Annotated in this window: 57 protein-coding genes and 1 pseudogene; 35 read left to right on the forward strand and 23 right to left on the reverse strand. The window is 62.1% G+C overall.

Annotation, left to right across the window (positions count from 1 at the left end):
* From BSF44_RS15940 to BSF44_RS15965, 6 genes are all read left to right on the forward strand, one after another.
* Positions 1–267: acyl-CoA dehydrogenase family protein (locus BSF44_RS15940; protein ID WP_256589087.1), on the forward strand; the 267-nt coding region annotated here is incomplete at its 5' end.
* A gap of 13 nt (positions 268–280) precedes the next feature.
* On the forward strand, positions 281–1063 hold the full coding sequence (locus tag BSF44_RS15945; RefSeq protein ID WP_095944317.1) for an SDR family oxidoreductase: 783 nt from the start codon (positions 281–283) through the stop codon (positions 1061–1063).
* 2 nt (positions 1064–1065) lie between these two features.
* The gene (locus BSF44_RS15950) at positions 1066–1524 is read left to right on the forward strand and encodes a MaoC family dehydratase (protein WP_095944318.1); all 459 of its coding nucleotides are present in this window, start codon (positions 1066–1068) and stop codon (positions 1522–1524) included.
* Between the two features lie 29 nt (positions 1525–1553).
* Positions 1554–2756 carry an acetyl-CoA C-acyltransferase gene (locus BSF44_RS15955; protein WP_095944319.1) on the forward strand — a complete coding sequence of 401 codons (1203 nt, stop codon included), beginning with the start codon at positions 1554–1556 and terminating at the stop codon, positions 2754–2756.
* Positions 2757–3146 (forward strand): steroid Delta-isomerase, encoded by a 390-nt coding sequence (locus tag BSF44_RS15960; RefSeq protein ID WP_095944320.1) that lies wholly within the window; start codon positions 2757–2759, stop codon positions 3144–3146. It abuts the gene before it with no gap.
* Positions 3143–3577 carry a nuclear transport factor 2 family protein gene (locus BSF44_RS15965; protein ID WP_095944321.1) on the forward strand — a complete coding sequence of 145 codons (435 nt, stop codon included), beginning with the start codon at positions 3143–3145 and terminating at the stop codon, positions 3575–3577. The genes BSF44_RS15960 and BSF44_RS15965 overlap by 4 nt, the downstream gene beginning before the upstream one ends.
* Positions 3578–3933: 356 nt before the next feature.
* On the opposite strand, the gene BSF44_RS15975 is transcribed toward BSF44_RS15965, so the two are convergent.
* Together BSF44_RS15975 and BSF44_RS15980 are read right to left on the reverse strand one after the other, a co-directional pair.
* Complete coding sequence (locus BSF44_RS15975) at positions 3934–4431, reverse strand: SRPBCC family protein (protein WP_095944323.1); 498 nt, start codon at positions 4429–4431, stop codon at positions 3934–3936.
* A 13-nt stretch (positions 4432–4444) separates the two neighbouring features.
* Positions 4445–5221, reverse strand: coding sequence for an SDR family oxidoreductase (locus BSF44_RS15980; protein ID WP_095944324.1), 777 nt, complete (start codon positions 5219–5221; stop codon positions 4445–4447).
* A 272-nt stretch (positions 5222–5493) separates the two neighbouring features.
* Here BSF44_RS15980 and BSF44_RS15985 point away from each other — a divergent pair, with 272 nt between their 5' ends.
* The 4 genes from BSF44_RS15985 to dmpG are packed head-to-tail and all read left to right on the forward strand — an operon-like array spanning position 5494 to position 9099.
* The gene (locus tag BSF44_RS15985) at positions 5494–6336 is read left to right on the forward strand and encodes an alpha/beta fold hydrolase (protein WP_095944325.1); all 843 of its coding nucleotides are present in this window, start codon (positions 5494–5496) and stop codon (positions 6334–6336) included.
* Positions 6333–7124, forward strand: coding sequence for a fumarylacetoacetate hydrolase family protein (locus BSF44_RS15990; protein ID WP_056722418.1), 792 nt, complete (start codon positions 6333–6335; stop codon positions 7122–7124). Before BSF44_RS15985 ends, BSF44_RS15990 begins: the two co-directional genes overlap by 4 nt.
* An 18-nt stretch (positions 7125–7142) precedes the next feature.
* Entirely contained in the window at positions 7143–8051 is a 909-nt protein-coding gene (locus BSF44_RS15995; protein ID WP_095944326.1) for an acetaldehyde dehydrogenase (acetylating), read from the forward strand.
* A 13-nt stretch (positions 8052–8064) separates the two neighbouring features.
* On the forward strand, positions 8065–9099 hold the full coding sequence (gene dmpG / locus BSF44_RS16000; RefSeq protein ID WP_095944327.1) for a 4-hydroxy-2-oxovalerate aldolase: 1035 nt from the start codon (positions 8065–8067) through the stop codon (positions 9097–9099).
* A gap of 65 nt (positions 9100–9164) precedes the next feature.
* Here dmpG and BSF44_RS30340 read toward each other — a convergent pair whose 3' ends face one another.
* The 4 genes from BSF44_RS30340 to BSF44_RS16015 all read right to left on the reverse strand — a co-directional run bounded on the left by BSF44_RS30340 (position 9165) and on the right by BSF44_RS16015 (position 12518).
* On the reverse strand, positions 9165–9332 hold the full coding sequence (locus BSF44_RS30340) for a hypothetical protein (protein WP_172435356.1): 168 nt from the start codon (positions 9330–9332) through the stop codon (positions 9165–9167).
* A gap of 239 nt (positions 9333–9571) precedes the next feature.
* Positions 9572–10120 carry an ADP compounds hydrolase NudE gene (gene nudE, locus BSF44_RS16005; RefSeq protein WP_095944328.1) on the reverse strand — a complete coding sequence of 183 codons (549 nt, stop codon included), beginning with the start codon at positions 10118–10120 and terminating at the stop codon, positions 9572–9574.
* Between the two features lie 87 nt (positions 10121–10207).
* The gene (locus BSF44_RS16010; RefSeq protein WP_095944329.1) at positions 10208–11338 is read right to left on the reverse strand and encodes a helix-turn-helix transcriptional regulator; all 1131 of its coding nucleotides are present in this window, start codon (positions 11336–11338) and stop codon (positions 10208–10210) included.
* A gap of 136 nt (positions 11339–11474) precedes the next feature.
* A complete protein-coding gene (locus BSF44_RS16015; RefSeq protein WP_095944330.1) occupies positions 11475–12518 on the reverse strand; it encodes a Rieske 2Fe-2S domain-containing protein in 1044 nt (347 codons plus the stop codon).
* Positions 12519–12664: 146 nt separating this feature from the next.
* Between BSF44_RS16015 and BSF44_RS16020 the strand changes: the two genes are divergently transcribed.
* Genes BSF44_RS16020 through BSF44_RS16030 form a run of 3 tightly spaced genes read left to right on the forward strand, consistent with a single transcriptional unit; the run spans position 12665 to position 15529 of the window.
* Positions 12665–13504 (forward strand): SDR family NAD(P)-dependent oxidoreductase, encoded by an 840-nt coding sequence (locus BSF44_RS16020; RefSeq protein ID WP_095944331.1) that lies wholly within the window; start codon positions 12665–12667, stop codon positions 13502–13504.
* Positions 13491–14417, forward strand: a complete 927-nt coding sequence (locus BSF44_RS16025; RefSeq protein ID WP_095944332.1) for an alpha/beta hydrolase — start codon at positions 13491–13493, stop codon at positions 14415–14417. Before BSF44_RS16020 ends, BSF44_RS16025 begins: the two co-directional genes overlap by 14 nt.
* Positions 14414–15529, forward strand: coding sequence for a 3,4-dihydroxy-2-butanone-4-phosphate synthase (locus tag BSF44_RS16030; protein WP_095944333.1), 1116 nt, complete (start codon positions 14414–14416; stop codon positions 15527–15529). The genes BSF44_RS16025 and BSF44_RS16030 overlap by 4 nt, the downstream gene beginning before the upstream one ends.
* 91 nt (positions 15530–15620) lie before the next feature.
* On the opposite strand, the gene BSF44_RS16035 is transcribed toward BSF44_RS16030, so the two are convergent.
* The 6 genes from BSF44_RS16035 to BSF44_RS16060 form a co-directional block, all read right to left on the reverse strand.
* Entirely contained in the window at positions 15621–16271 is a 651-nt protein-coding gene (locus tag BSF44_RS16035) for a DUF2931 family protein (protein WP_095944334.1), read from the reverse strand.
* 30 nt (positions 16272–16301) lie between these two features.
* Positions 16302–16952: a DUF2931 family protein gene (locus BSF44_RS16040; RefSeq protein WP_095944380.1), complete on the reverse strand. Its 651-nt coding sequence runs from the start codon at positions 16950–16952 to the stop codon at positions 16302–16304.
* Entirely contained in the window at positions 16952–18787 is a 1836-nt protein-coding gene (locus BSF44_RS16045) for a phospholipase effector Tle1 domain-containing protein (protein WP_256589088.1), read from the reverse strand. The genes BSF44_RS16040 and BSF44_RS16045 overlap by 1 nt, the downstream gene beginning before the upstream one ends.
* Positions 18788–18992: 205 nt before the next feature.
* Positions 18993–19970 carry a 5'/3'-nucleotidase SurE gene (gene surE, locus BSF44_RS16050; protein ID WP_095944335.1) on the reverse strand — a complete coding sequence of 326 codons (978 nt, stop codon included), beginning with the start codon at positions 19968–19970 and terminating at the stop codon, positions 18993–18995.
* Positions 19971–20049: 79 nt separating this feature from the next.
* The gene (locus tag BSF44_RS16055; RefSeq protein WP_095944336.1) at positions 20050–21429 is read right to left on the reverse strand and encodes a DUF1329 domain-containing protein; all 1380 of its coding nucleotides are present in this window, start codon (positions 21427–21429) and stop codon (positions 20050–20052) included.
* A 23-nt stretch (positions 21430–21452) separates the two neighbouring features.
* Positions 21453–23030 carry a DUF1302 domain-containing protein gene (locus BSF44_RS16060; protein ID WP_095944337.1) on the reverse strand — a complete coding sequence of 526 codons (1578 nt, stop codon included), beginning with the start codon at positions 23028–23030 and terminating at the stop codon, positions 21453–21455.
* A gap of 266 nt (positions 23031–23296) precedes the next feature.
* Between BSF44_RS16060 and BSF44_RS16065 the strand changes: the two genes are divergently transcribed.
* Together BSF44_RS16065 and BSF44_RS16070 are read left to right on the forward strand one after the other, a co-directional pair.
* Positions 23297–25039 (forward strand): FAD-binding protein, encoded by a 1743-nt coding sequence (locus BSF44_RS16065; RefSeq protein WP_095944338.1) that lies wholly within the window; start codon positions 23297–23299, stop codon positions 25037–25039.
* The gene (locus BSF44_RS16070; RefSeq protein WP_095944339.1) at positions 25036–25914 is read left to right on the forward strand and encodes an SDR family NAD(P)-dependent oxidoreductase; all 879 of its coding nucleotides are present in this window, start codon (positions 25036–25038) and stop codon (positions 25912–25914) included. The genes BSF44_RS16065 and BSF44_RS16070 overlap by 4 nt, the downstream gene beginning before the upstream one ends.
* 251 nt (positions 25915–26165) lie before the next feature.
* Here BSF44_RS16070 and BSF44_RS16075 read toward each other — a convergent pair whose 3' ends face one another.
* The 6 genes from BSF44_RS16075 to BSF44_RS16100 all read right to left on the reverse strand — a co-directional run bounded on the left by BSF44_RS16075 (position 26166) and on the right by BSF44_RS16100 (position 32840).
* Positions 26166–27746, reverse strand: coding sequence for a FadD3 family acyl-CoA ligase (locus BSF44_RS16075; protein WP_095944340.1), 1581 nt, complete (start codon positions 27744–27746; stop codon positions 26166–26168).
* Positions 27747–27818: 72 nt separating this feature from the next.
* On the reverse strand, positions 27819–28565 hold the full coding sequence (locus BSF44_RS16080) for an SDR family NAD(P)-dependent oxidoreductase (RefSeq protein ID WP_095944341.1): 747 nt from the start codon (positions 28563–28565) through the stop codon (positions 27819–27821).
* Between the two features lie 231 nt (positions 28566–28796).
* Positions 28797–29879: a ferredoxin--NADP reductase gene (locus BSF44_RS16085; RefSeq protein ID WP_095944342.1), complete on the reverse strand. Its 1083-nt coding sequence runs from the start codon at positions 29877–29879 to the stop codon at positions 28797–28799.
* A 13-nt stretch (positions 29880–29892) separates the two neighbouring features.
* A complete protein-coding gene (locus BSF44_RS16090; RefSeq protein ID WP_095944343.1) occupies positions 29893–30648 on the reverse strand; it encodes a glucose 1-dehydrogenase in 756 nt (251 codons plus the stop codon).
* Positions 30636–32315 carry an FAD-binding protein gene (locus BSF44_RS16095; protein ID WP_095944344.1) on the reverse strand — a complete coding sequence of 560 codons (1680 nt, stop codon included), beginning with the start codon at positions 32313–32315 and terminating at the stop codon, positions 30636–30638. The genes BSF44_RS16090 and BSF44_RS16095 overlap by 13 nt, the downstream gene beginning before the upstream one ends.
* A gap of 9 nt (positions 32316–32324) precedes the next feature.
* On the reverse strand, positions 32325–32840 hold the full coding sequence (locus BSF44_RS16100; protein WP_057714069.1) for a flavin reductase family protein: 516 nt from the start codon (positions 32838–32840) through the stop codon (positions 32325–32327).
* A gap of 395 nt (positions 32841–33235) precedes the next feature.
* On the opposite strand from BSF44_RS16100, the gene BSF44_RS16105 reads away from it, so the two are divergent.
* Together BSF44_RS16105 and BSF44_RS16110 are read left to right on the forward strand one after the other, a co-directional pair.
* Positions 33236–34420 (forward strand): flavin-dependent monooxygenase, encoded by a 1185-nt coding sequence (locus BSF44_RS16105; protein ID WP_095944345.1) that lies wholly within the window; start codon positions 33236–33238, stop codon positions 34418–34420.
* A 123-nt stretch (positions 34421–34543) separates the two neighbouring features.
* Entirely contained in the window at positions 34544–35665 is a 1122-nt protein-coding gene (locus BSF44_RS16110) for an LLM class flavin-dependent oxidoreductase (protein WP_095944346.1), read from the forward strand.
* A 221-nt stretch (positions 35666–35886) separates the two neighbouring features.
* Here the strand turns inward: BSF44_RS16110 and BSF44_RS31135 are convergent.
* Positions 35887–35964 (reverse strand): annotated as a pseudogene (locus BSF44_RS31135) (outer membrane lipoprotein carrier protein LolA); the annotation flags it as partial.
* A 390-nt stretch (positions 35965–36354) separates the two neighbouring features.
* Here BSF44_RS31135 and BSF44_RS16115 point away from each other — a divergent pair.
* The 12 genes from BSF44_RS16115 to BSF44_RS16170 all read left to right on the forward strand — a co-directional run bounded on the left by BSF44_RS16115 (position 36355) and on the right by BSF44_RS16170 (position 47538).
* Complete coding sequence (locus BSF44_RS16115; RefSeq protein ID WP_095944347.1) at positions 36355–36648, forward strand: DUF6124 family protein; 294 nt, start codon at positions 36355–36357, stop codon at positions 36646–36648.
* A 259-nt stretch (positions 36649–36907) separates the two neighbouring features.
* Complete coding sequence (locus tag BSF44_RS16120) at positions 36908–37798, forward strand: VOC family protein (protein WP_095944348.1); 891 nt, start codon at positions 36908–36910, stop codon at positions 37796–37798.
* 11 nt (positions 37799–37809) lie between these two features.
* On the forward strand, positions 37810–38691 hold the full coding sequence (locus BSF44_RS16125; protein WP_095944349.1) for a CoA transferase subunit A: 882 nt from the start codon (positions 37810–37812) through the stop codon (positions 38689–38691).
* Positions 38692–38702: 11 nt separating this feature from the next.
* A complete protein-coding gene (locus BSF44_RS16130; protein WP_095944350.1) occupies positions 38703–39491 on the forward strand; it encodes a CoA-transferase subunit beta in 789 nt (262 codons plus the stop codon).
* 23 nt (positions 39492–39514) lie between these two features.
* Positions 39515–40387, forward strand: coding sequence for an enoyl-CoA hydratase (locus BSF44_RS16135; protein ID WP_095944351.1), 873 nt, complete (start codon positions 39515–39517; stop codon positions 40385–40387).
* A 2-nt stretch (positions 40388–40389) separates the two neighbouring features.
* Positions 40390–41457 carry a nitronate monooxygenase family protein gene (locus BSF44_RS16140; protein WP_095944352.1) on the forward strand — a complete coding sequence of 356 codons (1068 nt, stop codon included), beginning with the start codon at positions 40390–40392 and terminating at the stop codon, positions 41455–41457.
* 11 nt (positions 41458–41468) lie between these two features.
* A complete protein-coding gene (locus BSF44_RS16145; RefSeq protein WP_095944353.1) occupies positions 41469–42224 on the forward strand; it encodes an enoyl-CoA hydratase family protein in 756 nt (251 codons plus the stop codon).
* 10 nt (positions 42225–42234) lie between these two features.
* A complete protein-coding gene (locus BSF44_RS16150; protein ID WP_095944354.1) occupies positions 42235–43401 on the forward strand; it encodes an acyl-CoA dehydrogenase family protein in 1167 nt (388 codons plus the stop codon).
* Positions 43402–43411: 10 nt separating this feature from the next.
* The gene (locus BSF44_RS16155) at positions 43412–44467 is read left to right on the forward strand and encodes an acyl-CoA dehydrogenase family protein (RefSeq protein ID WP_095944355.1); all 1056 of its coding nucleotides are present in this window, start codon (positions 43412–43414) and stop codon (positions 44465–44467) included.
* Between the two features lie 168 nt (positions 44468–44635).
* Positions 44636–45784 carry an acetyl-CoA C-acetyltransferase gene (locus tag BSF44_RS16160; protein ID WP_095944356.1) on the forward strand — a complete coding sequence of 383 codons (1149 nt, stop codon included), beginning with the start codon at positions 44636–44638 and terminating at the stop codon, positions 45782–45784.
* Positions 45785–45947: 163 nt separating this feature from the next.
* Positions 45948–46823, forward strand: coding sequence for an SDR family oxidoreductase (locus BSF44_RS16165; protein ID WP_095944357.1), 876 nt, complete (start codon positions 45948–45950; stop codon positions 46821–46823).
* 205 nt (positions 46824–47028) lie between these two features.
* Positions 47029–47538, forward strand: coding sequence for a DUF1993 family protein (locus BSF44_RS16170; RefSeq protein WP_095944358.1), 510 nt, complete (start codon positions 47029–47031; stop codon positions 47536–47538).
* Between the two features lie 125 nt (positions 47539–47663).
* On the opposite strand, the gene sstT is transcribed toward BSF44_RS16170, so the two are convergent.
* Positions 47664–48896, reverse strand: coding sequence for a serine/threonine transporter SstT (gene sstT / locus BSF44_RS16175; protein ID WP_095944359.1), 1233 nt, complete (start codon positions 48894–48896; stop codon positions 47664–47666).
* A gap of 317 nt (positions 48897–49213) precedes the next feature.
* Here sstT and BSF44_RS16180 point away from each other — a divergent pair, with 317 nt between their 5' ends.
* Positions 49214–50374 carry an MFS transporter gene (locus BSF44_RS16180; RefSeq protein WP_095944360.1) on the forward strand — a complete coding sequence of 387 codons (1161 nt, stop codon included), beginning with the start codon at positions 49214–49216 and terminating at the stop codon, positions 50372–50374.
* On the opposite strand, the gene nhaR is transcribed toward BSF44_RS16180, so the two are convergent.
* Positions 50361–51260 carry a transcriptional activator NhaR gene (nhaR, locus tag BSF44_RS16185; protein ID WP_095944361.1) on the reverse strand — a complete coding sequence of 300 codons (900 nt, stop codon included), beginning with the start codon at positions 51258–51260 and terminating at the stop codon, positions 50361–50363. The genes BSF44_RS16180 and nhaR overlap by 14 nt on opposite strands.
* 135 nt (positions 51261–51395) lie before the next feature.
* Here nhaR and BSF44_RS16190 point away from each other — a divergent pair, with 135 nt between their 5' ends.
* Together BSF44_RS16190 and BSF44_RS16195 are read left to right on the forward strand one after the other, a co-directional pair.
* Positions 51396–51638 carry a hypothetical protein gene (locus tag BSF44_RS16190; protein WP_008048837.1) on the forward strand — a complete coding sequence of 81 codons (243 nt, stop codon included), beginning with the start codon at positions 51396–51398 and terminating at the stop codon, positions 51636–51638.
* Between the two features lie 29 nt (positions 51639–51667).
* A complete protein-coding gene (locus tag BSF44_RS16195; protein WP_095944362.1) occupies positions 51668–52417 on the forward strand; it encodes a TerC family protein in 750 nt (249 codons plus the stop codon).
* 78 nt (positions 52418–52495) lie between these two features.
* Here the strand turns inward: BSF44_RS16195 and BSF44_RS30345 are convergent, their stop codons facing one another.
* Positions 52496–52663: a hypothetical protein gene (locus tag BSF44_RS30345; protein WP_172435357.1), complete on the reverse strand. Its 168-nt coding sequence runs from the start codon at positions 52661–52663 to the stop codon at positions 52496–52498.
* 179 nt (positions 52664–52842) lie between these two features.
* Here BSF44_RS30345 and BSF44_RS16200 point away from each other — a divergent pair, with 179 nt between their 5' ends.
* The 3 genes from BSF44_RS16200 (at position 52843) to BSF44_RS16210 (ending at position 54111) form a co-directional block, all read left to right on the forward strand.
* Positions 52843–53577, forward strand: a complete 735-nt coding sequence (locus BSF44_RS16200; RefSeq protein WP_095944363.1) for a peptidase C39 family protein — start codon at positions 52843–52845, stop codon at positions 53575–53577.
* A gap of 94 nt (positions 53578–53671) precedes the next feature.
* On the forward strand, positions 53672–53878 hold the full coding sequence (locus BSF44_RS16205) for a DUF6021 family protein (protein WP_095944364.1): 207 nt from the start codon (positions 53672–53674) through the stop codon (positions 53876–53878).
* A 17-nt stretch (positions 53879–53895) separates the two neighbouring features.
* The gene (locus tag BSF44_RS16210; protein ID WP_095944365.1) at positions 53896–54111 is read left to right on the forward strand and encodes a hypothetical protein; all 216 of its coding nucleotides are present in this window, start codon (positions 53896–53898) and stop codon (positions 54109–54111) included.
* A gap of 58 nt (positions 54112–54169) precedes the next feature.
* Here the strand turns inward: BSF44_RS16210 and pbpG are convergent, their stop codons facing one another.
* Positions 54170–55108 carry a D-alanyl-D-alanine endopeptidase gene (gene pbpG, locus BSF44_RS16215; protein WP_095944366.1) on the reverse strand — a complete coding sequence of 313 codons (939 nt, stop codon included), beginning with the start codon at positions 55106–55108 and terminating at the stop codon, positions 54170–54172.
* Between the last annotated feature and the right edge of the window lie 109 nt (positions 55109–55217).

Genomic DNA, 55217 nt, shown 5'->3' on the forward strand with positions numbered 1-55217 from the left:
AGCCAGGACGGTTCACTGCGCAAAGAGGCGACCATCTACAAGCTGTTCTGGTCGAACTGGCACGCCAGCCTCGGCAAGTTGGCGATGGACGTCCTCGGCGCCGAGGCGGAATTGCTCGAAGCCGCGCCTTACCAGTTGACCCGTTTGCAGTCGCTGTACCTGTTCAGCCGCGCCGACACCCTCTACGGCGGCAGCAACGAAATCCAGCGCAACATCATCGCCGAGCGTGCCTTGGGCATGCCCAAAGAGCCGCGTCCGCGCGCCTGAAAGGAGAGAGTTCATGTCTGTACCTCAATATGTTGAAGGTCGCGGCCTGCTGCGCGGCAAGTCGGTGCTGATCACCGCCGCCGCAGGCGCCGGGATCGGTTTTTCCGCCGCCGTGCGTGCCGCCGAAGAAGGCTGCCGCGCGCTGATGATCAGCGATATCCATGAAGGCCGGCTGGCCGAAGCGGTGCTGAAAATCCGCGAAACCACCGGGCTGCAACAGGTGTTCGGCCAGGTCTGCAACGTTGCCGACGAAGCCCAGGTGCAGCAGCTGATCGCCTGCGCCGAACGTGACTTGCAAGGCGTGGATGTGCTGATCAACAACGCGGGCCTCGGCGGCTCGCGCTTGCTGGTGGACATGGCCGATGAAGAGTGGAATCGGGTCATTGATGTGACGCTCACCGGCACCATGCGCATGACCCGCGCCATGCTGCCGAAAATGATGGAGCGGCGTGCCGGAGTGATCGTCAACAACGCCTCAGTGCTGGGCTGGCGCGCGCAGAAAGAACAGGCGCACTACGCCGCCGCCAAGGCCGGAGTCATGGCGCTGACCCGCTGCACAGCGGTCGAGGCCGCCGACTACGGCATCCGCATCAACGCGGTCAGCCCGAGCATTGCCCTGCACGATTTCCTGCGCAAGTCCGCGCCCCAGGCGGTGCTCGATCAACTGGCCGCCAACGAAGCGTTCGGCCGCGCCGCCGAAGTCTGGGAAGTGGCCAACGTGATGATGTTCCTGGCCAGCGACTACAGCTCCTACATGACCGGCGAAGTGTTGTCGGTGTCCAGCCAGAGGGCGTGACCATGCCACGAATGTTCGACACGCCGATGGCCTTGTTCGATGCCGTGGGCGAATCACTCGGCGCCAGCGACTGGCTGTTGCTGGAACAAGACCGCATCGATCGGTTCGCCGACGCCACTGGCGATCACCAGTGGATTCACGTCGATCCAGTCAAGGCTGCCAGCGGCCCGTTTGGCACCTGCATTGCCCATGGTTACCTGAGCCTGTCGCTGGTCAATCTGTTCCTGCCGCAGATCGTCGAGGTCCGTGGCCTGGCGATGGGCGTCAATTACGGCTGTGAGCGGGTGCGTTTTCCTTCGGTGGTGCGCGTCGGCTCGCGGGTGCGCGGCAGTGCGCAATTGATCGCGGTCGAGGAAGTGAAGGGCGGCGTGCAGGCGACCATCCGCGTCAGCGTCGAAATCGACGGCGAGGAACGTCCCGGGTGCGTGGTCGACACCATCAGTCGCTATTACCCGGCTTGACCTTCAATAGAATTTTCGAGGAATCCAGCATGAAAGAAGCCGTCATCGTTTCCACCGCCCGCACTCCGATCGGCAAAGCCTTTCGTGGTGCGTTCAATGACACCGAAGCGCCGCAACTGGGTGGCCACGTGGTGCGCGAAGCCGTGCGCCGTGCCAGCATCGAGCCGGGTGAAGTGGACGACGTGATCATCGGCGCCGCGGCGCAGCAGGGCACCCAGTCCTATAACCTGGGGCGTCTGTGCGCGATTGCCGGCGGCTTGCCGGCATCGGTGGCCGGGATGGCGGTCGAGCGCCAGTGCTCGTCGGGCCTGATGAGCATCGCCATGGCCGCCAAAGGCATCATGTGCGACGAAATCGACATCGCCGTGGCCGGTGGCCTGGAGTCGATATCCCTGGTGCAGAACAAGCACAAGAACCTCTATCGCAACCAGTCGGGTTCGGTGATCGAGCTGGACCCGCACGCTTACATCCCGATGATCGAAACCGCCGAGATCGTCTCCGCGCGCTACGGCATCTCCCGCGACGAGCAGGACGAATACAGCTACCAGAGCCAGCTGCGTACCGCGCAGGCTCAGAACGCCGGGCGATTCGACCGGGAACTGGCGCCGCTGACCAGCCGCAAGGCACTGTTCGACAAGGCCACCGGCGAAACCAGCTATGAAAACGTCACCTTGCTGCGCGACGAATGCAACCGCATCGACACTTCTCGCGAAAGCCTGAGCGCCCTGGAACCGGTATGGCCCGGCGGTCAGTGGAGCGACAAGGGTCGATTCATCACCGCCGGCAACGCCTCCCAGCTATCCGACGGCGCATCGGCTTCGGTGTTGATGAGCGCCAAAATGGCCGAGAAGCGTGGCCTGGAACCACTGGGGATCTATCGCGGCATGGCCGTCGCCGGCTGCAATTCCGACGAGATGGGCATCGGCCCGGTGTACGCCATTCCCAAGCTGCTCAAGCGCCACGGCCTGACCATGGACCACATCGGCCTGTGGGAGTTGAACGAAGCGTTCGCCTGTCAGGTGCTGTACTGCCGCGACACCCTGGGCATTGCGGCCGAGCGCCTGAACGTCAACGGCGGGGCGATCTCCATCGGCCATCCGTTCGGCATGTCCGGGGCGCGGATGGTCGGCCACGCGTTGGTCGAAGGCCAGCGTCGCGGCTTGCGTTACGTGGTGGTGAGCATGTGCATCGGTGGCGGCATGGGCGCTGCCGCCCTGTTCGAGGTGGTCTGAATGATCAGCGCACAGCAGATCCAGGCGACCATGGCACGCTACGTGGAACTGGTGGATGCCGGCGACATCGAGGGCATCCTCGCGCTCTACGCCAAAGACGCCACCGTTGAAGACCCGGTCGGCCAGGCGCCGTTGCAAGGCATCGACGCCATCACGCGCTTTTACCGTGAAGGACTGGGGGCGATGAAGGTCTCGGCGACCCGGACCGGTCCGGTGCGCGCGACGCTCAACGGTTGCGGAGCGATGCCGTTCCGGGTCGATATGGAGTGGGGCGGGCAACCGTGCTCACTGCATGTGATCGACGTGATGGAGTTCGACGCCGACGGCAAGATCCGCTCGATGAAAGCCTACTGGAGTGAAGTTAACGTAACAGCGCGAGGTGCAGCATGAACCTGGAACAGCGGATTGCCCGCCTGGAGGCACTGGAGGATATCCGCCAACTCAAGCATCGCTACCTCAACGCCTGTGACCTCAAGCAGGTCGAGGTGATTGCCGACTGCTTCGCCGAAGGTGAAGTGCTGATCGATTACGGGCCGTTGGGGATCTTTCGTGAGCGCGACAGTTTTGTCGCGCTGTACCGCGAACTGGCTTGCCATGAGCGGGTGATCGACCTGCATCACGGCGCCAACCCGGAAATCGAGGTGCTGAACGAGGATCAGGCCCAGGGCCGTTGGGCCCTGTGGTATTTCAACCTGGATGGCGAGAGCGGGGCGACGCGGCAGCTGGGTGGCTTCTATCATGACCGTTACCAGCGTATCGCCGGCCAATGGAAGATAGTCGCCACCCGTTTTACCGCTCACTCGCAAGTGGCGCGTTCCTGAAGACCGCTCGCCCCAGAGGTGGCCCAACCCCATCCACACTGTGGGAGCGAGCCTGCTCGCGATGGCGGCATGACAGGCAACATCAATGTTGAATGTGCCGGCCTCATCGCGAGCAGGCTCGCTCCCACAGTTTCTTTGTGGTGAACCTGGCATTAGCGTACAACCCGATCCCCCTTGTGGGAGCGAGCCTGCTCGCGATGGCGGCATGACAGGCAACATCAATGTTGAATGTGCCGGCCTCATCGCGAGCAGGCTCGCTCCTACAGTTTTTTTGTGGTGACGCCGACATTGCGAGTATCCCCAATCCCCTGTGGGAGCGGGCTTGCCCCGGGCGGCGTTCCGACGAAGGCGGCGTGTCAGGCAACATCGATGTTGGATATGCTGACAGCCATATCCGGATTCTGCGTTCGGCCGGTTTCGTAGTAAACCTTGAGGTTCTCGGCAATCTGCCGCACGACTTTGTTGAAGGCTTTTCCCAAAAATAATTCCATCAGCCTGCCGCCGCGCAGGCTGTATCTCATTTGCAGGGTGATGCGGGTCGCGTTGCCTTCGGCTTGCAAGGCATAACTGAAACTCGCCTCGCGAAACGGAAAGGGCGAGTCATTGCCGCCCTTGTGCAACCGCAACACGAACCCTGTGCCTTCCTGCCACTGCACCACGCTTTCATCCAGATACTGACCACTCTTGCGCAACACTCGGCGACTGGCGCCGACACCTTGCGTTGCGCCGGGATGAAACTGGCAACCGGTCAGGCCCGGCACGTAGTGTGGAGCGAGGCTCAGGTCGCGCAGTTTGGCCCATGCGGCTGGCTGTGAAAGGTCAAGCAGTACGCTGTGGCTGGCAATCGCGGGCATCTCGAAAGTCCTCTTATGAATGAGATTGTGCGGCATCAAGAAACGCCGGCCGCTCGCCCGCGCCATGCACTGCGATATCCGCGCCACTGACGTAACGGGCCAGCTTCGAGGCCAGGTACAGGCAGGTGTCGCCAATGTCCTCCGGGGTCGCCAGGCGTTGCAACGGAATGGTTGCCGCCACCCGTGCAATGCCTGCGTCGTCACCATAATGCATGGCCGCCTGCTCGGTGAGAATCAGCCCGGCGGTCACGGCGTTGACCCGCACCTTCGGCGCCCATTCCACTGCCAGCGAGGTGGTCAGGTTCAGCAGGCCGGCCTTGGCCGCGCCATAAGCGGCGGTGCCGGGGGAAGGGCGGGTGGCGCTGACGCTGCAGATGTTGATGATCGCACCGCCATCGGCCTGGGCCTGCATCACCTGGTTGGCCTGCTGGCAGAGGTTCAGCGGCGCTATCAGGTTCAGGCGGATGATCGCTTCGCTGAAACGCGACGAAGCTGTGGCGGCATCGGCATTCGGCGAACCGCCGGCGTTGTTGACCAACACATCGAGGCGACCGAAACGCTCGACGATGTGTGCGATCAAACGCCCGGACTGCTCGACATCCCGCAGATCACAGGGCAGGAACAGCGCCTCGCGCCCGGCGCTGGCAGGTAAGGTCTGTGGTGCTTCGCGCCCGCAGATCACCACCTCGGCGCCGCAGTCGAGGAAGCGCTGGCTGATACCGCGCCCCACACCTTTGCCACCGCCGGTGACCAGTACCACTTTGCCGCGAAAGTCCATCGGATCAAGCATGGGATTCTCTTTTTGTCGCTCGGGAATGCCGTCGATGCTAGGTCTGTGGTCCCTGTAATCCAACGTCCGATGAGACTAGGAACGGTGTAGGAGCGAGCCTGCTCGCGATGGACGTCAACGATAACGCGTAAAACCTGATGCCCCGCGCTGTCCTGGCCTCCTTCGCGAGCAGGCTCGCTCCTACAGGTGGGGCACGTAGTCCTGTCGGACGATGTTGACCATCCGGCCCCTCGGAATAATCCGGCTACAACAACAGGCCGGGAGGACACCTTATGGGCGCTTCAGCGCAAGGGCACTTCGTTACGCTGCCGGACGGTTTGCAGCTGCACTACAAAGACATCGGCGGGCATGACACCGGCAACGGCGAACCCGTGATTTTCATCCATGGCAGCGGGCCGGGCGCCAGCGGTCACAGCAACTTCAAGCAGAACTACCCGGTGTTCGCCGAGGCCGGTTACCGGGTGATCGTCCCGGACCTGCCGGGCTACGGCGCTTCGGACAAACCCGACACCCTCTATACCCTGGACTTCTTTGTTGCAGCGCTGAACGGTCTGCTCGACGCCCTGGACATCCAGCGTTGCGTGCTGGTCGGCAACTCCCTGGGCGGCGCGATCGCGATCAAACTGGCCCTCGACCAACCGCAGCGTGTCAGCCGTCTGGTGCTGATGGCGCCCGGTGGTCTGATGGAAAAGGAACAGTACTACCTGCAGATGGAAGGCATCCAGAAAATGGGTGCGGCCTTCGCCAAGGGTGAGCTGAACGATGCGGCGGGCATGCGTCGCCTGCTGGCCTTGCAACTGTTCGATGAAAGCCTGATCAGCGACGAAACGGTCAACGAACGCGTGGCTGTGGTGCAACAGCAACCGGTGTGCGTGCTGTCGACCATGCAGGTGCCGAACATGACGTCACGCCTGGGCGAGTTGCAGTGCCCGATCCTCGGTTTCTGGGGCATGAACGACAAGTTCTGCCCGTCCTCCGGCGCCCAGACCATGCTTGAGCACTGCAGCAAAATCCGTTTCGTGATGCTCAGCGAGTGCGGGCATTGGGTCCAGGTCGAGCACCGTGACTTTTTCAACCGCCAGTGCCTGGCGTTTTTTCAGGAGGCCCTCGGATGAGCGTGCAATTGCGCCGAGAGTTCGGCGAAGAGCTTTATCAGGCGCTGCTCAGCGGCTCCACCCTGGCGCCGCTGACCGAGCGTTGGCCGTCGATCAGCATCGAAGATGCCTATCACATTTCCCTGTACGCCATTGAGCGTCGGGTGGCGGCGGGTGACCAGATCGTCGGCAAGAAAATCGGCGTGACCTCGGCGGCGGTGCAGCAGATGCTCAACGTGCATCAGCCGGATTTCGGCTTCATCACGCGGCAGATGTCGTTCGATGACGATGCCCGGATTTCCCTGTCCGCCAACAAACTGATCCAGCCCCGCGCCGAGGGCGAGATCGCCTTCAAGCTCAAGCATGACCTGGTCGGCCCCGGCATTACCGAGGCCGACGTGCTGGCCGCCACCGAATACGTGATGCCGTGCTTCGAGATCGTCGACTCGCGGATTCACGACTGGCGCATCCGCATCCAGGACACGGTCGCAGACAACGCCTCTTGCGGCGTGTTCGTGCTGGGCGACAGCAAGGTCGACCCCCGCGAGCTGGACCTGCCGAACTTGCGCATGCGTGTGTTCAAGAACGGTGAGCCCCTGAGCGAAGGCCTGGGTTCGGCGGTGCAGGGTAACCCGTTGACGGCGGTGGCCTGGCTGGCCAACACCCTGGGTGCCTTCGGCATTCCGTTCAAAGCCGGGGAAATCATCCTGTCCGGCTCGCTGGTGCCACTGGAGCCGGCCCGTGCCGGCGACCGTTTTGAACTGACCATTGATGGCCTGGGCAGTGCCCGGGTGTCTTTCTGCGCCTGACTTTTGGAGTTTGACCCCATGAGCAAAAAACTCAGAGCGGCCATTATCGGCCCGGGCAACATCGGCACCGATCTGCTGATGAAAATGTGCCGATCGCAATGGATCGAGCCCGTCTGGATGGTCGGTGTCGACCCTGAATCCGAGGGTCTGAAACGTGCTCGGGAAATGGGCATCAAAACTACTGCCGGCGGTGTCGATGGCTTGCTGCCCCACGTACTCGACGATGACATCCGTATCGCCTTCGATGCCACCTCGGCCTACGTGCATGCCGAAAACAGCCGCAAGCTCAACGAGCTGGGGGTGATCATGATCGACCTCACGCCGGCGGCCATCGGCCCGTTCTGCGTGCCGCCGGTCAACCTCAAGGAGCACGCGTCGAGCCTGGCGATGAACGTCAACATGGTCACCTGCGGTGGCCAGGCGACCATCCCGATGGTGGCAGCAGTGTCGCGGGTGCAACCGGTGAGCTACGGCGAAATCGTCGCGACGGTTTCTTCCGGTTCGGTCGGCCCGGGTACGCGACAGAACATCGACGAGTTCACCCGCACCACGGCCGGTGCGGTGGAGAAGATCGGTGGCGCCCGACGCGGCAAGGCGATCATCGTGATCAACCCGGCCGAGCCACCGCTGATGATGCGCGACACCATCCACTGCCTGACCGATGACGAGCCGAACCAGGATGCGATCCGTACGTCGGTGCTGGAGATGGTCCGCGAAGTTCAGCGCTATGTACCGGGCTACAAACTGATCAACGGGCCGGTGTTCGACGGGCGCAAGGTGTCGATTTTCATCGAGGTCGAAGGCCTCGGCGATTTCCTGCCCAAGTCCGCCGGCAACCTCGACATCATGACCGCCGCCGGTTTGCGCACGGCCGAGATGTTCGCCGAAGAAGCCCACAAGGGCACCCTGCAACTGCCTGTCCGTTGAGTGGAGAATTCCGATGAATTTGCAAGGTAAGAGCGTCCGTCTGCACGACATGAGCCTGCGCGACGGCATGCACGCCAAACAGCACCAGATCAGCATTGAACAAATGGTCTCGGTGGCCACCGGCCTCGATGCGGCGGGTGTGCCGCTGATCGAAATCACCCACGGCGATGGCCTGGGCGGTGCGTCGCTGAACTACGGCTTTCCGGCCCACAGCGACGAGGAGTATTTCGCCGCGGTGATTCCGCAGATGAAACAGGCCAGGGTCTCGGCCCTGCTGTTGCCGGGGATCGGCACCCTCGACCACCTGAAGATGGCCCACGAACACGGCGTATCGACCATTCGCGTGGCCACTCACTGCACCGAGGCAGACGTGTCCGGCCAGCACATCGGTATGTCGGCGAAGATGGGCCTGGACACCGTCGGCTTCCTGATGATGGCGCACATGGTCAGCCCGGAGAAGCTGCTGGAGCAGGCGCGCCTGATGGAAAGCTACGGCGCCAATTGCATCTACTGCACCGACTCGGCCGGCTACATGCTGCCCGATGAAGTGACGCAGAAGATCGGCGCCCTGCGTGCCGGATTGAATGCCGGGACCGAAGTCGGTTTCCACGGCCATCACAACATGGGCATGGCCATCGCCAACTCCCTGGCGGCCATTGAGGCCGGCGCCGCGCGCATCGACGGATCGGTTGCAGGTCTTGGCGCGGGGGCGGGCAATACGCCGCTGGAAGTGTTCGTCGCGGTGCTGGAGCGCATGGGCGTCAACAGTGGCGTCGACCTGTACAAGATCATGGACGTGGCCGAAGACCTGGTGGTGCCGATGATGGACCAGCCGATCCGCCTCGACCGCGATGCGCTGACGTTGGGTTATGCCGGGGTGTACAGCTCGTTCCTGCTGTTCGCCAAGCGGGCTGAGCAGAAGTACGGTATTGCTGCTCGCGAGCTGCTGGTTGAGCTGGGCCGACGCGGAACCGTGGGTGGTCAGGAAGACATGATCGAAGACCTGGCACTGACCCTGTCGCGGGCCAGGGGTGCACTGCCGACCTGATTATTGCGGCAACGAAAAAACCACCGATGATTCGGTGGTTTTTTTATGGCCGGTGGAAACCATGCTCAAGGCAGCAGATTGCGCACCACGGGCGGAAAGCAATTGATCGCCGAGCTCGAACAGCTGAAGTAGGCGGTGGTCGGTCGGTAGGCTTCGTTCTTGAACAGTTGGCAGAGGCTGGTGGAAGCACCCGCACAGAGGATGATGAACAGAGCACAAGTCGTTTTGCGCATGGTGAGTCTCGACACGGTTTTATTGTTGTAGAGACAGGTTATGGCGGCGGTTCGCGAGTGGCTTCGTCCGAATGGACTATCCGTTCAAATTGAAGCTTCCCCGTTCCTTGTGGTGTTCCCGGGATCTGTGCCTGGTCGTGATCCCCTGTAGGAGCGAGCCTGCTCGCGATGGGCGGCATGGATGTTGGATGTGCCGGTCTCATCGCGAGCAGGCTCGCTCCTACAGGTTTTGTGTGGCGTCAGGTGCGTCGGGCGAGGGCGCCCATGGCCATGAACAGCGCCGCAATCGCCCGGGCTTCATGCAGTTCGCCACGGGCCACCAGTTCGGGGATCTGTGCCAGGGGTACACGCAGGCATTCCAGGGGTTCGGGTTCGTCGCCTTGCAGTTGGCAGGGGCTCAATTGTTCGGCCAGCACCACCCGGTAGCGGTGGCACAAGTGCCCCGGTGCCAAGGTCAGCTCGCCCAGTTCGGTAAGGCGGGCGGCGCGCATGCCGACTTCTTCGCTCAGCTCGCGCTGCGCCGCCTGCAAATAGTCTTCATCGGGCTCGGCACCGCCCTTGGGCAGGCCGAGAATGGTTTTTTCCACACCGACCGCGTATTCGCGCACCAGCAGCACATGCGCAGGATCGGGCATCGCCACCAGCATCACAGAGCGATAACCGGTACCACGCAGGCGTTCGTAGACCCGTTGCTGGCCGTTGCTGAATTGCAGGTGCAGGGCTTCGATCTGAAAGTGGCCGCTTTGCGCCAGCAGTTCAGTCTTGAGGATGGTTGGGCAGTTGCGCATGGGGCAGTCCCCTGTTTGGGATAAAGACACTGTGCGCTGTACAACGGGAGCCGCCATCGTCCGAGCGGACGAGGGCAGCAATGAGGGTTAGCCGAGGGTTGCCACGCTGCGCAGGATCAGGCGCACCAGCATGGTCTGGCGGGTCACGCCGGTCTTGGAGAAGGTCGAGCGCAAGTGTGCCCGGGAGGTGTTGCGGCTGATGCCCAGCTCTTCCGACGCTTCGTCGAGGGTCAAGCCGTTGGCCAGCAACATCGCCAGCTGGGTTTCCGCCGGGGTGAAGTCGAACAGCGCGCGGACAATATCCTGCGGTGCGGTGGACTGCTGCTCCGGGTCGCTGATGAAAATCACCACGGTCGGACACTGCTTGCCTTCGCTCCAGTCGCTCAAGGGCACCGAGCGCACGATGATCCCCAGATCCGCTTTCCCCGACGGCCGCTGTACGCGCAGGGCCTCGACCACTGACGGGTTGCCGCTCTTTTGCGACAGTAGCGACTGCTTGACCAGTCTGCGGAATTCCTGGGTATCCCGGGCCGTACCGACCTGCAAGCCATCGTTGACCAGTTTGATGCCGTCCTTTTCCTGGATCAGCCGGTCGGCGACCTGGTTGGTCTGCAGCACCTTGCCGGACTCGTCGAGGATGATCGTGCCGACCGCCATCTGGTTCACCGCGCCGGCGTACAGGTTGCGCTCGGCTTCGATGCGGTTGAGTTGCATGTGGATCTTGATCGAGCGTTCCAGGTGCGCAATGAAATGCGTGAGCATGGCCTTTTCTTCATTGCCGAACGGCTTGTCGTCACGTCCGCGGCTGATACGAATGCGGCACTGGGCGCCGTCGACGGTGTTGATGTCGGCACCGAGGATGTGGAACACGTCCACCGGTTCGAGGAAGTTCTTATAGAACTCGGAATTCTGCCAGTCGTCGTTGGAGACGAACTCGGCGAGGGTCACGACCTGGCGGTTGGGCAGGTCGACAAACGGATCGAGGCTGAAAAAGTGTTTGTTGTACGACGCGGTCGCCTCGGTCGAGGTGCCGGTGGTGTTGACCATCAGACCATCCACGTGGGCGCTGGGCGGACGCAGGATGAAGGTCACGTACTTGCTGTTCAGATGCACATTGAGCTGATTGAGAAAAGTCGCCCAGGGAATGGTTTCCAGCGGACCCTGATAGAGGTTGCCGATCAAATCACTGAACGTATCGAGGCTGAGGCTCTGCTGCATAGGGAAAAACCGTTTTTATTATTAGCGTTGGCGGTGGCCGAGGATAAGCGCCGGTATCGACTCCTTGCAACGCTCGGGCTCAGGGCCTGACCGGCGGCTGCCGGTCAGGCCCGGGGCGGGCGAAAAGCCGCTGGCGTCAGACCCGTTCGCTGGCGCGCACGACAAACTTCTTGTGTTCGCCGACGTCCGCCGACAGCGCCTGGACGTCGGTGTAGAACTGCTCGTACCAGCGGCGCAACTGGTAGACCGGACCGTCGCCGTCACACAGCAACGGGTTGTCGACGCGGGTCTTGCTGTGCCAGATGGCCACGTCTTCGTAGAAGGCTGCCTGCGCCTGCGCTACGTAGGCCTTGGCCATCGCCTGGTTCTGTTCTTCGCTCAAGCCCGGGATCTTCTTCACCAGCACGCCGTAGCGCAGGGTGAAGCTGTCCAGGTCGATCGGCACGTGGCAGTTGAGCAGGATCGAATGGATCGGCTGGCCGTTCATGGCGCCGTTCATCTCGGTGATCTGATAGGCCGGGCCGAAATAGGTGGCTTCGGTGGTCAGCACGCTGTCGCCGGACAGGCGCTCACTGCGGGCGCGCATGATCTGGGTGGCCAGGTGGCCCTGGAAAATGTTGATGAACTCTTCGACCGGCGCGCCGTGCACGGTGCCGAAGTGCGCCATGTCGGCGATGTTGTCGATCAGTTCGCGGCAGTTGGTGCCAATCTGCAATTCGGCAACTTCCCATGCCGCCCATTCGTCGCTGTAGCAGGCGTCGATGCGCGGAATGCGTTGTTCCGGCAGCGGCGGGTTGCCTTCGGGGTCATTCCAGACGAACAGCAACTGGTTCTCTTCCATGATCGGCCAGCTCTTGATCCTGGCCCGTGGCGGAATGCGCTTGGCATAAGGGATGTCATCGCAAACACCATCGGCGCCCCAGCGCCAGGCGTGGAACGGGCAGCGGATCGAGTTGCCTTCAACGCAACCGGTGCTCAGGTCGGCGCCCATGTGCGGGCAGTAGCCATCAAGGATATGCAGTTCGCCGTCTTCACCCTGGAACGCCACCAAGCGGGTGCCGAACACCTCCAGGCGGTGGGCCTTGCCGTCGCGGTATTGCGCGGCCAGGCCCAGGCAATGCCAGCCGCGGGCGTAGCGGTCTTCCAGCAGTTTGGCTTCGATGCGGTGCAGGGTACTCATCTTATTATTCTCCCAAGGGATCACGGGGTTGGCGCATGTAACGGATTCTGCCGCCCCTGTAAAAGCGGGCATCGTCTGAATGGACGATGGCTGCGTTAAGTAGGCCCGCTCTACTGGTGCCATTGGACCCATGGCAGGAGTTGGCGATGAGTAATGAGCAAGGGCCGGTAGCGGTGATTACCGGGGCCGCCAGTGGTATCGGCCGTGGCCTGGCCGAACACGCGGCGACGCTGGGCATGCGCCTGGTGCTGGCGGATCGGGATGCAGCGGGCCTGCAAGCCCTGTGCGACGAATTGAAGGTTCGCGGTGTGCAAGCGATTGCCTGCGTCACCGATGTCGGTGATGCGAAGCAGGTCGAGCGCCTGCGTGACCGAGCTGTCGAGCACTTTGGCGGGGTCGACCTGCTGTTCAACAACGCCGGGGTGATGCAAACCGGCTTCAGCTGGGAAATCACCGAGGCGCAATGGCAGCGCATGCTCGACGTCAACCTCAATGGCGTGATCAACGGCATTCGCAGTTTTGTGCCGCTGTTGCTCAGCCAGGGCCGGGCGGCCCATGTGATCAACACCGCATCCCTTGCCGGGCTGGTCAGCAGCCCGTTGATGGCGCCGTATAACGTGACCAAGCAGGCCGTGGTCGCGCTCTCGGAAACCCTGCATTACGAACTGGCAATGATCGGTGCACCAGTGTCGGTGTCGGTGCTGTGCCCGGGGCCGGTGGCCAGTGAAATCATGGCCTCGAACCAGGTGGTGGACACTGCCGGATCCGACTTCAGTCAACTGCTCGACAGCACCATTCGCCAGGGCATGACCCCGGCGGAGCTGGCCGCGCAGGTGTTCGCCGCCGTCGCGCAAAAGCGTTTCTGGATCCTGCCCCACAAGGGTTTCAAGCCGGCCCTTGAGCGTCGGGTCCAAAGCATTCTGGGCGAGACCAATCCGCAGTTCCAAATGGCCGATATAGAGGACGATGCCCATGCCGCTCGATAAGCAGATCGCTGGGGTTCTCCAGCAGTTTCGCGACATCCCTGAGCCCGATTTCAGTCTGGTCGATGCGGCTCAGTACCGGCAGTTCTCCGACAACCTGCTACCGGCGATCCCCGGCGAACCGATGAGCGAGGTGCGCAACCTGCGGGTGGCCGGCGCGGACGGTGAACTGGACGCACGCCTGTACCGGCCATCGGAACAACCTGATCTGCCATTGCTGGTGTTTTTCCATGGCGGCGGATTTGTCATGGGCAATCTCGATACCCACGACAATCTCTGCCGCTCGCTGGCCCGCCAGACCGAGGCGGTGGTGGTGTCCGTTGCCTACCGACTGGCCCCCGAAAACCCGTTCCCGGCGGCGCCCCTCGATTGTTATGCGGCCACCTGCTGGCTGGTCGAACATGCCGCCGAACTTGGGGTCGATGGCAGTCGACTGGCCTTGGCCGGGGACAGCGCCGGAGGCAATCTGGCGCTGGCGGTCAGTCAGTTGGCGGTACAGCGCCGGGGGCCGAAAATCAGCTATCAGTGTCTGTTCTATCCCGTTACCGACGCAGGTTGCGACTCTCAGTCCTTCGAAGACTTTGCCGAAAGCTATCTGCTTTCCGCCGGGATGATGCGCTGGTTCTGGCAGCAATATCTGCAAGACGTCGGGCAGGCGGATGATCCTTTGGCCTCGCCACTGCGCGCCGAGAGCTTGGCGGGATTGCCGCCAACGACCCTGATCACCGCCGAATTCGACCCGTTGCGTGATGAAGGCGAGGCAATGGCCGAGTGCTTGCGCGAGGCCGGTGTGCCTGTGCGGGTACAGCGTTGTGACGGCATGATCCACGGTTTTATCAGCATGGCTGCATTTGTCGAAGGGGCGGCACGCGCCTTGTCCGATGCGGCGACCGACCTGCGCGGGGCGCTCAAATGAGCGGCCTGGCTTTCAACACGGTACCGCAACTGATCGAGGCCATTGGTGCAGGTCAGATGGTGGTGATCACCGACGACGAACACAACGGCGAAGGCTCATTGCTGATGGCCGCCGAAAAAGCCGGGGCCGAGGCCGTCACCTTCATGGCGGTGCAGGCGCGCGGGCTGATTTGCCTGGCCCTGACCGAGCAGCGCTGCCGTGCGCTGGGCCTGGACCTGATGGTGCCCAACTCCCGGGCGCAACATGGCGTGGGGTTTACCCGCTCGATCGAAGCCGCCACCGGGGTGTCCACCGGCATCTCGGCGGCGGACCGGGCGCGTTCGATCCAGGTCGCGGTCGACCCGGCCAGCGTTCCGACGGACCTGGTGCAGCCGGGGCATATCTTCCCGGTGCAGGCCTTGCCCGGTGGCGTGATGCAGCGGGCCGGACATGTCGAGGCCGCGTGCGACCTGACGCGCCTGGCGGGACTGCAACCGGCGGCAACCCTGGTGGGCATTCTCAACGAGGACGGCGAACTGGCCCGTGGTGCCGAGCTGCATGAATTTGCCCATCGGCATGGCCTGCGCATCGGCACCATCGCCGACCTGATTCACTACCGCATCCTGCATGAAGGCACGATCGAGCGCGGCGGCGAATATCCCTTGCATACCCGCCACGGCGAGTTCCGCGTGACGACCTATCAGGACACCTACCAGGGCTCGCTGCACCTGGCGCTGGTCAAGGGCCGGATCGACAGCACGCAACCGGTGCTGGTGCGGGTGCAAGGCATCGAGACGTTGCGCGATGTGCTGGGGTGTGAAAGCGAAAGCGGGGCGCAGCAGTGGAGCCTGGATCGCTCACTGGCGAGCATCGCCGCCGCCGGTAACGGCGTTCTGGTGTTACTGGCCCAAAAGGAAAGCGCCGACGGTGTGCTTGAACAGTTGCGCCAGCGCAGTGGCGGCAAGCAGCGCACACCACAGTTTCCACAACGAACCCTGGGCATCGGCGCACAGATCCTGCGCGACCAGAATGTACGCAAAATGCGCTTGATGAGCTCGCCGGTACCGTACAAGGCCGTGTCCGGGTTCGACCTGGAAGTGACGGAATTCGTGCCGTTTCAACCGATAGGCTAATGCAAGCCCATAAACCGGTGGGAGAGGGCGTGCGCCGGGCGTCGTCTGCCAGACTTTTCATCATCCTTGGCCTCGGAGTGGCAGCGCAGGGTTACCAACTGCCATAGGGGATGCCGTAGCGTTCGATGTAGCGCTGAACTTTCTCGTCGAGTGTGTAGGCGTACCGGCCTTCATTCTTGCCTTGGCTCGGCCCCAAGGGCTCGATTTCGGCTTGAGCCCGGGCGACCTTGATTGCGTCATGACAGCTATTGCGCACCCACACCTGCACCACGCCGCCCGGGGCCAGGCCCAGAGTCAGCGAGGCCCGGTAGGGAGATCGAAGGGTGTCCGGGCAGCGTCGACTGATGGAGGTGCGCATGATCTCGCGCGCTTGCTCGGGGATGTCGACCCAGACCTTGTAGGTTTGGGGTTCGACGATTGATTGCCAGCGGACGTAGATGCGTTTGGGCAGTGCGGCGCCGGTCACGGGCCTGACATTCCCTCCGACCCGGTGCCAGCCACGAGCAGCCTCCGAGCCCTCCAATGCGGTGTCAGTCCCGATTACTCCTCCCATATGATTGTTGAAGAATTTGCCGTTTATATCTTCTGCAGTACTGTTTTCGACCCAGCCGAGCATGTACGACGGCCCTTGAAAATCAATGCTCCACCAAGGCGAGTGCGGGTCGTGCTCAGCTGACAGCGGGTCGGTGGCCTGACAACCGCCGATGAGTAAAAGGCCCATGAGGGCCATCAATCTTTTCATCATCCTTGGCCTCGGAGTGGCAGTGGAGGGTTACCAACTGCCATAGGGGATGCCGTAGCGTTCGATGTAGCGCTTCGATTTCTCGGATTGTGGGTAGTAGTGTCCATTGGACTTACCCAGATGCGGACCCAAGGGCTCGACCTCGGCCTGAGCCCGGGCGACCTTGATTGCGTCATGACAGCTGTCGCGCACCCATACCTGCACCACACCGCCCGGGGCCAGGCCCAGAATCAGAGAGGCCCGGTAGGGGGATCGAAGGGTGTCCGGGCAGCGTCGACTGATGGATATGCGCATGATCTCGCGCGCTTGCTCGGGGATGTCGACCCAGACCTTGTAGGTTTGGGGTTCGACGACCGATTGCCAGCGGACAAAGATGCGCTTGGGCAGTGCGGCGCCGGTCACGGGCATGACGCTTCCTGCAATCACTCTCGGCCAACCGCGAGCGGATTCGGTGCCGTCTTCAGGAGTAGCGGTCCCTATGGAACCTCCCCCGGGGCGACGGAAGAATTGACCGTTGATATCTTCGACAATACGCAACTCAACCTCCCCAAGCATGTATGACGGCCCCTGAAATGCGATGCTCCACCAGGGCGAGTGCGGGTCGTGCTCAGCTGACAGCGGGTCGGTGGCCTGGCAACCGCCGAGGAATAAAAGGCCTATGAGGGTCACCCATTTTTTCATCATCCCTGACCTCCGCGTGGTGCGTGAGGGTGCTGCACACGTACGGCATCGGCGGTGGGCGCATTGATGTACAGAAGCCTGGCTTCGCGTTGCCCGGTTTTATCCAGCGGGTGATTCCAGTGTGCCGATGTGTGGATGTAGCTGTGCTTGAGCATGCGTTCTTCGGCTGGCATAACGTGGTAGGCACCGGCAACAAACCTGTCGCATAGCGCTTGGAGTTCTATCGGAAGGCTGTATTGAGGGTCATGCTCATCAAGATCGTTAAACCTCACACCTTTTTGCCTGGCTAGTTCGTGCATCAGTCGCAGGTAGACTCGCGACAGCTCGCCCCGGACCGAGCGCGTAAGTTGCAAGCCAGCGTAAACCCGTTGCTCCCGCGCGCTTGCACGGTCCTGCAGGTCGGGGGGCAGCAGCCTTGGCTCGGGGGTGACAATTTCCAGCATGTCGGCCGGCCAACCCTGGGCAATCATGTTGGCCCTGTGCTGCCGCGCAACACGGTAGATCGACGTGCTCCTGACATCCGTGCCCTGGGCTACGGTCAAACCCTGCATCGGGCCAACGAGTACGCGTTCCTGGGCTTCGGCGAGGTAGCCGCCACCGATGTCCGAGTGCACCCCGGGCAAGGCAATTTCTGGATGGTCGGGTGCGACCCGGCTCAAGGGGAAATTGGCGCGATGCTCATCGCGGGCTACCAGATGTACTACATCGAAAAACAGGGATCGAGGCAGATGCAGGCGCAAACCCGGAGCGACCGAACTCTGGACATTGCCCAGGTTGCTGATACCGGCAATGGAGGCGACGGTGTCAAACAGACCGATAAACCCCATATGGATGTCGCGGTGATACTGCCCCAGGAACTGGCGACTGAAGCCCTGTGCATTGTTGATCAGAACCCTTTGCAGCAGTCCCTGACTGCTCAGCGCCACCTCATTGGCGAAGTGACGGGCAGCGGCTGCACCGCGACTGAAGCCGAAGGTGTCGAAGGTCAGTGAGGTGATTTCGCCGTCCGGGTTTTCACGAACAGCTCTATCAATGAGACCGGCCAGATCATTTATCGCCTGCTGAACTCGCCCAACAACACCAGACTCACCTCGACCTGTTCCGGACCCCATCAGGCTGTCCTTTTCACCGGCCCGCGTACCGATACCCTCAACATAAAGCTTGCGCTGTACCGACCTGCTCCGTGCATCATCCTGGAGCTCATTCGACTCCAGGTAGCGGTCCCAGAGTTTTGCCACATTGGTCACATCATTCCCATAACTACTCCCCGGATCACTCATATACGGCTTGCAACTGGCCTCCAGGTCTTCAGGCAGGATGGCATGGTGGGCCCCGCAAGCCAGCCCGAGTGCGGTGTTGTCGGCATTATTTCCAGTACCGTCGAAAAACACGCCAATGCGCAGTGCAATGCCGATTTTGTTGGGTGTCGGCTGTTTCTGCACCCATCCCGATGGCGGTTTTGGGGAGACCGGTGCCCGTGCGGTCGTTGAATAATAGGCAGGAGCGTAAGTTGCCGGCTGTGCGACTGTTTTGGAAGTCAGTGCCTCAGCGTCATCGCTGGACTCATAAGTGGTATCGAGTATCGAAGGGATCAGCCTGGCGCTGCAGGGGCAACTGCTGTAGCTGTCCAGAGTACCGGCCACCAGTCTTCCGTCGCTGTCGATACTCGGGACACCGCCGAGGATCACGTAAATATTGTTGTTCGCGCCACAGGAAACCGGATCGCCCTCACACGCAAGGGCGACGTCGAACATCGCGACGTCTGCTTTGGCGTCCAGCACCTTGCCACCGCAGCTGGTCCAGTCGCCCAGACAAATAAAATATCCTTCAGCCATGATTCGAACTCCGTGTCCTTGGCACCCCCGGTGAGGGAGGCGCTGCTGCTCGATGGTTTGCACTGGCTCGGGTGTGAGCCGGGCTAGCGCAAACTAACGGGGCAGCGACGGAATTCAAGGTGTCCGGGTACGAACAGGAAATGTCCTACGAGTCATTCAGAAACAAGAGACGTCGAGTTGAACTTGCCGGTCGATATGCGTCGGTTTAAGGCTTGATGCCTTGCAACATCTCCTTCGCCTGATCCTGCACTGCCTGCGGCGCGGTCATGTTGCCGTCGATCACGGTGATGACCGCGTGGCCTTGCCACAGTTGATAGGCATCGGCCTTTTGCTGGACTTCGGTCGGTGTCGACGGTGGGGCCAGGTTGACGTGGACCACGCCGTCGGCGCCGCGCTGTGAGGTGAAGTTCACCCGATCCCAGTTGCCGATCGGCGCAAAGCTCACGCCTTTGACTTCATCGGGTTTCAGGGGCGGGTAGTTGAGGTTCAGGCCGTTGACGCCTGGCAGGCCGAGCACGTTCAGCTCACACGAGTGTTTGCTTTTGGCGCAGGCCTGTCTGGCTTCGGCGCCGGTCAGGCTCGCCTGTTCGATCACCTTCACGGCAAAGCGCGCCGTGTCGTCCATGGCGCCGAGGGTCTTGCGGTAGCCGGCCTGTTGGTCGCGGATGATCAGGTCCATGTCAATGGCCGTTGACACCGCCACGGCTGGAACCCCTTTGAACATGGCACGAACGGCGGCGTTGAGGGTGCCCGACATCTGCGTCAGCGGGCCGACGTTTTCGCCAAAGTTGCTGCCCGATACCACCAGGTCCGGCGGCGAATCCTTGAGGATCACATCGAGGCCGACGTTGACTGCATCCACCGGCGTGCCGATGGCGGACGTCTTGCCGGCTGGCGGGGTGTAGCCCTGCGGTGGCCCGACGCAAAATTTGCCCGGCGCCAGTTCGGTCACCGCCAGGGCCTGGCCAGGTACGACCACGCTGGCGGCGCTGATGCCGCTGCTGTCGTTCAACGGGCCGACCAGGGTGACTTTATGCCCGGCAGCAGTCAGGGCGCGGTACATCGCATCGATGCCGGGTGCGCGGCAGCCATCGTCGTTGGTCAGCAGGAGGTTCAGGGCGTTGGCTTGCAGCGACAGGCCAACGCTGGCCATGGCGATGATGCCGGTGACGAGCTTGTTCATGAAGAAGTCTTCCGTGGATGGAGCGGATTTTACAAAGCACAACGCCCCGACCGAATGATTCGGTCGGGGCGCGGTGAGTTTAGCGGGTGCCGAGTTTGCGCAGGTTGCCAGGGGTGAACTCGTCTTCGGTGAAGGCGGTGGCGTTGAGCTTCGCCGGTTTCTGATCGATCAGCATCCGGTCAACCAGATACGAACCGGCGATCAGGTCGTGATAGACCCCGAGGCGAGCATGGTAACGCTGCATCTCGTAGGCGTAGATCGATGTCTGCATGTTGGTGCGCCAGAGTTGGCCGCGACTGTCGTAGTTGTCGGCCAGGGTCGCGGCCCAGGTGTCCTCGTCCAGGTACATCACACGCTTGGCGTACACGTGGCGGGCGCCTTCCTTGAGGGTGGCTTGCAGCACCCAGACGCGGTGTTTTTCATAGCGCATGTACTGCGGATCGATATGGCCGGTGGTGGCCAGAATCTGATCGGTGCTTACGCTCGGATCATCGATCTTGTAGTTGTGATAAGGAATGTAGATTTCCTTTTTGCCGACGATGGTCCAGTTGTAGCGGTCCGGGGCACCGTTGAACAAACGGTCTTCGTCGTACACGCGGAAACCGCCGGCGCCGGTCGGCGAGTCGTAGCCCACGGTCGGCGCGCGACGCACCCGGCGCTGACCCGGGCTGTACTGCCAGGCCTGACGCGGGGAGGCGGTCGGGTTGATGAACTCGTGACCGACGACGATCTCGCCTTTCTTGCGCACCGGTTCCAGCGTGGTGATCAGGAAGTTGGTGAGAATGCCGTTGGATGTCTCCAGGGTTCGGTCCGGGTTGGACCAGATCGAGAAGATCTTGTAGTTGACCTCTTCGAGTACCCGCTCCTTGTTGGAGTACACCACGGCCTGCCGGTAGTTGGCCTCTTCGGCGGCGGCGCGGCCGGCGAGGGTGTGGTTGAACATCAACTCGCTGCCGTTCTTGGGAATCGGGAACGGTGAACCGGCCCAGGCGTTTTTCGTGTCGTTGTTGTCGTTGGCCAGCTCGGCGTTGACGGCGTTGTGCTTGACCGCCTCGACCAGTTTCGGGTCAACGCGGAAGTCGCGGTGGCTCGGGTACACCGGGATCTTGAAGGTGTCAGGGTAGCGCTTGAGCAACGCTTTCTGGCCGTCGGTGAGGTTCTCGGCGTACTTGTCCATGTTCTTCGAGTCGATCACGAACAACGGTTTTTCCGCGGCATAGGGGTCCGGGTATGGCGTACCGGGGCCGTCAAACTTGAGGCCTGGCGGCAGGCCGAGCCATTTGCCGGACCAGGCCGGGATGCTGCCGTCGGCGTTGCCGGCTTTTTCCGCGCCCATCGGGGTCAGGTCCTGGCCCAGGCGGGCGGCTTCTTCGGGGCTGACCTTGGCGTAGGCCAGGCCACTGCCGAGCAAGCCGACGGTCAATGCCGTGCTCAGTAAGGTTTGGGTGAATCTGGACATGCTGTGCTCCTCCGACAGGGGAATCAGAACCGGTACTTGAAGTTGAGCGCGACGTTGTCGCGGTCGGCCAACGGGCTGTTGTTGGCGCTGCCGAGGTAGGCGTTGTAACGGGCCTCGACGGTGAAGTTGCCCAGGTAGCGCCACGAGCTGCCGATGCTGGCGCGGTTATCGTTCTGGCCGGCGTTGATCGAGCCGACCATCGAGCTGTCGCCGTGAGCGGCGGCGCTGAAGGTGACAGGCACCGACATGTCCCATCCGCTGAACACGTCGTTGTAGTCAAAGTTCGCCTGCACCGTGTAGCCCCAGGCATCGCGGTCGTAGACCAGGCTGTCGGTTCCCGGCAGCGCGAAGCCCGGCGCCAGGGTCACCGGCTGCGACTTGTCGTTGCTGACCACGGTGTTGTAGACCAGCTCGCCGGTCAGGCTGGTGTTGTCGGCGAAGGCGGTCGGGCCGAGCACGTAGATCATCGACGTTTGCGCTTGCACGGTCTTGCCACGCACGGGGCTGGAGAAACCGTTGTCGACCATCACCGGCGTGCCGTCGCGGTAGCTGACTTCACCGGCCCAACTGACGTCGCCCAGCACGGTGGCGAAGCTCGCGCCGAACAGGTCGATGTTGTCGAAGTAGCGCACCTGGTAGCGGCCCAGGTTCGTCGCGAAATCCAGCGACGGCGTCTTGTCGTGATAGCGCGAATAGAAGAGGCCGAACTCGGTGTTGTTCAGCGACTCGGCGGCGTAGGTGAAGGCCACACCGTACTGGCCGCTGTCGCTTGGCTTGTCGTCCTTCAGACGGGTGACAAAACCGGAGGCGTCGTTGAAACCGCCCTCGTCGATGAAGTCGGTGGTGGAGAAGTAGCTACCCACGCCGAACAGCTCGGTCTTTTCCCACTTGTATTGGTAGTAGGCCTGGATACCCAGGCTTTCGGTCAGGGCGAACTGGGTGAACAGCTGGCCGACCGGCAGCAGGATTTCCTTGACCTCGACGCCGGGGGTGGTCGCCTTGGTCGCGTCCACCGGGCTCTGGGCCGCGGAAATGCCCGGATAGAACAGGCTTTCACCCCAGCTCACCACCTGGTTGCCTAGGCGCGCGTTGAAGGCATGGCCGCCCAGGTCCCAGGTGCCATAGGCGTAGTAATCGAGCATGCGCAGTTCATTGCGGTGCTGGTCGATGGTGTCCTGGGAGAAGCGGTCAGGCTTGCTGCAATGGCCGCCGGCGAAGCAGTTGGAAGTGCCGGTGGTGTTGTCGTTGTCCTGATCGTAGACGTTGTCGTAGAAGCCCGTCGCCCGGACGAACACGCCGTAGTCGTCCTGCCACTTGATGTTGGCTTCGGTGAGAAAGCCACTGCGGTTGTTGATCAGGCTGCCTTTGTCGAACGCGTTGTCGCCGTCGTTGCCGTTGGCATTGGCAGTCAGTTTGTGATCGCGAGACTCGGTCCGCCAGGCGAGGCTGTACGTCAGTGTGGTGTCCCAGTCGATGCTCAAGTCTTCGCTTGGCTGAAAGCTCATGGCGTTAACGTGAGCGCTAAGTCCACCAGCCAGCATCAATAGAACAAGCTGTGTGCGAGGGTGCTGTGTTGGTGGGGCGATTATTGTTTTTATCATGTCGTCCTCATGGCCCAGGTCAGACCTGCCCGACCTGCATTTCAGGGGGGTGATTGGTGCTGTGGGCGACTATGGAGTCACGACTTGCGCGCAACATCGTCCAAGCGGACTAAGCGATTTGTACGGGGCGGCCCCAGGCCTGGCCTTAGTCTTATCGGACGATGAACACCCGGCGCGCGCGGCGAACAATCCCGAGACCGACTGCACCGGGCGAAGATCCGGCGGTGGCGGTTTCTGCCTGATGGGCGCTGAACAAGGGTGATCGCATGAACGCTGCCGGGATCAAATGGGATGAGTGCTGTGATGTGTTGGTGATTGGCTCGGGAGCCGGGGGCATGACCGCTGCGCTGCGCGCCCACGACCTGGGCCTCAATGCGCTGCTGATCGAAAAGAGCGGCGAGTACGGCGGTACCTCGGCGGTGTCCGGCGGCGGCATCTGGATCCCCAACAACCACCGGATCAATGCGATCGGCGGCAGTGATTCGGCGGCCGAAGCGATTGCCTACATCCGCGCCGTGACCCATGGCGAGATCGATGACGGGCGCATCGAAGCCTATGTCGAGCACGGTCGGGAGATGGTCGAGTACCTGGAACAACACACCCGTGTGCGCTTCGAGGCGCAACCGCGCTACGCCGATTACTACCCGGAAGTCGAGGGCGGCAAACCGGGCTATCGCTCGATGGATCCGCAACCGTTCGATGCCGCCGAACTCGGCGAAGAATTCCTGCGCATGCGCGCACCGTCCCCCGGCACCCTGATGATGGGGCGCATGGCGATGACCATGAAAGAGGCGCAAGTGCTGTTGTGCCGTGGGCCCGGCTGGTTGCGCCTGACCCTGCGGGTGATGTGGCGCTACTGGCGTGATCGCGAAGGCCGACGCTTGTCCCGTCGCGACCGCTTCCTGACTTTGGGCAATGCCTTGATCGGCGCCTTGCGCTGTTCGTTGCTCGATCGCGGCAAGTCGCTGTGGCTCAACTGTGCGCTCGAAGAACTATTGCTGGTTGATGACCGGGTCGGCGGGGCGCGGGTCAATCGCAACGGTCAGTTGCTCAACGTCAAGGCGCGTTACGGGGTGATCATTGCCGCCGGTGGTTTCGAGCGTAACCAGGCGATGCGCGAGCAGTACCTGCCGCAGCCGTCCCAGGTGAACTGGAGCGCCACGCCGCCGAACAATACCGGCGACGGTATCCGCGCGGGTCAGGCCATTGGCGCACGAACCGCATTGATGGAGCACAGCTGGTGGGCGCCGACCACCTACGTGCGCGGGGAAGAAAAACAGCGCGCCTTGTTCGTTGAACGTACGTTACCGGGGTGCGTGATGGTCAACGCGGCGGGGGCGCGTTTCGTCAACGAAGCCGCGCCCTATACCGATATCGTTTACGCGATGTACGCCAATAACCGCGAAGGTGCCGCGAGCGTGCCGTGCTGGATGGTGTTTGACGCCGAGTTCCGCCGCAAATACCCGTGCGGTGCGTTGCTGCCGGGCTATGCCCAGCGCGATTGGCAATTGCCCGAGCATCTGCGTGATTACTTTCAAAAAGCGTCGAGCCTGGAAGAACTGGCGACGAAAATCGGCGTCGATGCCGCCGGACTGGTGCGCACTGTGCAGCGTTTCAACGGCATGGCGGTGCAGGGTGTCGACGAGGATTTCCACAAGGGCGAATCGCTGTTCGATCGCTACTACGGCGACCCGAACGTGCAACCCAATCCGTGCCTGGCGCCGTTGCTCAAGGGACCGTTCTATGCCGTGCGCATCGACGCCGGCGACATCGGCACCAAGGGTGGCCTGCTGACCGACGTGCACGCCCGCGTGTTGCATGAAGACGGCGAACCGATCAACGGCCTGTACGCCATCGGCAACAGCGCCGCCTCAATGATGGGCCGCACCTATCCGGGCGCCGGTTCTACCATCGGCCCGGCCATGACTTTCGGTTACCTGGCCGCCAATCACATCAAACGCCAGAGCGAAACCGCGTCGGCGAAAACCTTGTTCGGGAGTGTCGAATGAACAACCAGCATCCACAGGTCGCCGTAGTGACCGGCGCCAGTCGCGGAGTCGGGCAGGGCATTGCCCAGGCCCTCGGGGCGGCGGGCATGACAGTGTATGTCACCGGTCGTGCTCCGGCGCAAGGCGGGTCGAATTTGTATGGGCATGCCTTGCGCGGCTCGTTGCAGGACACCGCCGCTGCGGTTACCGCTGCCGGTGGACGCGGTATCGCGGTCGTCTGTGACCACGCCGATGACGCGCAGGTTCAGGCACTGTTTGCCCGCGTTGAAGCAGAGAGCGGGCATCTGGATTTGCTGGTCAACAACGCCGCGTTCATCCATGACCGGTTGATCGAACCGGGGCCGTTCTGGGCCAAACCGCTGGAGCTGGTGCGCATTCTCGACGTCGGTCTGCGCTCGGCTTACATCGCCAGCTTCTACGCGGCACCGTTGTTGCTGAAAAGTGCCCAGGGGCTGATTTGCTTTACCTCGTCATTCGGTGCCGGGTGCTACATGCATGGCCCGGCGTACGGCGCGCAAAAGGCCGGGGTCGACAAGCTGGCGGCGGACATGGCGATCGATTTCGAAGGGCAGGGTGTGGCGGCGTTATCGCTGTGGCTCGGCCCGCAACTGACCGAACGCACGAAGATTGCCGGCGAGCAGCATGGCGAGCAGTACCAGGCGTTCCTGGCTCACGCTGAAACCCCACAGTTCAACGGGCGGGTGATTCATGCCTTGCTCAATGATCCACAGTTGATGGCGTTGTCCGGGCAGACCCTGATCACCGCCGAAATCGCCCCCGGCTACGGCATCAGTGAAGCCGAAGGCCGCCAGCCACCGTCCCACCGCGCCATGCTCGGCAACCCGCGCCAGCAGCATCCGGCGCGGGTGGTCTGAGCCGTCCAGTCATACACAAAAATCTGTAGGAGCGAGCCTGCTCGCGATGACGGCAGAACATTCAACATCTATGTTGACTGACCTGACGCTATCGCGAGCAAGCTCGATCCCACAGTTGATCTGTGTCGGACGCGAAATCTGTGTACACCCTCGAACATTGTAGGAGCGAGCCTGCTCGCGATGGTCTATCAGTTGCATTGATGTCGACTGACACACCATCGCGAGCAGGCTCGCTCCTACAGGGATTGCGTTTAGTCTGCGGGCTGCAGTGCCCACTCGCGCAACACATTCTTGGTCACTTTGCCCGCCGCATTGATCGGCATCTTCTGCAGCACCTGCACCCGGCGCGGAACCTTGTAGTTGGCCATCTGCTCGCGGCACCAGGCGAGGAACCGCGCCTGTTCGATTTCCACACCTGGTGCGGGCAGCAGGAACGCCATCGCCACTTCACCCATGCGCTCATCGGGAATGCCGATCACCGCTGCCTGGGCCACGCCCGGATAGGTCAGCAAGCACTGTTCGATCTCCGCCGGGTACACATTGAAGCCGCCGGTGATGAACATGTCCTTGAGGCGGTCGGTGATGCGCAGGTAACCCTGCTCGTCGAGCATGCCGATGTCGCCGGTGTGCAGCCAGCCGTCGGCGTCGAGAATTTCCTGGCTGGCTTCGGGGTTGTTCAGATAACCCTGCATCAGGTTGTAGCCGCGAATCTGCACTTCACCGGGAACGCTCGCCGGCTGGCTGCGACCGCTGCTGCCGACACAACGCACTTCAACTCCCGGCATCGCCCGGCCACTGGTGTTGGCGACCCGTTCCGCAGAGTCACCGGCGCGGCAGATCGTGGCGAAACCGCAGACTTCCGTCAGGCCATACGCGGTGACGATGGTGGCGAAGCCCAGTTCGTCGCGCATGCGGTGGATCATCTCCACGGGAATCGCCGCCGCCCCGGTCACTGCCACGCGCAAGGAACTCAGGTCGAATTCGTTGCGCTGCGGATGGGCCAGCAACGACTGATACAACGTCGGTGGCCCGGGCAACACGGTGATGCGTTCCCGTTGCACGCATTCGAGCACGGCCTGCACGTCGAACACTTGCTGCGGCAGCAGAGTGCAGCCACGCATCAACGCCGCCAGCCAACCGGCCTTGTAGCCGAAGGAGTGGAAGAACGGATTGACGATCAGGTAGCGATCGCTCTCGCGCAAGCCGACGATATCGCTCCAGTCACGCACGATGCGCAGGTTCTGGCCGTGGCTGGTCATCACGCCTTTGGGTTTGCCGGTGGTGCCGGAGGTGAACAGCACGTCGGACAAGGCCTGCGGGCCAACGCTCTGTTCGCGGGTACGCAGGGCCAGGTGCGGCACGTCGATCCCCAGGTCCATAAACCGTTCCCAGGCCAGGGTGCCTGAGTTGGCACCGCGTACGCTGACGATGTGGCGCAGCTCAGGCAGATCCTCGGACGCCAGCATGCCGGGATAGTCCGCACCAAGAAACTCGCCGATGGCAAACAGTACGCAGGTGCCGCTTTCTCGCAGGATGTAGCCGGCCTCGCTGCCTTTCATCCGGGTATTGAGCGGCACCAGGGCGGCGCCGACACTTTGCAGGGCACCGGCGGCGACAATCCATTCCCACACGTTGGGTGCCCAGACCGCCACGCGGTCCCCGACCTGTACGTCGAGGGCCAGCAGTGCGCGGGCAGCCTGGCGGCGCAGTTGGTCCAGTTGTCGGTAACTGATGACGAGGCCCGCGTCCTTGATGGCCGGGCGATCGCCGTAGGCCTGGGCAGCGTTGGCGAACAGTTGAGCGATGGTCAGTGCGGTGGCGACAGGCGGCATGGGGCCTCCCCGATTAGAAGACAGTTGCGAAAAAGGGAGTAGGCCGGGCAGGGCGCCCGGCCGGATAACGAATTACTGGGCGGGCGGGGCGAAACGGCGACCGGCGGAGAAACCACCGTCCACGGCGATCATCTGGCCGCTGACAAAGGACGCTTCGTCGGAGGCCAGGAACAGCGCGACGTTGGCCACTTCTTCCGGTTGCCCGGAGCGGCTGAGCATATGCTGCGAGGCGAAGAAGGCGTGGAACGCGTCGTTGTCACGGACCATGCTGGTCATCGGCGTTTCGATCAGGCCCGGGCACAAACCGTTGACGCGCACGTTGGCGTAGCCGTAGTCGATGGCCATCGAGCGGGTCAGTTGGTTGATGCCGCCCTTGGACACGTTGTAGGCCACGTTGCCGTCGCAGCCTTGCAGGCCGAAGATCGAACCGACGTTGATGATCGAGCCATTGCGTTGTTCAACCATCGACGCCAGCGCGTACTTGCTGGTGAGCATGCTGCCGGTCAGGTTGATGTCCATTACCCGTTGCCAGTTGGCGGTGGTGGTCTGGGTCACGCTGCCCTGGTCGGCGACGCCAGCGGCATTGACCAGCACGTCGATGCGTCCGAAGCGGTTGATGACTTCTTGCATGACCTGCTGCACCTGCGCTTCGTCGCGCACGTCCAGGGTCATGAACAGGCCGGGAAAGTCTGCCGGTGCGCTGCCGATGTCCAGCCCGACCACTTGCGCGCCTTCGGCCGCGAAACGGCGCACGCAGGCCAGACCGATCCCCGAAGCGCCGCCGGTGACCACCGCGACCTTATTCTGCAAACGAGCCATAACTGCACCTCTTTATTGTTGTGGGCTAATGCTGTGGCCGAGTCTAACCGCTGACCGGGCCTGGGTGATCGTCCAATGAGACTAAGCAACAGATCTCAAGACCGGCACATTTCAACTGTAGGAGCGAGCCTGCTCGCGAAAAACGCCCGGGCACCGCGGTCATTCAGATAGGGCGCGTTATCGTTGACGTCCATCGCGAGCAGGCTCGCTCCTACAGGGGGATGCGTATCTTCAATCGGGGAATTTCAGGTGTACCTTGGCGCCGGTTGGTCGGCTCTGGCAGGCCAGGGTCCAGCCGTCGGCCAGTTCCTTGGGCGTCAGCACATCGTTGCGTGCCAACTGAACCTCGCCTTCCTTGACCACACACATGCACGCGCCGCAGAAACCTTCTTCACAGGACGACGGCACATCCAGGCCGGCGGCCTTGCAACTTTGCAGCAGGGTGTCGCCCGGCTGGCAGGTAATTTCGTGTTGCTGGCCATCGAGTTCGACGATCAGCGCTTTGCACTGCGAACCCATCGCTGCCTCGCGGGCGAGGGCTTCTTCGGCCAATAGTTCGTCGGGGTCCGGCGGTGAGACGAAACGTTCGACATGGATCCGCTCGGCCGCTTCGCCCAGTGCCAGCAGCGCGCGCTCCACGGTGTCCATGAACGGTCCCGGCCCGCAGATGAAGTAGTCGCCGCCGGCCGACCCGCGCAGCAGATGACGGACCTGATGGTCCGTCAGGAAACCCTGCACCGAATCGAGGACGTGCACCACGTGCAGTTGATCAGGATGCGCCTTGATCAACCGGCACAGCTCGTCCTTGAAAATCACCGACGCTTCATCGCGGTTGGCGTAGATCAACTTGATCGGCCGCCGACTGCTGTGCAGCACTGATTTGAGAATGGAAAACACCGGGGTGATGCCCGAACCGCCCCCGAACAGGACCAGGGGCTTTTCGGTGTCCGCCTGCGGGTCCAGGCAGAACAGCCCGGCCGGTGGCAGTACTTCCAGCCAGTCGCCGACCTGCACTTCGTTCATCCAGTTCGACACCCGGCCGCCGTCGACCCGTTTCACCGTGACCTTGGGCAGCGCGTCCGCGAGGGGCGAGCTGGCCATGGAATAGCAACGGGTCAACAGTTTGCCGGCCAAGGGCACGCGAAAACTCAGGAACTGGCCCGGTTTGTAGCGAAAGCGCTCACGCAGGGTTGGCGGTACGTCCAGCACCAGCGAGCGCGCATCGGCGGTCTCGTCGATCACCGCGCACACTTGCAATGAGACACTTCCCGTCGTGTGTTCGGCCGGGGTCAGGTTCTGTTGTTGCGTGCCCATGTTCACCTCGACCTCAGAGCCCGCTGATCAGCTGGGCGTTGTCGACGCGGATCTCGGCACCGTTGACGAATCGCGACTCGTCGGCGGCGAGGAACAGCACCACGTTGGCAATGTCCCGTGGCGCGGCCATTCGGTTCATCGGGTCCTGGTCCAGCGCTTCCTGCGGGATCGGTTGACCACCGGCCAGGGCCTGGGTCATCGGCGTGTTCACGCCATCGGGGTGCACGCTGTTGCAGCGGATGCGGTAACCCTGTTGCTTGCAGTGCAAGGCGATGGAGCGGGTCATCGCCGCCACTGCGCCTTTGGACGCCGAGTAGGCACAGAACATCGGCATTGCGCCCAAGGCCGCCACCGACGACATGTTGATGATCGAGCCGCCGCCGGTTTCCTTCATGGCCTGGATCGCGTACTTGCAGCCGAGGAAGTAGCCTTCGCCGTTGATCTTCTGCACTTTCTGCCACAGTTCCAGCGTGGTGTCTTCGATGCTGCCCAGGGCCAGGATCGCGGCGTTGTTGACCAATACATCGAGACGGCCGAAGTGTTCGACGGTGGTCTTGACCACGTGTTGCCAATCGCTTTCGCTGGCGATGTCGTGGCGGATGAATAGCGCGTTGCTGCCGATCTCGGCGGCAACCTGACGGCCAGCCTCTTCGTTGAGATCGGTCAGCACCACTTTGGCGCCTTCGCGGGCCAGCAGCAGGGCGTCTTGGCGACCGATGCCGCTGGCGGCGCCGGTGATGATGCAGACTTTGCCTTCTACACGTTGCATTGTTGTTCTCCTGATCGTGCGGTTTGAAGTGCGAATTGGTCGGCCACGTGGGCGGCAGCCCGGCGACCGGAAAAGATGCAGTCGGCCAATGACAGGCCGGAGACATAAAGGTTGGACGCGACACCGACAGCGTTACGGCCGGCGCTGTAGAGCCCGTTTATTGGCTGGCCGGCGTGGTCCAGCACCTGTCCGCTGGCCTCGCAGACCTTCAGCCCGCCGAGGGTGATGACCGGGCAGGGGAAGAGCTTGCTGTCGAAAGACAGGTCGAGGGCGTACCACGGACCCTGGTCGAGGTTGGCGAGCATCGCGGCGGACTTGCCGAACTCGTCGGCGACCTCACCGCGTGCCGCGCGGGAATAGCGTTCGACACTCTGGCGCAGCAGTTCCGGCGGCAGGTTGCAGCGTTTGGCCAACCCGGCCAGGCTGTTGCTGCGCTTGGCGTTGAACAGCAGGTTGAGCAGCACCGGCAGGCGCTGGAAATTCCAGACTTTGCCCGGGCCGACCTGGCGCAGCGCTTCGCGCACCAGCTCACGGTTGAGTACCAGAATGGCTCGGCCTTCCTGTTCTTCGACCATGGCGTGGCCGAGGGTCGCGCCGTAGATTTCTTCGTTGGCGTAACGCTGTCCGCGGGCATTGACGATCAGTCCCCGGGCCCAGGCCAGTGGCGGGTTGATGAAACGCCAGGCGCTGACCTTGTCCATCCGCGCCACGCTGCCACCGGCGCTCTGGCCCAGGGCGATGCCGCTGCCATTGCACCCGGTGGCGCCCAGCGGCAGGCCGGCCAGGTATTGCGGCGCGTGTTGGCGCACCAGATCGCGATTGAAGATAAAGCCGCCGCTGCTCAGCAGCACCGCCCGTTCGGCGCGAATCAATTGCCGAATGGCGCTGCTCTGTTCGATGCGACGCTGCCGGGCGCGCAAGCGGTCGGCCAATGCCGGAGCGTACATATGAATGGCCGCGGCCCAGCGCGACAGACGCGCATGTTGTTTGGCGGCGCGGCTACCCGACGGCAGTTGCCAGGCTTCAACACCGATGACTTTGTCGTCGAGGTCGAGCACCAGTCGCCGTACTTCGCACTGGCTGCGCAGGCGTGCGCCATGACGCAAGGCGCTGGCCTTGAGCGGCGCGAACAGGCTGGCACCGGACATGCCCGGGCCTTGGGTGCGGTGGCCACGGGGCGCCGGCTTGGCGCTGGCGGCATAGGCCGGCACGGCTTCGTTGCCGGAGTAATAGAGATAGTACTGGTCGCTCGGGTACGAGGTTTTATGCGGTGGCACGCTGGCCTCGAAGGCCGCGCCTTGTCGCTCCAGCCAGGCCAGTTGCTCGCGGCTGCCGTCGCAGAAGTGCTTTAGGGTTTCGCCGCTGACGGCTTCCCCGACTTCCTGACGCAGGTAATTGAACATGGCTTCGCTGCTGTCTTCGTAGCCAGCCTGACGCTGATACGGCGTACCGCCGCCGGCATACACCACGCCACCGCTGAGTGCCGTGGCGCCGCCGCCTTCGAAGCGATCCAGTGCGAGCACCGACAAGCCGCGAGCACTGGCTTCGATGGCGGCACAGGCGCCGGCACCGCCAAACCCGACGATCAGCAAGTCGCAGCGGTCGTCCCATGGCAACTGGTCGGCGCTGTTCACTCGCAACGCCGTCAACCGGTTCAGGCTGTCCATGTTCGGGCCTCAGCCAGCAGCAGCGAGAGAAGGTGCGGGTTTGGCGGTGGTGGTATAGCTGCCGTCGAGGTAGACCAGCGGGGTGATTTCGGCGGTGGTGTGGATCTGCAGGATGCGCCCGATGAACACGGTGTGGGTGCCGTAGCTGAAGTGGCCGTCCTGGCGGCAGAGGATTGCCGACTGCGCATCACCCAGGTAAGGAATACCGCCGGGGCTGGTCAGCCAGTTGCCACGGTCGAAGCGCGCTTCGCCCTTGATTGCACCGCTGCACAGGTTGGCCAGGTCTTGTTGTTCGACGCCGAGGATGTTGACGCAGAAGTCGGCGCCGGTCGCCAGTGCGGCGTGGGGCGAGGCGGTCTTGTTGACGCAGATCAGCAGCGATGGCGGCTCGGTGCTCAGGGAGTCAACGGCCGTGGCGGCCATGGCGAAGCGTTCGGTGCCGTTGCTGGTGCTGATAATGGTGACTGACTTGGCCAGGCGGCGCATGGCCTGGAGCATGTCGGCTTTGAGATTGACGTCGTTCATCGCACTGGGCCTTTTTGTTGGTTGGGGAGTGCGATGGATTCTTGCGCTGACGTCTAGCGCAAACATCGTCCGAGGGGACTAGGCATCAGGCCATTTCAATGTTGAATGTGCCGGCCCCATCGCCAGCAGGCTGGCTCCCACAGGGTTGGTGGTTGTTCACTGATTTTGTGTACGACGCTAATCCCTGTGGGAGCCAGCCTGCTGGCGATGGCGGCCTGCCAACCAACACACCTCTTTCAGATGTACCCCAAGTAACTGTTGTCCCAAAACCACATGGTCCGTTTGAGGGATGCCCGCCGCTTTGCGCATTGTTTGAATGCCAGTGTAGGGGCGCTACACCCGCCCCGTTGCACGCGCGCCCCGGCGGATGGGGTGAACAAAGGAGAACAATAAAAATGCTCAACCAAGACCTGATTCGCCAGCGTCTGAGCCAACGTGCCCGCGAGTTGGTGCCGATCCTGCGTGAGCGCGCCCTGAATGCCGCGCAAGCCGGGCAGTTGCCTGAAGAAACCCTGAAGGATTTCCAGGACGCCGGGTTCTTTCGCATCCTGCAACCGTCCCGTTGGGAAGGCTATGAACTGGAGCCCAAGGATTTCTTCGACGTACAGATGACCCTGGCCGAAGGCTGCATGTCGTCTGCCTGGGTGCTGGGGGTGGTAGCGATCCACAACTGGCAATTGGCGCTGTTCGACGACCGCGCGGCCCAGGATGTCTGGGGTAGCGACTCCAGCGTGTTGATCTCCTCTTCCTATATGCCGGTGGGCAAGGTCGAGCGGGTCGAGGGTGGCTTCAAGTTGAGCGGTCGCTGGGGTTTTTCTTCCGGCAGCAAGCATTGCGACTGGGCGTTCCTCGGTGCGCTGGTGCCGTCGGCAGAGGCGGGCGGGGCGCCGGATTATCGGACGTTCCTGGTGCCGCGTAGCGACTATCAGATTCTCGACAACTGGAACGTGATGGGCCTGGAAGCCACCGGTTCCCACGACATTCTGGTGGAGAACGCCTTCGTTCCCGAGTACCGCACCCATCGCGCGTTCGACGGTTTCATGCAGAACAGTCCGGGCAATGCGGTGAACACCGCACCGTTGTTCCGCCTGCCGTTCGGGCAGATTTTCGTGCGTGCGGTTTCGTCGTCGGCCATCGGTGCCCTGCAAGGCGCGGTGGATCAGTTTGTCGAGCACAACCGTGCCCGGGTCGGGGTCAATGACGGGCGCAAGATGGTCCAGGACCCGGCTGCGCAATCGGCGTTGGCCAATGCCATGGTCTGCGTCGACGAGTGCAAGACCGTGTTGCATCGCAACTTCGCCCTGATGCTGGAGCGCGCGCAGAAAGGGGAGGCGTTGAGCATGCCTGAACGGGTGAAGATGCGTTACGACTCGGCGCTGGTGGCCGACAAGTGCGCCAAGGCCGTTGGCGATCTGATGTTCAACAGCGGTGCTTCGACGATCTTCCGCAGTCATCCGATCAACCGTGCGTTCCGCGACATTCACACCGGTCGCGCCCACGTCGCCAACAGCCCGGCCAAGTACGCCTGGAACCTTGGCGGCGTCAGCATGGGGCAGGACAGCAGCGACTTTTTCCTCTGACGCGATGCCACGAATCAGCTAGTCCGTTTGCGTGATTCGAGCGCCCTGCCAATACCCGAGCATGGGCGCAAGGCGAAGGTCTACGGCGCCGACTGCGCATCCAAATAAGCACAAGGATCAACCATGAAATTTTCCCTGATTTACGAAGCCCAGACGGTGGACTCCAGCCGCGAAGGCGACCGCAAGATTTTCGAAGACACCGTCGAGCAGGCCGTGCTGGCCGACAAGCTCGGCTTCGACACCTTCTGGTGCGTGGAGCACACCGCGCTGAGCAACTACTCGCACATGTCCGCGCCGGAAACCATGCTGGCTTTCGTGGCCGGTAAAACCGAGCGCATCGGCATCGGCCACGGCGTGGTCTGCCTGCCGCCGGCGATGAACCACCCGGTGAAGGTCGCCGAGCGCATCGCCACCCTCGACCTGCTGTCCAAGGGCCGTGTGCACTTTGGCGTGGGCAAGGGCGGCACCCAGCAGGAAGCCGGCACCTTCGGCTACGACCTGGCGACCTTGCAGCCGCAGATCGACGAGATGATGTACCTGATCCCGAAAATGTTCGTGCAGGACGAGATCGAGCACAACGGCGACTTCGTGCAGATCCCCAAGCGCCCGATCCATCCAAAGCCTTACCAGGATCCGCACCCACCGATGTACCTGGCGTGCACCAACACCGAGTCGCTGAAGAATGCCGGCGGTCGTGGCATGGGCGCGCTGGTGCTGGGCTTCGGTGGCCCGGAAGAAATCGCCAAGAAGGTCGAGGTGTATCACACGGCCTACGACAACCGTGACGAGAAGAAGCAAGTGGGCTTCCGCCCTAATCGTCACATCGCCGCGCTGTGCCCGGCCATCGTGCTGGAAGATAACGAAGAAGCGCGCCGCATCGGTATCCGTGGCCAGCGTTACTTCATGGAATCCCTGGGCTACTGGTACGGCGGTGGCGAGCGTCCGGACCCGGAGAAGTGGAAGGACGACACCTTCGTCGACGGCAACGGCCAGAGCGTGATCAAGTCGCGCTTTGCCTCGGAAGAAGTCAGCGTCGACTTCTCCGACCCGACCATGGCCATGATGAACCCGAACCATGCTTACGGCACCGTCGAGGATTGCATCGGCTACGTGCAGCGCCTGATCGATGCCGGCGCCGACGAAATCCTGTTCATCTGCCAGATGGGCACCGTGCCGCAGTGGGCGCAGCTGGAGACTTTGAAGAACATTGGCGAGAAGGTGATTCCGCACTTCCGTAAGGGTTGATGCGGGTCAAACCTCGCAACCCCTGTGGGAGCCAGCCTGCTGGCGATAGCGGTCTTACATTCAACATCCATGTTGTCTGACACACCGCCATCGCCAGCAGGCTGGCTCCCACAGTTTGATCGCATTTCAGGCCTGGCATGGACGTCAGGTCAACTTTCCAACGGGTCCCCAAGGCCCGTTTTTTTATGCCTGCCGAATAAGATTGAACACCGCATACCCCTTGTAGGAGCGAGCCTGCTCGCGATGAACCGGAGAGCGCCGCGGGGTGTCAGGTTTCCAGCGTTATCGTTGACGACCATCGCGAGCAGGCTCGCTCCTACAGGTTTTTGGCCTATAGATAGCGCCTGTTTAACGGCTGTCAGTGTTACTTGATGAAAGCTACAACGCCTTGCGTCGTTGCCTACAGGTACGCCAGAATCCGCCGGCTTGTGCGCCCTGGACCCCCTCGGTAACTTGATTCGCGTCACTGCTCATCAGTGATCGGGTTTAGTCGCCCGTTGTGACACGAAGCGCATTTGCATCCCAAACAGTCAGGCCATTTCATGCCCTGCACTTCATGGTAGCTGTGCGCAGGGCGCCTTCGGGCGCGCCGGTTTCGTGCTCCGCCGGTCGACTAACCTGCGTACAGCTGCCACCCCTCTTGTTTAGTCGCAAGTAGGTGACGGCTCCACATTTTGGAGCATTCAACTATGGTCAAACCTTCACCTAATCCGCCGGAAACCGAGCGCATCCCCTCAAACGCCGACATCCGCGCCACCCCTCGAACAATCAGTACGCTGTTCATCGTCGACCCCGGGGCCACGACCGAAACCCTGGTGGTCTATCTGGTCGAGACGCTGGCCTCGGTGGATGTGATGGTTCATTACCTGGTCGATCATCTGGAAGGTTCATCGCGCAATGTCCTGCCAGGCATTTCAAACAGCGTGATGCTGGCCGAAATCACGGCAAACCGCGTGCTGGACCAAATCGAACCAGCCGCATAAACCCGCCATACCACTGCCCCCTGTGGGAGCTAGCCTGCTGGCGATAGCGGCCTGACATTCAACATCCATGTTGCCTGACACACCGCTATCGCCAGCAGGCTAGCTCCCACAGGTTTTTTTGCATCAAAAGCCATCATTTCCGCTAGTCCCATTGGACGATGTTGCCCCTCGCCGAACCCGTTTGAATAGGCCCTACATAAAGTCTCCCCCGGCACCAGCCGAAGGGCGACACCGCCTGAGAAAAACGAGGAGTGCATCCATGGATATCCGTGGTCTGGGTTACGTCACCCTGCTGTCCAGCGACCTGGCGCAATGGCGCCACTACGCAAGCCAGGTGTTGGGCATGATGGTCAGCGGCGATGATGAGCGTCTGTACCTGAAAATGGACGAACGTCATTACCGCATCCTCGTGCAGAAGAATGCCGAAAACAGCTTCGGTGCCTGCGGCTGGGAAGTGGCCGGCAAGGCGGCGCTGGAACAGGCGGTCAGCGAGTTGCAACAGGCCGACGTGCAAGTGACCCGTGGCACAGCGGCCGAGGCCGAGCTGCGCAAGGTCCAGGAGTTGGTGCACTTCAGCGACCCGGATGGCAATCGCCACGAAATTTTCTGGGGCCCGCTGCAGGACTTCGCCCGTTTCGTTTCGCCGGTTGGCGTCAAAGGGTTCGTTACCAACGACCTCGGCATGGGCCACGTTGTATTGCCAGCCCCGGCCTTCGAGCGCTGCCGCGATTTCTACGAACAGGTGATGGGTTTCGGCCTGTCGGACCTGATGAAAGTCCGCTTCACCCCGGACCCGGCCGAGCCGCAAAAACGCATCCACTTCCTGCACTGCAACAACGGCCGCCACCACTCGCTGGCGATTTTCGAGTGCCCGATGCCCCACGGTTGCGTGCACATGATGGTCGAGGTCAACGCGCTGGACGAAGTCGGCCGCGCCCTGGATCGCGTCCACGCCAATGGCGTGAAGCTGTCGGCCACCCTCGGCCAGCACACCAACGACCAGATGATTTCTTTCTATATCAAGACCCCGTCCGGGTTTGACCTGGAGTACGGCTGCGATGGCCTGGTGGTCGACTGGGATCGCCACACGCCGTTCGAAAGCACCTTGGTCAGCCACTGGGGCCACGACTTCAGTGTCGGTCGCCAATGAGGAACAAGACGATGGACAAGCAAATGAGCACCGCCGAGATCGTCGGCCAACTGCGTGACGGCATGACCATCGGTATCGGTGGCTGGGGTCCGCGTCGCAAGCCAATGGCGCTGGTGCGCGAGATTCTGCGCTCGGACCTCAAGGACCTGACCGTGGTCGCCTACGGTGGTGCCGATGTCGGCATGCTCTGTGCCGCCGGCAAGATCAAGAAACTGATATTCGCCTTCGTGTCCCTGGATTTCATTCCGCTGGAGCCGTACTTCCGCAAGGCGCGCCAGGAAGCGGCGCTGGAAGTGATGGAGATCGATGAAGGCATGCTGCTGCTCGGCCTGCGGGCGGCGGCGATGAATGTGCCGTTCATTCCGACCGCCGTGGGCCTGGGCACTGACGTGCTGCGCCACAACCGCCAGATCAAGTTGATTGCCTCGCCGTACGCCGATGGCAAGGACTGGGTGGCCATGCCGGCGCTCAAGCTCGACGCGGCGCTGGTGCATGTCGACCGCGCCGACAAACGCGGCGTGTGCCAGATCAGCGGTCCGGATCACTACATGGACGACCTGTTCGTACGTGCCGCGACCCACAGCTACGTAACCTGCGATGAGCTGGTCGACAGCGACTACTTCCATCAGGACAGCGCCCATGCCCATCAAGTGTTCTGGGAACGCAACCTGACCACCGCCGTGGCTCACGTGCCGGGCGGGGCGCATCCGTCGTCCTGCGCGCCGCTGTACGGTTTCGATGTCGCGCACTTCAAGGCCTACAACGCCACGGTCCAGGCGGCCGATGGCTGGCAGGGCTATGTCCGCGACTACGTCGACTGCACCCACGAACAGTATCTGGAAAAGGTTGGCGGCCTGGCTGCGATCCGTGAACTGCCGTTGCCGATTTTCTAAGGAGCCTTTCGATGAGCACTATTGATTACAGCCTCGCTGAGTTGATGATCTGCGCGGCCTGCGACGCCTGGCGCGAAGACGGCGAAGTATTGGCCTCTGGCATCGGCGTGATCCCGCGTCTGGCCGCGTCCTTGGCCATGCTGACCAGCAACCCGCAACTGCTGATGACCGATTCCGAAGCCTACATGGTGGCCGAGCCGGTGCCGTTGGGCGCACGTAAAGGCTACGAACCAAAGCGCGACAGCTGGATGGGTTTCTCGCGGATTTTCGACAACGTCTGGGGCGGCAAGCGCCATGCCCTGGTCGGCCCGACCCAGATCGACCGTTACGGTCAGGCCAACATTTCCTGCATCGGCGACTACGCCAAACCCAAGGCGCAGATGCTCGGTGTGCGCGGTTTTCCCGGCAACTCGATCAGCCACGTCAACTCGTTTTGCGTGCCGAGCCATAACCGTCGGGTGTTCGTCGAAGGCGAGGTCGATATGGTCGCCTCGGTCGGCTACAACCCGGCCCGTCTGGCGCGGGGCTGGTCGCTGGATGACATCGACATCCGCCTGATCATTACCGACCTCTGCGTCCTTGATTTCCAGGGCCCGCAGCGGCAGATGCGCATCCGCTCACTGCACCCCGGCGTGACGGCGGCGCAAGTCCAGGACAACACCGGCTTCGAACTGCACGTGCCGGACGACTGCCCGATCACGGCAGCACCGACGGCCGAGCAGTTGCAGCTGATCCAGCGTCTGGACCCGCACAACCTGCGCGCCCTGCAACTCAAAGACAACCCGCCAGGCCAACGCTGAGCAACGCGTTGCGGAGAAAAGTGATGGCTGAAGATAACGATAACAATCAGGCCGAGGTGGTGCTGTACGAGGTGCGTGGCGCGGTGGCCCTGGTCACCATGAACCGCCCCGAGTTCCACAACGCGCAGAACTCGCAGATGACCTATGCGCTGGACGCGGCGTTTCGCCGGGCCTGCGATGACGATGAAGTGAAGGTCATTGTGCTGCGTGGCGCCGGCAAGCATTTCTCCGCCGGGCATGACATCGGCACCCCGGGCCGCGACGTCGACAAGACGTTCGACCGCGCCAGCCTGTGGTACGACCATGTAAACAAACCGGGCGGCGAGTTTCTCTATGCCCGGGAGCATGAAGTTTATCTGGGCATGTGCCGCCGCTGGCGCGAAATCCCTAAGCCGACGATCGCCATGGTCCAGGGCGCGTGCATTGCCGGTGGGCTGATGCTGGCCTGGGTCTGCGACCTGATCGTCGCCAGCGAGGATGCCTACTTCGCCGATCCAGTGGTGCGCATGGGCATTCCCGGGGTCGAGTATTTCGCCCATGTGCATGAACTCAATCCGCGTATCGCCAAGGAATTCCTGTTCCTTGGCGAGCGCATGCCGGCACCGCGTGCCTATCAGATGGGCATGCTCAACCGGGTAGTCGCTCGCGACGAGCTGGAGCAACAGACCCTGGACATCGCCGGGCGCATCGCCCAGATGCCGCGCCTGGGCCTGCAACTGAGCAAGCAAGCGGTGAACAACGCCGAAGACCTGATGGGCAAGCGCGCGACCATGGACATGGTGTTCGGCCTGCATCACTTCGCCCATGCCCACAATGAACTGGTGTCCGGCGACCGTCTCGGCGGCTACGACGCCAAGGCCATGGCCAGTTCCCAGCGCAAAACGGGCGAGGCGTGAACATGGCGATCTCGTTGAATACCCGTTTAACACAACTGCTCGGATGCCGTTATCCGATCATCCAGACCGCCATGGGCTGGGTCGCCGACCCGAAACTGGTGGCGGCCACGGGCAATGCCGGTGGCTTCGGTTTTCTCGCCGGGGCGACCATCGAACCGCAGCAGATGGAAGCGGCGATTATCGAAACCCGTCGCCTGACCGATCAGCCGTTCGGGGTGAACTTCCACATGTACCAGGCCAATGCCGGCGAGATCGTCGAGCTGGTGTTGCGCCACCAAGTCCGGGCGGTCAGCTACAGCCGTTCGCCGGGCAAGCAAATGATCAGCCGCCTGAAGGATGCCGGGGTGGTGTGTATTCCTACCGTGGGCGCGCTCAAGCATGCGCAGAAAGCCGTGGAAATGGGCGCCGATGCGGTGACCGTGCAGGGCGGCGAGGGCGGTGGTCACACCGGGTCCGTACCGACCTCAATGCTGCTGGATCAGGTGGTCAATGCCGTGTCGGTGCCCGTGGTGGCTGCCGGTGGTTTCAAGGATGGCAAGGGTCTGGTCTCGGCCTTGGCCTATGGCGCGGAAGGCATCGCCATGGGCACGCGTTTCCTGATGTGCGCCGACAGCCCGGTGCCCCAGGCGACCCTGGCCCGATACCTGGCGGTCAAGGACCCGGCGGCGATCATCATCAGCCGCGCCATCGACGGCATGCCGCAACGGATGATCCGCAACGAATTGCTCAACCAGCTGGAAAACAGCGGCGGCCTCAAGCGTCTGTTGCTGGCCTTGCAAAGTGGCCTGGCCTACCGCCGCCACACCGGCATGAGCCTGACCCAGTTGCTCACCAGCGCGCTGAAGATGCGCGGTGCCGGAGAGTTGACCGCCGCGCAAAGCATCATGGCCGCCAACGCACCGATGGTGATCCAGAAAGCCATGGTCGACGGGCAACCGGCCGCGGGCGTGTTGCCCGCCGGACAGATCGCCGCCTCCATCGACAGCTTGCCCAGCTGCGCCCAATTGATTGAACAGATCGTCCGCGACGCCGAAACGCGCCTGGGCGAGCTGTGCCGCCGTGTATCGTGAAGGGGAAAGGCATGAAACCATTTAGCGTGAGTATTGATAGCGGCATTGCAGAATTGGTGTTCGACCGGCCACCGGTCAATGCCTTCAGCAGTCAGGGCTGGGCCGATATCGCCAGCGAGATCGAGGGCCTGGGCCGCAACAGCGACGTGCGGGTGATCGTGATCCGTGCCGAAGGCCGGGGTTTCTGCGCCGGGGTCGACATCAAGGAACTGGCCGCCGACGGCAACCTGATCGTCGCGGTGAACAAGGGCAACTACGACAGCTTCAAGGCCATCCACCGCAACCCGAAACCGGTGATCGTGGCCGTGCACGGCTTCGTATTGGGCGGCGGCATCGGCATCTGCGGCGCCGCCGACATCATTGTCGCGTCCGAGTGCGCCACCTTCGGCGTGCCGGAAGTGGATCGCGGGGCCATGGGCGGCGGTGCGCATTTGCAGCGCCTGTTCCCGGTGCAGAAAGTCCGCCACATGTACTTCACCGGCGAGGCCATCGACGCCGCCGAGGCTTACCGCCTGGGTGCGGTGGAGCGGGTGGTCAAGCGCGAAGACCTGCGTGAAGCCGCGTTGCAGATCGCCCGCACCATCGCCGCCAAGAGCCCCGGCATGATCAGCCTGGCCAAGGAGGCGTTGAGCGGCATCGAAGACGGCAATCTGGAAGACAAATACCGCTGGGAGCAGGGCTTCACCCTCGAAGCCTACCGCTCACTGGACTCTCAGGAAGCACGCGACTCGTTCGTCGAGAAACGCGATGCCCGATTCAACGGCTGAAGGCATATCCATGGACCTGACCTATACCCCGGCCCAGCAGGCCTTTCGTGCCGAGGCACGGACCTGGCTGGCGGCCAATGTACCGAGTGAACCGCTGCAATCGTTCGACACCGAACAGGGCTTTGCCGAGCACCGCGCCTGGGAAGCCAGGCTCAATGAAGGCCGTTGGGGCATGGTCACCTGGCCGACCGAACTTGGCGGGCGCGGCTGCGACCTGATCGAGTGGCTGATTTTCGAAGAGGAATACTACCGCTCCGGAGCGCCGGCACGGGTCAACCAGAACGGCATCTTCCTGCTCGGCCCGACCCTGATGGAGTACGGCAGCGCTGAACAAAAGGCACGCTTTCTGCCGCGCATGGCCACCGGCGAAGACATCTGGGCCCAGGCCTGGTCCGAGCCGGGCGCCGGTTCCGACATGGCGGCGATCCGTTCCAAGGCAGAGCGGGTGGGCGATCACTACGTGATCAACGGCCAGAAGACCTGGTCGACCCGCGCGGTGTGGGCCGATTGGGCGTTCGGCATTTTCCGGACCGACTCGCAGTCCCAGCGTCACCACGGGCTGACCTTCATCCTGCTGCCGCTGGACACGCCGGGCATTACCGTGCGGCCGATTCCGCAGCTCAACGGCTTGCCGGGTTTCGCCGAAATTTTCTTCGACGACGTCAAGGTGCCGGTGGAAAACGCCCTCGGTGGCGAAGGCATGGGCTGGCACGTGGCGATGTCCACTGCCGGGTTCGAGCGTGGTTTGTTGCTGCGTTCTCCGGCGCGCTTCCAGGAAACCGCCAAGCGCCTGGTGCAGTTGTACCTGGCCAATCGTGAGCAGGCCGACCGCGACCCGGCCATCGTTGAAGCGGTGATGCGCGCCTGGCTCGATGCCGAGGCCTACACCCTGAGCACCTACATGACCGCTTCGCAACTGGTGCAGGGCGGCAAGATCGGGCCGGAGTCGTCGACCAACAAGATCTTCTGGTCCGAACTCGACCAGCGCATGCACGACACCGCCATGAGCATTCTTGGCCTGCGCGGCGAACTGCTGCCGCAAGCCCCGGCCGCCGGTGACGTCGGCCATTGGCTGGAAGGTTTCCTGTTTGCCCAGGCCGGGCCGATCTACGCCGGCACCAACGAGATCCAGCGCAACATCATTGCCGAACGCATGCTCGGCATGCCGCGTGCCTGAGGAATAGACCATGGACTTTAGTTTCAGCCGCGACCAACTGCTGTTTCAGGACAACGTCCGCAGCTTTCTGATCAACGAAGTCACCCCGGAACGCATCCGCGAACTGTGGCAGAGCGACAGCGGGCGCAGTGATCAGCTCTGGGCGCAATTGGTGGAACTGGGCCTGACCGCCCTGACCGTGCCCGAGGCGCAGGACGGCATGGGCATGAATGAGCTGGACGTCGTGCTGATCGCCCAGGAATGCGGTTACGCCGGGCTGCCCGAACCGCTGGTGGACACCATGCTGATCGGCGTACCGATGCTCGCCGCTCTCGATGAGCAACACGCGCCACTCAAACAAAAATGGCTGTCGCGAGTGGCCGAGGGCCGTGCGCGTCTCGCGGTTGCCGAGCCGGGTAATCCGCTGGTCAGCGATGCCCATGTCGCCGATCTGCTGTTGCTGGCCCATGGCGATGAGGTGCATGCGCTGGAGCGTGATGCCGTGCGCCTGACCCGCAACGAGTCGGTCGATCCGAGCCGTCAATTGTTCCAGGTCGAGTGGACGCCAACTCCCGCCACTTGCGTTGCCTGCGGTGAGCAGGGCCGACGCTTGTGGACGGCCACGTTCAACCGTGGCGCCCTCGCCAGTGCCGCGCAATTGCTCGGGCTGGCCAAACGCATGGTTGACCTGGCGGTGGACTACACCTTCGAGCGCAAACAGTTCGGTAAACCGGTGGGCTCGTTCCAGGCGGTCAAGCACTTGATGGCCAACGTCGCGGTGCAGATCGAGTTCGCCAAAGGCCCGTTGTACCGCGCCGCGTATGCGTTGGCCGAGCAACAACCGGGACAGGACGTGCAGGTGTCCCACGCCAAGCTGGCAACGGCGGAAGCGGCGATGCTCGCGGCGAAGAACAGCATCCAGGCCCATGGCGCCATGGGGTACACCTGGGAAGTCGACCTGCACCTGTTCATGAAGCGCGCCTGGGCGCTGGACAAGGTCTGGGGTGATCGCGGGTACCACAAAGGGCGAATTCGCGCGGCGCTGTTTGACGGCAAGCTCGCGCTGGGAGCGGGTAGTACGTTCTAACCAGTCATTAAGGGTGACTACATCCCTGTGGGAGCGAGCCTGCTCGCGAAGAGGCCGGCACATTCACTATTCATGTTGCCTGATACACCGCCTTCGCGAGCAGGCTCGCTCCCACAGGATTTTCGGCACTTTCAATACCAGATTTCAATTTCTTCACCGAGGTAGACCATGCCTGAAGCTTATATCGTCGACGCCCTGCGTACGCCCACCGGGCGGCGCAAGGGTGGTCTGAGCCAGATCCACGCCGCCGACCTGGGCGCCCATGTGTTGCGCGCGCTGGTCGAGCGCAACGCCATTCCCGACGAGGATTACGACGACGTGATCTTCGGCTGTGTCGATACCATCGGCCCGCTGGCCGGTGACATCGCCCGCACCAGTTGGCTGGCGGCCGGCCTGTCGCAATCGGTGCCTGGCACCACCATCGATCGCCAGTGCGGTTCGTCCCAGCAAGCGGTGCACTTCGCCGCCCAGGCGGTGATGAGCGGCACTCAGGACGTGGTCGTCGCCGGTGGTGTACAGACCATGACCCAGATCCCGATTTCCTCGGCAATGATCGCTGCCGAGCCTCTGGGCTTCACCGATCCGTTCAGCGGTTCCGAAGGCTGGGTGCGGCGCTACGGCGCGCAACCCCCGACGCAGTTCCGTTCGGCGCAGATGATCGCGGAAAAATGGGACCTGTCCCGGGCCCAGCTTGAAGCCTATTCGCTGGAGTCCCATCGACGTGCCTTGCAGGCCATCGAGCAAGGCCGCTTCAACCGCGAGATCGTGCCACTGGCCGGCGTGATGCATGACGAAACGCCGCGCCAGACCAGCCTGGAAAAAATGGCTGAGCTGGAATTCCTGTTCGGCTGCGACCGGGTGACCGCTGCGGTGTCGAGCCAGACCTGCGATGCGGCCAGCGCGATGCTGATCGTCTCGGAGGCGGCGCTCAAGCGTTACGGCCTGACGCCACGGGCACGCATTCATCACCTGAGCGTGCGCGCCGAAGACCCGATCTGGATGCTCACCGCGCCGATCCCGGCTACCGCTTACGCACTCAAGCGCGCCGGCATGAAGCTCGAAGACATCGACCGGGTGGAGATCAATGAAGCCTTCGCCTCGGTGGCCATGGCCTGGCTCAAAGAGACTGGTTATCCCCATGAACAAACCAACGTCAACGGCGGCGCGATTGCCCTTGGTCACCCATTAGGCGCCACCGGCACCCGCTTGATGTGCACCTTGCTGCATGAACTGGAACGCAGCGGCGGTCGCTTCGGTATGCAGACCATGTGCGAAGGCGGCGGGCAGGCCAACGTGACCATCATCGAACGCTTGTAACCCAGGATGCACACCGAGCCTGTGGGCGCGAGCCTGCTGGCGATGGACTCAAGAACGACGCGGTTATCCAGATACCCCCGCGTATTCGTTAACGACCATCGCGAGCAGGCTCGCTCCTACAGGGGATTGTGTCGACCCGTGATGAATTTGAAGGATGTAGAACATGAAAACCTGTGAAAACCGCGTGGTGATCATCACCGGTGCCGGCGGTGGTCTGGGCCGCGCCTACGCGCTGGCTTTCGCCGCCGAAGGCGCGAAAGTGGTGGTCAACGACATCAACCGCGAAGCGGCGCTGGCCGTGGTCGGTGAAATCCTCGGCCAGGGCGGCAGTGCCGTGGCCAACAGCGACGACATCACCCGCTATGACTCGGCGGGGCTGATCGTGCGCCAGGCCATCGAAACCTTCGGCGACCTGAACGTGGTGGTCAACAATGCCGGCATCTGCCGCGACCGCATGTTCGCCAGCCTCAGCGAAGCCGACTGGGATGCCGTGGTGGCCGTGCACCTCAAGGGCCACTTCTGCATTTCCAGCCACGCCGTGAAGTACTGGCGCGAGCAGGCCAAGGGCGGCGCCAAGGTCGATGCGCGGATCATCAACACCAGTTCCGGCGCCGGGTTGCAGGGTTCCATTGGTCAGTCCAACTACGCGGCGGCCAAGGGCGGTATTGCCTCGCTGACGTTGGTGCAGGCGGCTGAACTGCGCCGTTACGGGATCACCGCCAACGCCCTGGCACCGGCCGCGCGCACCGGGATGACCGAGCAAGTGTTCGCCGACACCATGAAAAAGCCTGAAGAGGGCTTCGATTACTTCGCCCCGGAAAACGTCGCGCCGCTGGTGGTGTGGTTGGGCTCCGAGGCTTCCGCCGAGGTGACCGGGCAGATGTTCGAAGTCGAGGGCGGCAAGTTGTCCATTGCCGACGGCTGGCGTCGTGGCCCGCAACTGGATCGCCAGGGCCGTTGGGCGGTCGGCGAGATGGGTGAGGCGATTGCGCAACTGATGACTCAGGCCGTTCCGGCGGCGAAGGTTTACGGCAGCTAAAAAAGTCCGGTCCGGGGAGGGGCGTGCATGGCTATAATCGGCCCACGCTCCAAAACCGACCACCTGTGGGAGCGAGCCTGCTCGCGATGGACGTTAACGATAACGCGTTGATTCTGGATAAACGCGTTGCGCTTGAGTCCATCGCGAGCAAGCTCGCTCCTACAGGTGGCCGACGTTTCCCTCCAGTCACCACACGAGACCTGTCATGACCATTTCCCTGTACGACGCTTCCATCCCTGTTTTCCAGCAAATGCTCAACGCCCTGAGCGATGTACTGAAGAAGGCCGAAGCCCACGCCACCGAAAAAAACATCGACCCTAACGCCTTCCTGCAAGCGCGCCTGTTCCCGGACATGTTCCCGCTGGTGCGTCAGGTGCAGATCGCCGTTGATTTCGCCAAAGGCATTTCTTCGCGTCTGGCCGAAGTCGAACTGCCGAAGTACGACGACACTGAAACCACCTTCGCCGAGCTGCAAGCACTGATCGCCAAGGTTCTGGCCTACATCGGCGAGTTCACGCCAGAGCAGATCAACGGCAAGGAAGGCATCGAGATCGTCACCCGTCCGGGCACGCCTAAAGAGAAGCGCTTCAGCGGCCAGTCCTACCTGCTGACCTACGGCCTGCCGCAGTTCTTCTTCCACGTCACCACCACTTACGCACTGCTGCGCCACAACGGCGTGGAAGTGGGCAAGCGCGACTACATGGGCGCGTTCTAAACCGGCCAGGTACTTGTAGGAGCGAGCTTGCTCGCGATGAGCCAGAGAACGCCGCGGGGTGTCAGGCTGCCAGCGTTATCGTTAACGTCCATCGCGAGCAAGCTCGCTCCTACAGCGGGTGAGTGTCAGGCCAGACGTTCGGCTTTCTGCTCTTCACCCAGGCAGGCCGCCGCGGTGAACAGCACGTCGGTGGAGGAGTTCAGCGCGGTTTCCGCCGAGTCCTGCAACACGCCGATGATGAAACCGACCGCCACCACCTGCATGGCGATTTCGCTCGGGATGCCGAACAGGCTGCACGCCAGCGGAATCAGCAACAGCGAACCACCGGCCACACCCGAGGCGCCGCAAGCGCAGATCGCCGCGACAACGCTCAACAGGATCGCGGTGGGGATGTCCACGGCGATACCGAGGGTGTGCACCGCCGCCAGGGTCAGCACGGTGATGGTGATTGCCGCGCCGGCCATGTTGATGGTCGCACCCAGCGGGATCGATACCGAGTAGGTGTCTTCGTGCAGGCCCAGTCGCTTGCTCAACTCCAGGTTGACCGGAATGTTCGCTGCCGAGCTGCGGGTGAAGAACGCCGTGATGCCACTTTCGCGCAGGCAGGTGAGCACCAGCGGGTATGGGTTGCGGCGCAGCTTCCAGAACACGATGAGCGGGTTCATCACCAGTGCCACGAACAGCATGCAGCCCAGCAGCACGGCCAGCAGGTGCGCGTAACCGATCAAGGCGCCGAAACCGGAAGTGGCCAGGGTCGAGGCCACCAGGCCGAAGATGCCTAGCGGTGCGAAGCGAATCACCACTCGCACGATCACAGTCACACCGTTGGACAGGTCGCCCAGTACTTCACGGGTGGTGTTGCCAGCATGGCGAATGGCAATGCCCATACCGATGGCCCAGGCCAGGATGCCGATGAAGTTGGCGTTCATCAAGGCACTGACCGGGTTGTCGACCACACTCAGCAACAGGCTTTGCAACACTTCGCCAATCCCGCCTGGCGCTGTGACCGCAACGTCCTGGGTCGACAGCACCAGGTTCGACGGGAACGTCATGCTGGCAACCACCGCGACCACGGCCGCGGCGAAAGTACCCAGCAGATACAGGAACAGAATCGGCCGGATATGGGTTTCCTGACCGTGCTTATGGTTGGCAATCGACGCCATGACCAGCACGAACACCAGAATCGGCGCGACGGCTTTGAGTGCCGAGACAAACACTTTGCCGATGAACGCCGTGGACTTCGCCATGTCGGGGGCAATCAGCGCCAGGGCAATACCGGCGATCAGGCCGATCACGATCTGTGTGACCAGGCTCAAGCGTTTAAGGCGGTGCAATAGAGAAGGGGATGAAGCAGTCATAAAACGGCATCTCTGATTTTTTATAAGTGCAAGGTTTCACCGCGCATGCAGCCCGCAGGAAACCGAAGAGGATCGTGACATCGACGCCAAAAATGGCCGACGAACACTGGGTGTACGTTTTACAGGGCGCGGACTTTATCACAGCGCAGGAACGATCTTTCAGACCTGTGACGAACTGCCACCCTGGCATTCAACGCGAATTGCAGGTTCGTGCAACCGCATCCGAAAACACTCTGTTAAGATTCGCCATCCTCATTTTCATGTCTGCCAGTGGGCCTTCGGGCTATCGCTGGTGTCGTCGTTTTCTGGAGTTCTGCATGCTGTTGCCCATTCTTCTGTTGTCTGCCGCCGGTTTCACGGTGCTGACCACGGAATTCGTCATCGTTGGCCTGTTGCCGGCCATCGCCCGGGATCTGGAGGTCAGCATCCCGCAGGCCGGCCTGCTGGTGACCCTGTTCGCCTTCACCGTGGCCGCGTTCGGGCCGTTCCTGACGGCGTATTTCGCCCGTTTCGAGCGCCGCAAGCTGTTCATCTCGGTGCTGATCATGTTTGGCCTGGCCAACACGCTCGCGGCGCTGGCGCCGAATATCTGGGTGATGGCGTTCGCCCGCTTGATCCCGGCGCTGGGGCTGCCGGTGTTCTGGGCCTTGGCCAGCGAAACGGCGGTGGACATCGTTGGGCCGGATTACGCCGGTCGCGCCATCGCCAAGATCGGCTTCGGCATCGTCTGCGCCACGGTGTTTGGCATTCCCGTAGGCACGCTGATTTCCGATGCGTTCGGCTGGCGCAGTGCCTTCGCGATTCTGGCGGTCATCGCCTTTGCCAAGGCGTTGTTGCTGTTTATCTATCTGCCCAGGACCCACCTGCACCAGCATCAGGTGAGCTTTCGCTCGCAGTTCAAGATCCTGCGCAGCCCGCTTATGCTCGGTCATGTGCTGCTGTCAGTGATTGTGTTCAGCGGCATGTTCACCGCCTACACCTATCTGGCGGACATTCTCGAGCGGCTGGCCGGCTTCAACGGCACCGTGGTCGGCTGGTGCTTGATGGGCTTTGGCGCGGTGGGGTTGATCGGCAACTCCCTGGGCGGCCGGGCGGTGGATCGTCATCCGCTGATGGCGTCGATGATGTTCTGTGCATTCATGATTGCCGGCCTGGTGGCGCTGGTGCCGAACATCCATTCGCCCCTCGGTCTGGCGGCGGCGATGGGCATCTGGGGTGTGACCCAGGCGGCGTTGTTCCTGGTCAGCCATGTGCGCCTGATGAAAGCAGCGCCCGAAGCGCCGGCCTTCGCCGCGTCGCTGAACATTGCCGGGGCCAACCTCGGTATTGGCTTGGGCGCGATGATCGGTGGTCGGGTGATCGACAGCGTCGGTCTGCAAGGCCTTGGCTTTGCAGCCGCCGCTTTCATTCTGGCGTCGATCCTGCTGGCCATCGCCCTGATGACCCTCAAGCCGCGCGAAGAAATCACAGCGCTGTAAACAGCTCGCGTCGGGCACCTTCGGTAATGGCGACAATGCCGGGGTGCTTGACCTTGCGTTCCACTGAGATGGCATAGAACGACTCGCTCACCGCGTCGGTCTGGCCAATCACCTCCACGCCATATTGGCGTTGCACTTCATCGGCAATCACGCTCGGGCCGATGAAGATCCCGCTGCCGGATTGGCCGAAGGCCTGCATCAGGGCGCTGTCGTCGAACTCTCCGACAATTTTTGGCTGGATCTGCTGCTCGGCGAACCAGCGTTGCAAACGGCTGCGCACCACGGTTTCCGGGCCGGGAATCAGCAGCGGCGCACCGTGCAGATTGCGCGGAAAGTCGCGACCGTAACGGGCCGCCAGCTCAGGGGTGGCGAAGAAGCTGATCCCGCACTCACCGAGTTTCTGGCTGTAGCCCTTGATGTCCAGGTGCGACGGCATCGGGCTGTCGGATATCACCAGGTCCAGGCGCTGGATCGCCAGGTCGGCCAACAAACGTTCAAGCTTGTCTTCGCGGCACGTGATGCGCAGCGGTTCGCTCAGTTCCATGGTCGGTGCGATCAGGCGATAGACAATGGACTTGGGCACTACGTCGGCCACACCGACGCGAAACAGGATCTGCTGTTCATTGGGCTGTGCCCGCAGCATCAGTTCCAGTTCGCCACCCAGCTGAAACATTTGTTCGGCGTAGGGCAGGGCCTGGCGGCCGGCCTCGGTCAGTTCGAGTTGACGTCCCACGCGCTGAAACAACTCGATGCCAAAAGTCTGCTCCAGTAATGAAATCTGCCCGCTGATGGTTTGTGGCGTGAGATTGAGCTGCTCGCAGGCGCGCACGATGCTGCCGGTCTTGGCCACCACCCAGAAGTAATGCAATTGCCGATAGTTGAGCATGATCTCTAACACTTCGTAAAAAACGAAGTATAACCGCTGAAAATACGAATTTTCCTGAAGTGTTTACTTCCCTAGAATGCATCGCTATCAACGGGCCATCGTTTAGGTCCCGTTCGTTCTATCGAGGAAAGCATCATGAAGCTTAAAGCCACGGCACTGCTGATCACGTCTTTACTGGTACTGGCCGGTTGCGACCAGGCCGAGAAAAGCGCGCAACAATTGATGGGCAAGGCTGCCGAAAGCGCCAAACAGGCGATTGACGATACCCACAAGGCCGCCGAGCAAGCGCTCAGTGACGCCACCAGCGGGTTGATCAGCAAAAAAGAATCATCGGAAAAAGAATCGGAAAAAACCGAATCTTCCTCCCAGGAAATCTAAACCGTATTACAACGAGTCAGGACTGACCCATGGACTACCTTTTACAACTTGCCGCCAGCCCCACCGCCTGGGTCGCCCTTGCCACCCTGATCGTGATGGAGATCGTGCTCGGCATCGATAACCTGATCTTCATCTCGATCCTGACCAACAAGTTGCCCTTGCACAATCGCCAGCGCGCACGGCGCATTGGTATCGGTATGGCGTTGATCCTGCGTCTGGGCTTGCTGAGCACCATCGCGTTCATCGTGCAGTTGACTGCGCCGGTGATCGAGATCCTGGGCCACGCGTTTTCCTGGAAAGACATGATCCTGATTGCCGGTGGCCTGTTCCTGTTGTGGAAGGCGACCACCGAGATCCATCACAGCATGGACCCGGCGCCGGAAGATCCGAAGTCGGCGACCTCGACCGTGACCCTGGGCTTCGCTGCCGCGATCGGTCAGATCCTGATGCTGGACATGGTGTTCTCCATCGACAGCATCATTACCGCTGTCGGCATGACCGAGCATTTGCCGATCATGGTCATCGCGGTGGTGGTGTCGGTACTGGTGATGTTGCTGGCGGCTGATCCGCTGGCCAAATTCATCAACGACAACCCGACGGTGGTGATGCTGGCCCTGGGCTTCCTGATCATGATCGGCATGACGCTGATTGCCGAAGGCTTTGGCGCCCATGTACCGAAAGGTTACGTCTATGCGGCCATGGCATTCTCGGCTGCGATCGAGGTGTTGAACATGATGTCCCGTCGGTCCAGGGAGAAGCGGGCAGCCACTGAGGCCTGACCCACGCTAAAGGAAACGGCCGCCTGAACTCGAAGGAGTGCAGGCGGCCGTTTTTGTTGGTTTGGGGTAAAGGTGTGGTCAGTGAGCGTTGGCGGGCTGGTTCGGCGTCTTGTCTGCTTCAGGCGCAGGGGCCGGCCGGACAGGGTGATGGTGGCGGCGAGTAATGCGCAGCACGCCCCACAGCATGGCGGCGGCGACCGCCAGCCAGCCGCAAACCAACATTACAATGATCATGGTCAGGCTCATCTGTGCCTCCTCTTTGCCCTTCTTTGGGCACTCACGCTTCGCTGTCGTCTCTTCAGGGAACAGTCTAGCCGTTGCTGCATTTCAGGCTATTGACCGAAAGTCGCCTGTCACCAACCAGTTCGCTCTATCGAATTCACTCCACTACCGTTTAGAGCTATACCGTAGCGGCGCGGCGACCTATGATCGACGACCAAGCCGGGAATGGGATTGCCTGGCGTCTGAACCTGAACAAGAGAGAGATGATGGTGCGGGGATTTTCTCGAATTTTGTCGAGCATGCTGATCGCTGGTTGCGTGGCAAGCCTGGCGGGCTGTGCCGGGAGCGTTGCGCCCGAGATCAAGCGCTTGCCCGAGCGTGTCGAGCTCAGTGGCCGGTTCTACCGGGGCGATGCGTATCAAAGCGGGCCGCAGGTGCTGGCCAGCATGCTGTCCCAGCAGGGCATCGTGATTACCCCGGGACTGCTCGACAAACCCTTGCATTTGCCAGGGGGCGAAGCCCAATTACAACAGAACATGCAGAACCTGGCCCGGGAGTACGGGATGGTCGTTTATCCCCTCGACAGCAACCTGGCGGCGTTGTTGACGCAAGTCGCCGCCGGTTATCCGGTGATGGTGCGCTTTACCGAAGGCTCGGCCATGTGGGCCGAACCGCGATACGCCATTCTGGCCGGCTACAACCGTCAGAAGCAGACCGTGCTGCTGCGTGCCGGGATGAACCGCCGCGAACTGATGAGCTTCAGCTCCTTCGAGTCGGCGTTCAAGGACGCCGGTGGTTGGGCGGTGCTGATCCAGAAACCGACGCAAATACCGGCCCAGGTCGATCAGCAGCGATGGCTCAAGGCCGCCAACGATCTGGCCCAGGCCGGTCAGGAGCAGGCCGCCGCCAGGGCGAAAAAAGCCTTGGCCAGCCAGTAAGTCCGTTGGTCACCCGCCGGGCACCATTGTCCACCGCCAGCCTCTGATCTAAAGGGCCCGCAACATCACTTCGGGCCAAGATCAGGAGGCTCCCATGGCTGATTCCACAACCCCCGTCGGTCCGCACTCGTCTGAACATTCGTCTGGCGATGAGTTGGGTTTCGATCCCGATTCCCCGGACCTTGCCGATCCTCAGGTCGACCCGATCGGGCCCGCCAAGGCACCGAGGGACGTGAAGCCGGGTGACAACCCCAAGGCACCGGCCAAGCCCTATGATCCACTGGGCAACCTGAAGCCTTAGGTTCAATGGAGGTATGTATGTCTACCGATTCCAGTTTCGACGACAAACGTCCGGAAACCGTCCCCACGACTCCCGAGCAAAGCACCGATCCGGTGATGGACCCCGACAGCCCTTTGAGGGATCCCCTGGCGCGGCCAACGGTGGTGCCCACTGGAAAGCCGAAGGGGTGGAGGGATCCAAGTGCTGGCGACGGCATCCCGGATGACGACCAGATGCCGCTGCCCAACGACTGACGTTGCGACGAAAAAAAGCCCCGGATGTTCGGGGCTTTTTCATGGGTTTGCAGCAAGGTTACTTCGAGGCTTCAACCACGCCGCTCTGGCGCTGCTTGAGGTTCTTGTCTGCCTTGTACTGCAAGGCCACGGAAGGCACCTCCGCGCTCTTTCCGCTCTCTACCCAATTACGCATGCGCGTGGCATCGGCGAAGTGGGTGTACTTGCCATAGGCGTCAAGGATCACCAGGGCCACCGGGCGGTTGCTCATTCGGGTCACCAGCACCAGGCAGTGACCTGCTTCGTTGGTGAAACCGGTTTTTGTCAGCTGGATGTCCCAGTCCGGCTTGCGGACCAAATGGTCGGTGTTGCGGAAACCCAGGCTGTAGTTCGGTTTGCGAAACGAAACGGTCTTTTCCTTGGTTGTACTCAGCTCGGTCAGCAGCGGGTACTTGTGCGCGGCGATCAACAGTTTGCTCAAATCACGAGCGGTCGAAACGTTGCGCGGCGAGAGACCTGTCGGTTCGACGAAATGGGTATTGGTCATGCCCAAGGCCCGGGCCTTGGCGTTCATTGCAGCAATGAACGCGGCATAACCACCCGGATAGTGGTGGGCCAGGCTTGCGGCGGCCCGGTTTTCAGATGACATCAGGGCAATAAGCAGCATTTCCCGGCGCGGCAGTTCGCTCTTGAGCTTGACCCGGGAGTACACACCTTTCATTTCCGGTGTGTCGCTGATGTTGATGTTGATGTATTCATCCATGTTTTGTCGGGCTTCAACCACGACCAGGCCGGTCATCAGTTTGCTGACGGACGCGATGGGGACGACAACGTCCGGATTGCTGGCATAGATGACTTTGTTGGTCTGCATATCCAGCAGTAAAGAGCTGCCGGAAGCGAGTTTGAGTTGCGAGGTATCCCGAGGCGCGGCGGTGGTTTCGCCAGCGCTGGCGATTGGCGTGATGAAAGTCCCTGTAACTGCAAAAAATAGGCTCAGGATGGAAAGACGGATTTTCACGCTGGCAGACTCGTAAGGTGTTGATAAGCCGTTTTGTAACGGGCTATTTCGTAAAAAGCGCGACATTCTGGAGTATGGCTGAATAACTGTCGATGGTTGTTCAAGTAAC

The sequence above is a fragment of the Pseudomonas sp. ACN8 genome (assembly GCF_002303925.1).
Lineage (GTDB): Bacteria > Pseudomonadota > Gammaproteobacteria > Pseudomonadales > Pseudomonadaceae > Aquipseudomonas.

Bases quoted from the DNA above. Each gene is read 5' to 3' on its own strand.
- BSF44_RS16150 (WP_095944354.1), top strand. From the start codon at position 42,235: ATGGACCTGACCTATACCCCGGCCCAGCAGGCCTTTCGTGCCGAGGCA.
- BSF44_RS16130 (WP_095944350.1), top strand. From the start codon at position 38,703: ATGAGCACTATTGATTACAGCCTCGCTGAGTTGATGATCTGCGCGGCC.
- BSF44_RS15975 (WP_095944323.1), bottom strand. From the start codon at position 4,431: ATGCCCGCGATTGCCAGCCACAGCGTACTGCTTGACCTTTCACAGCCA.
- dmpG (WP_095944327.1), top strand. From the start codon at position 8,065: ATGAATTTGCAAGGTAAGAGCGTCCGTCTGCACGACATGAGCCTGCGC.
- BSF44_RS30340 (WP_172435356.1), bottom strand. From the start codon at position 9,332: ATGCGCAAAACGACTTGTGCTCTGTTCATCATCCTCTGTGCGGGTGCT.
- BSF44_RS16060 (WP_095944337.1), bottom strand. From the start codon at position 23,030: ATGATAAAAACAATAATCGCCCCACCAACACAGCACCCTCGCACACAG.
- BSF44_RS15990 (WP_056722418.1), top strand. From the start codon at position 6,333: ATGAGCGTGCAATTGCGCCGAGAGTTCGGCGAAGAGCTTTATCAGGCG.
- BSF44_RS16165 (WP_095944357.1), top strand. From the start codon at position 45,948: ATGAAAACCTGTGAAAACCGCGTGGTGATCATCACCGGTGCCGGCGGT.
- BSF44_RS16065 (WP_095944338.1), top strand. From the start codon at position 23,297: ATGAACGCTGCCGGGATCAAATGGGATGAGTGCTGTGATGTGTTGGTG.
- BSF44_RS16105 (WP_095944345.1), top strand. From the start codon at position 33,236: ATGCTCAACCAAGACCTGATTCGCCAGCGTCTGAGCCAACGTGCCCGC.
- nudE (WP_095944328.1), bottom strand. From the start codon at position 10,120: ATGCGCAACTGCCCAACCATCCTCAAGACTGAACTGCTGGCGCAAAGC.
- BSF44_RS15965 (WP_095944321.1), top strand. From the start codon at position 3,143: ATGAACCTGGAACAGCGGATTGCCCGCCTGGAGGCACTGGAGGATATC.
- BSF44_RS16170 (WP_095944358.1), top strand. From the start codon at position 47,029: ATGACCATTTCCCTGTACGACGCTTCCATCCCTGTTTTCCAGCAAATG.
- BSF44_RS16035 (WP_095944334.1), bottom strand. From the start codon at position 16,271: ATGAAAAGATTGATGGCCCTCATGGGCCTTTTACTCATCGGCGGTTGT.
- surE (WP_095944335.1), bottom strand. From the start codon at position 19,970: ATGAACAAGCTCGTCACCGGCATCATCGCCATGGCCAGCGTTGGCCTG.
- BSF44_RS16210 (WP_095944365.1), top strand. From the start codon at position 53,896: ATGTCTACCGATTCCAGTTTCGACGACAAACGTCCGGAAACCGTCCCC.
- BSF44_RS16100 (WP_057714069.1), bottom strand. From the start codon at position 32,840: ATGAACGACGTCAATCTCAAAGCCGACATGCTCCAGGCCATGCGCCGC.
- BSF44_RS16125 (WP_095944349.1), top strand. From the start codon at position 37,810: ATGGACAAGCAAATGAGCACCGCCGAGATCGTCGGCCAACTGCGTGAC.
- BSF44_RS30345 (WP_172435357.1), bottom strand. From the start codon at position 52,663: ATGAGCCTGACCATGATCATTGTAATGTTGGTTTGCGGCTGGCTGGCG.
- sstT (WP_095944359.1), bottom strand. From the start codon at position 48,896: ATGACTGCTTCATCCCCTTCTCTATTGCACCGCCTTAAACGCTTGAGC.
- BSF44_RS16190 (WP_008048837.1), top strand. From the start codon at position 51,396: ATGAAGCTTAAAGCCACGGCACTGCTGATCACGTCTTTACTGGTACTG.
- BSF44_RS16205 (WP_095944364.1), top strand. From the start codon at position 53,672: ATGGCTGATTCCACAACCCCCGTCGGTCCGCACTCGTCTGAACATTCG.
- BSF44_RS16120 (WP_095944348.1), top strand. From the start codon at position 36,908: ATGGATATCCGTGGTCTGGGTTACGTCACCCTGCTGTCCAGCGACCTG.
- BSF44_RS16090 (WP_095944343.1), bottom strand. From the start codon at position 30,648: ATGCAACGTGTAGAAGGCAAAGTCTGCATCATCACCGGCGCCGCCAGC.
- BSF44_RS16195 (WP_095944362.1), top strand. From the start codon at position 51,668: ATGGACTACCTTTTACAACTTGCCGCCAGCCCCACCGCCTGGGTCGCC.
- BSF44_RS16180 (WP_095944360.1), top strand. From the start codon at position 49,214: ATGCTGTTGCCCATTCTTCTGTTGTCTGCCGCCGGTTTCACGGTGCTG.
- nhaR (WP_095944361.1), bottom strand. From the start codon at position 51,260: ATGCTCAACTATCGGCAATTGCATTACTTCTGGGTGGTGGCCAAGACC.
- BSF44_RS16040 (WP_095944380.1), bottom strand. From the start codon at position 16,952: ATGAAAAAATGGGTGACCCTCATAGGCCTTTTATTCCTCGGCGGTTGC.
- BSF44_RS16095 (WP_095944344.1), bottom strand. From the start codon at position 32,315: ATGGACAGCCTGAACCGGTTGACGGCGTTGCGAGTGAACAGCGCCGAC.
- BSF44_RS15995 (WP_095944326.1), top strand. From the start codon at position 7,143: ATGAGCAAAAAACTCAGAGCGGCCATTATCGGCCCGGGCAACATCGGC.
- BSF44_RS15980 (WP_095944324.1), bottom strand. From the start codon at position 5,221: ATGCTTGATCCGATGGACTTTCGCGGCAAAGTGGTACTGGTCACCGGC.
- BSF44_RS16015 (WP_095944330.1), bottom strand. From the start codon at position 12,518: ATGAGTACCCTGCACCGCATCGAAGCCAAACTGCTGGAAGACCGCTAC.
- BSF44_RS15955 (WP_095944319.1), top strand. From the start codon at position 1,554: ATGAAAGAAGCCGTCATCGTTTCCACCGCCCGCACTCCGATCGGCAAA.
- BSF44_RS15950 (WP_095944318.1), top strand. From the start codon at position 1,066: ATGCCACGAATGTTCGACACGCCGATGGCCTTGTTCGATGCCGTGGGC.
- BSF44_RS15985 (WP_095944325.1), top strand. From the start codon at position 5,494: ATGGGCGCTTCAGCGCAAGGGCACTTCGTTACGCTGCCGGACGGTTTG.
- BSF44_RS15945 (WP_095944317.1), top strand. From the start codon at position 281: ATGTCTGTACCTCAATATGTTGAAGGTCGCGGCCTGCTGCGCGGCAAG.
- BSF44_RS16200 (WP_095944363.1), top strand. From the start codon at position 52,843: ATGATCGACGACCAAGCCGGGAATGGGATTGCCTGGCGTCTGAACCTG.
- BSF44_RS16145 (WP_095944353.1), top strand. From the start codon at position 41,469: ATGAAACCATTTAGCGTGAGTATTGATAGCGGCATTGCAGAATTGGTG.
- BSF44_RS15960 (WP_095944320.1), top strand. From the start codon at position 2,757: ATGATCAGCGCACAGCAGATCCAGGCGACCATGGCACGCTACGTGGAA.
- BSF44_RS16020 (WP_095944331.1), top strand. From the start codon at position 12,665: ATGAGTAATGAGCAAGGGCCGGTAGCGGTGATTACCGGGGCCGCCAGT.
- BSF44_RS16055 (WP_095944336.1), bottom strand. From the start codon at position 21,429: ATGTCCAGATTCACCCAAACCTTACTGAGCACGGCATTGACCGTCGGC.
- BSF44_RS16140 (WP_095944352.1), top strand. From the start codon at position 40,390: ATGGCGATCTCGTTGAATACCCGTTTAACACAACTGCTCGGATGCCGT.
- BSF44_RS16045 (WP_256589088.1), bottom strand. From the start codon at position 18,787: ATGGCTGAAGGATATTTTATTTGTCTGGGCGACTGGACCAGCTGCGGT.
- BSF44_RS16160 (WP_095944356.1), top strand. From the start codon at position 44,636: ATGCCTGAAGCTTATATCGTCGACGCCCTGCGTACGCCCACCGGGCGG.
- BSF44_RS16085 (WP_095944342.1), bottom strand. From the start codon at position 29,879: ATGGGCACGCAACAACAGAACCTGACCCCGGCCGAACACACGACGGGA.
- BSF44_RS16070 (WP_095944339.1), top strand. From the start codon at position 25,036: ATGAACAACCAGCATCCACAGGTCGCCGTAGTGACCGGCGCCAGTCGC.
- BSF44_RS16115 (WP_095944347.1), top strand. From the start codon at position 36,355: ATGGTCAAACCTTCACCTAATCCGCCGGAAACCGAGCGCATCCCCTCA.
- BSF44_RS16010 (WP_095944329.1), bottom strand. From the start codon at position 11,338: ATGCAGCAGAGCCTCAGCCTCGATACGTTCAGTGATTTGATCGGCAAC.
- BSF44_RS16075 (WP_095944340.1), bottom strand. From the start codon at position 27,746: ATGCCGCCTGTCGCCACCGCACTGACCATCGCTCAACTGTTCGCCAAC.
- BSF44_RS16155 (WP_095944355.1), top strand. From the start codon at position 43,412: ATGGACTTTAGTTTCAGCCGCGACCAACTGCTGTTTCAGGACAACGTC.
- BSF44_RS16030 (WP_095944333.1), top strand. From the start codon at position 14,414: ATGAGCGGCCTGGCTTTCAACACGGTACCGCAACTGATCGAGGCCATT.
- BSF44_RS16080 (WP_095944341.1), bottom strand. From the start codon at position 28,565: ATGGCTCGTTTGCAGAATAAGGTCGCGGTGGTCACCGGCGGCGCTTCG.
- BSF44_RS16025 (WP_095944332.1), top strand. From the start codon at position 13,491: ATGCCGCTCGATAAGCAGATCGCTGGGGTTCTCCAGCAGTTTCGCGAC.
- BSF44_RS16135 (WP_095944351.1), top strand. From the start codon at position 39,515: ATGGCTGAAGATAACGATAACAATCAGGCCGAGGTGGTGCTGTACGAG.
- BSF44_RS16110 (WP_095944346.1), top strand. From the start codon at position 34,544: ATGAAATTTTCCCTGATTTACGAAGCCCAGACGGTGGACTCCAGCCGC.